Below are 47,310 nucleotides of genomic sequence, written 5' to 3'. Positions count from 1 at the left end.
CGTCGCCGAGGAGACGGCCCGCGCCTTCTACGACGCCCTGGACACCGCCCGCGACGAACCGGCCGTCGCGCTGGCCCGTACGGCGCGGCTGGTCCGCGTCCACTACGGCGACGCCCCGGCGGCGTGGGCGGCCCATCACCACGTCGGCGTCTGAGAACCCCCGGGGCCTGCGGGAGCGTCGGATGTAGGCTGACAGAACAGCCCTTGACCTGCAGCAAGCCGGCAGGGAGCCGTCTTCCGGGAGTTCAACATGCTGCGCACCATGTTCAAGTCCAAGATCTAGTACTTGGGTATCTGTGCAGGTCAGGAGCGCAATGGTGCCCCTCGGGTCAGCAAACGGTCAGCATTGGATGCGGAGGCGTCCCAGCTTGCTGACTTGCTGACTTGGTGACCGCCACGGCGGGGACCTGGGAGCAGGCGCCTGGCTCCTGTTCGGAAGGGTCCCTACGGGGCTCGCCCGCTGCTTGAGGGGCGTTCTCGAACTTCCGCGGAGCGACTGGTGGAGCTGAGCTATCCGAAGGGCACGTGCCCGACTCGGCTCATCAGGCGAGTGGTAGTGACGAGTTGGCGTAGCGGGCCCGGGCGGGAGTTGTCGGGCGAGTGCTGATCGGTGAGCCGCGCCGCGTGAGAATTTCCCGCGTGCGGTGTGGGTGATCACCGTGTGGGTGGCCGGGCGTGCATCCGGTGACGCTCTCCGATTCCGGCTTCCTCATCGGCGCTCATGGTGATGATGCGCAGATAACATCCAGCTTCCAGGGACGGGCGTGCCCCTTCGGCGCGTCCGGCCTTTCACGCTCTGCTGGTGAAGGAGAACGGAAGCCCTCGTGAGCAGTTCTCGCTCCGGCGAACGGGTGTTGCCCGCCCGCCCTGGTGACCCCAAGCGGGTTGGTCCCTACCGGATCATCGGCCGTCTCGGCTCGGGCGGTATGGGTACCGTTCACGCCGGCCTCGACGCCCTCGGCCTCCGCGTCGCGGTGAAGGTCGTTCATTCCGCGCAGGCCGAGGATCCCGAGTTTCGGGCCCGGTTCCGCCGCGAGGTTCAGCTCTCCGCACGTGTGCAGGGGCCGTTTCTCATACCTCTGCTCGCTGCCGACCCGGATGCCGATTCGCCGTGGCTGGCCATGGCATACGTCCCAGGGCCCACCCTCGACCGGCATCTCGCGACCCATGGACCGCTCGCCGAGAGCACCTTGTACGCCTTCGCGACAGGCACCGCCCAGGCTCTCGCGGCCATTCATGCTGCTGGCGTTGTCCATCGGGATGTCAAGCCGCAGAACGTCATACTCAGCCCCGCAGGCCCCCGCGTCCTGGACTTCGGCATTGCCCACGCCGCCGACGGTACGTCCGTGACCCGCACCGGCATCATGACCGGCACCCCCGGTTGGATCAGCCCCGAGTATTACCGCGCCGGCAGCGCCGGCCCCGAAGGCGACCTGTTCGCCTGGGGCGCGCTCGTTGCCTACGCTGCCACCGGACGCCTGCCTTTCGGCACGGGAGCCCCTGACGTGGTCGCCTACCGCGTCATGGCCGAGGAACCCGACCTCCAAGGCCTTCCTGACGAACTCCGCACCATCGTGGAGAGCGCCCTTTCCAAGCAGCCAGGCAGCCGAATCACCGCGAGTCAGGCCGCCGAGGAATGCGCCGTTCTTCTCGCGGCTCAGGCCACACAGGTCATCCCAGCCGGTGCGGAACCGACGCTGGTCGGCGACCTCGTCGCGGCCGAGTGGGACGTGCCCGCCGTGGACGACCCGGCCTGGCACCCTCACGCCCGTTCAAGTAGACGCATGGCAGGCATCGCCGTGGTCACAGGCGTCGTCATCGGCGGCCTGACGGGCGGAGCGCTCGCCCTTCAGCCCGGCAAGACGGAGACACTGCCCTCGAGTTCCCGCCACGACAGCGCGTCCTCCACGAGGATCACCGATGCATCCTCTCCCGCTTCACCGACGGCAAGTCCCGGGAGACCGGACACATCACCGTCCGTGGACGCCGACGAGGCGACGATCACCTCATGGCGTTCGGCCCGCCGCGCCAAGGGAGAGGCCGAGATCGAGACCGAGGCCGCGCTCGGCCACGATGTCGGCCTGGGAGTCGGCGAGGAGTACAACTACAGCGGCCAGTACGACGTAACCTACGCCCGGCCGAGGAAAGAGATCTACATCGCCGTCAGCGGCCCGACTGTCGAGTCACGCGTCATTCAGGGAACGGCCAAGGACGCCTGCCTCACCCTGCGCATGATGGCGGACCTCTATAAGGACCTTCCGTACGACGAGTACGTCCTGGTGGACAACACCACCCCCGCGGCACCCGCGATCGTGTGGGAAGACGACTTTCGCACCAACACTGGCTGTGTCACCCAGACGATCGAACGCAGCACCACCGACCAAGGGCAGGATCCGAACTGGGATCCCGCCGAAGCCGGCCTGACGGCCGCGCAGATCCCGAGCGTCGACAAGGACGAGATCCGGGTGGCGACCGATGCGGTCCACCAGCTTTTCGTGGAGTGGAACGGCAATTCCCGGCTGTTCCACGACCCCCGCTACATCAGCGACGAGAACACCAGCATCGGATTCGCCCCGGACGAAGGCGTGATGTACGTGTGGGCGACCAAGCCCGAGTGGGACCAGAGCACGCGGGAGGACTGGGGGCAGACTGCCGCCGGTGTGGCCTGCCGGACAATCCTCACCGAATCCCGTGCCCGGCTGGAATGGCGCTACGCCCAGTACGCGGTTGCGGTCCTCGACGGCGCTGGCGGTACGGACTTTCTTCGCTGGGGTTCCGTCGGCAATTGCGCAAGCTGACCCTCCTCGGATTTCGGTCCAGGCACCGGCCTTGATGCAGTGACCAAGTGTCAGGCGCACATAGGAAGCCTTCCTGCTGGCCGCCGTTCTTGGGATCCCACAGACCCAACAGTCACTGTGGGGGGCCTTCCTGCACACGCCTTGTCAGGGCTGCCGCGGTCCCGGATCTGGGGCAGCTCACGCCTTGCGGATCAGTGCCATGGTCCACGCCCGGAGTAATTGTCGAATCCTGTGGATCGGACGAGGTTGCGCGGTGTCGTGCCATACATGGAGTTACGGGCGCCCGGGGATCTGGCCGGTCGTGACTTGCGCTACGAAGCGTCTCAGTGCGCGCGGATTCCGAATTACGTGCAGGTTCGCAGCACCGGCGTGGGTCATGATCGCCGAGAGGAGGAGCGGTCGGCTCCGGCGTCGGTAGGACCATACCCACCGCCAGAAGTCGGCGCGTTCCCGCGAGCGTCGGATCGCTCGCCAGGCGCAGCGCGAGAACGAGAAGTCCAGCAGGATGACAGTGTCCGCCGCTCGGAGCCGGACGTCGGGGACGTCGTAGGGCCCGAGGTCGCCATCCATGAGCCAAGCCTCGTCTCGGACGAGTTCACGTTGGACCGCGGCCCACTGATCGGGAGGTGTCACTTCAAGGCCGGGTCGCCAGAAGTGCCTGTCCAGCTCGATGACGGGAAGCCCGGTGATTGCGCCCAGGCGGGCCGCGAGGGCTGACTTCCCTGAACCGCCACGCCCCAGGATCACGACTCGCTTCATAGCCGCCATAGTTCCAGGCCGGTTCTGGGACGCCTACTCGTTAAGCAGACCGGTGTCATGCGGCAGCGGCCTCGGGCCGTTCGACGAGGTGACCGTTCTCGAAGCGGGCGCCGGCGCGGACCAGGGCGACGAGGTGGGCGCCGGTGACCGCGCGCCAGCGGGCCTGGGCGGATTCGACGAGCTTGAACACCATCGCGAGGGCCGAGGCCGGGCTGCCGGCGCCGCGGGTGACCTTGGTGCGGTGCTTGACGGTGGAGAAGGTCGACTCGATCGGGTTCGTGGTCCGCAGGTGGATCCATTGCTCGGCCGGGAAGTGTTCACCGACGAGCTCGCGCAGGTCCGGATCGGCTGGATGTCGACCGGCCTCGGCGCGCAGCAGCGCGACCGTGACGCGGGCACCGGCTTCCCAGTCGACGGAGAAGTCGGCGGCGACGGGGTCGAGAAAGTGGAAACGGGCGAAGTCGGCATGGCCGAGCCGGGCGGTGGTGTCGCTGGCGAACAGCGGCGCGGGCACAGGCGGCTGCTCGTCGAACGAGCCGCGCCGGCTGCCCGGTTGCTCATGTCGCCGCCGAAATGGGCGTCTCCCGCGTCATGGCCCACAAGCGGATCCGCCGCCGCGAGCCGAGGGCGTCGCGTCGGTGTCTTACGAAGCGTGGGCTGCGGGGCGTCACCGGCGCGGGAAGCATCGTCGTCTATGTCCACCGCGGGGACGGAGACCGTCAAATCCTTCACCGTGAAGGCGGCCGAATAGGTGCCGGGGTCCCCGTCCCGGCCTGAAGGGGCCGCCATTCTGTGCGCGCGAGGAGACCGATCGCTCGGCGTGCTGCCCTGCGCTGATCAGAGCGGCAGTGGAGTAGTCGTGCGGCTCTGCGTCGCCGATGGCTTCGCCAGGTCATCACGTCGGGACATGCAGGGGCGACCCCGCTGGCCGGTCCCGAATCAGCTTGAAAGCGTGCGGTGTTGTGACGTGTAGGGGCTCTCCGGGCGGTCTCGCGCCGCCGGAGCGCTCAGCCCCTGAGGGTGGCGGCAACTCCCTCGGCCAGTGCGATCGACGGAACGAATCCGAGGTCGGTGCGGGCCCGTTCGGCCGAGCACGTCCATGCCGTGCAGCGTAGTTCGCGGGTCTTGTCCCGGTTGAGTGGTGGTACGAAGCCACCCAGCCGCCCCAGTGCTTCGGCGCACTCGGCGACGGCTCGCGTAACGGCGTGCGGGACGGGGAGCACCAGCGGAGGGCGGCGGCCCAGCGCGTTGGCCACTGTCCGGCAGATCCCGTGCCAGGTGTGTTCCGTGCCGTCCGAGACCGTGTAGACACCCGAGTCCGGGACGTCGGGGCACATCGTCCTGCCTCGAGTTGCGGCTGCGAGCAATGCAGTGCACAGGTCGTCGACGTGGATGACGGAGTAATGCCTCGGCCCGAAGCCGCTTTTGACGACGATCCCGCTGCGGATCATCGGCAGCAGCGACGGCAGAAACGCCGGGTCGCCCGGCCCGTACACGATGGGCGGCCGGATCGCGACCACTGCCAGGCGGTCGGCGAGTTCTCGGACGGCGAGTTCTCCGGCGAGCTTGCTGCGTCCGTAATGCGAGACGGGGGCAGGTGGTTCGTCCTCGGTTCGCGGCTGCCCCGGCCGTGCGGGACCGCCGGCGGCCAGTGAGGAGCACACGACCAGGCGCGGCGGGGAGGCAAGCGAGGCCAGCGCCTTGGCGAGTCGTCCGGAGCCTGCTGAGTTGCAGCGCCAATAGCCCTCGGCGGAGCGGGACTTGACTACTGCGGCGAGATGGAACACGCAGTCGGCAGCGGCGGCCGCCTCGCGCACCGCCTCGGCGCCCTCCGCGGTGGTGAGATCGCCCACGGTCAGTTTCGCGTCGGAGGGGAGGCCGTCTCGGACGGAGGTTTCTCGCACCAGGGCCGTGACCCGGGCGCCTTGTGCGGTGAGTCGGGCGCACAGGCGCCGGCCGACGAAGCCGGTGGCCCCGGTGATCAGAAACCGTTGTCCGGCGAGATCTTCGAAGCCGTGGCGGGTCACTGTACGACTTCCTGCTCGAAGTCCGCGCTGTGTCGGTGGTCGGCCTCGGCGCCTTGGTGCGCCTCGGTTCTGCGGAGGGTCGGGCTCCGTACCATGCCTGCCTTCGGGGTGGTTGTCACCAGGAACGGCACCGTATCACCGTAAGTACGCTATGTGTTCGGTCTGTTACTTTCAGTGTCTGATCTCGTTGAAGAGGAGGCAGTCCTGAAAGCGGTCGAGGAGGACCAGTTGCTGGCGTACGACGGGGACCCTGCGCAGCCGTGCGCGACGTTGACCGAGGTTCTTCGCGCGCACGCTCGTTCGGGGGTGTCGGCCACGGTGGGGGCGGCGGGGGACGCGGAGATGTCCTATCCCGAGTTCTGGGCACGGGTCGTGGAGCGCGCCGCATGGTTCACCGGCCACGGGGTGAAGCGGGGCGACGCTGTCGCACTCGAGATGGACAGCACCACGGTGGCGATGACGGCGTCCTTGGCGATCCCGCTCTGCGGGGCTGTCCTGGTGCCGACCGGTGTGCCCAGAGGGCTCGGCGTCAATACCCAGGAACGGCTCCGGGCCCTGGCCGCGCTGCGAGTCGGCGGAGCGCGCTGGTATGTGTCGGACGGCGCACCGATGATCGGCCCGGAAGAGACTCGCGCCGCCGGACTGAGGGTGACGCATCTGTCTCTGGCGGAGGTGCCGGGGCGGGGCGCCGCCCATGGAGTGGAACCGACGCCCGATCCGGACGATGTCGCAGTGGTCCAGTTCAGTTCGGGCAGTCTCGCCTCCCCCAGAGGAATCGTTCTCACCCACCGCAACCTGGCCGTGAATCTGCGCGCCATCACCGAACGCATCGGGCTCATGGCAGCCGGGCGCGCGGTGACGTGGCTCCCGCTCTCCCACGACATGGGCCTGATCGGCAGCTTCTGGGCCAGCCTCTACGCGGGATTCGCCTTCCGGGCGCTGCCGCCGGGTGCGTTCGTACGTGATCCGCTGCGCTGGATCGAGCAGTTGGGCGACTTTCGCGCCACGCACACCACCGGCCCTCCCTTCGCCTACGAGATGGCCGCTCGCGCCGCGGGGCGTGCGCCCGCCCGGCTGACCGGTATCGACCTGTCCGCGCTGAGCGTCGCCGTCATCGGCGCGGAGCGTGTCGCGCCGCGACTCTGCGAGCGGTTCGAGAAGACGTTCGCCGGACAGGGGATGCGCCGCCATGTGCTTCTGCCTGCTTACGGGTTGGCCGAGAACTGCGTCGCGGTCGCCTGCCGGGCACCGCTGGTCGGCTCGGTGGTGCGCCGCTTCGACACGGCCGCTCTGGAGCGCGGACGACTTGTCCCGCTGCCACAGCCTCGATCCTCAACGGAGTCAGCCGACGGCAGCGGTGGCGGTGGCGCGCGGGAACTCATCGGCCACGGCGCCCCGTTGCCCGGCACCGAGGTGCGGATCGTCGCCCCGGACGGGCGAGAACTGCCCCAGGGACGAGTCGGCGAGATCCGGATCGGCGGAGCGTCGGCGGCCCGCTGGACGATCGGCCCCGACGGCGTACGACGCCCGGCGGCCGGGGACGACGGCCTCGTCCCGACCGGGGACCTCGGTGCGCTGGCCGACGGCGAGCTCTTCGTGATCGGGCGTTCGAAGGAAGCCGTGAAGTACGCCGGACGGCTGCTGGCCCCCACGGACATCGAGCAGACGGTTCTCGACGCCTCGCCGGAGACACTCGCCGCGGTCGCCGCGGTCGCCGTGGTGCGGGAAACAGCGGCGACCGAGGACCTCGTACTGTTCCTGGAACTGGCGGATGCCCGGAGGACGGCCACCGGGGCGGCCGGCGAGGCCGCTCTGGTGAACAGTGCCCGGCTCACCGTACTTCGTGAGTTCCGGGTGCCGGTGAGCGATGTCTACATCGCACGGCGAGGCGCGCTCCCGCGGACGGCAAGCGGCAAGGTACGACGGCTCAGCCTGGGCGCCGCCGCCACGGCGGGAGAGCTTCCGCCCGGAGTACGACTGGCCGTCCCGGCGGAGTCCTGAACCCTCGGCGTCCTGGCCGCTCGGCCTGACACGCACGGATTCCCGCCCCCGCTACCACGCGCAGACCAGAACAAGGCAGAGAAGAGGACACCGTGGAAACAGTGCCGACGTCGGCCGAGGCAGTCCGTCAGGTCCCGGACCGGGAGGACCTCAAACAACGTCTCGCCGCTCGGCTGCGTATCGACGCGGCGGCGCTTTCCGAGAAAGCCACGCTTGATCAACTCGGGCTCGATTCACTGCTGTTGGCGGAGACGGTGGCCGACGTCGAGACCCGCTACCACGTGGAGTTCGACATGGCGGTGTTCGCCGAGAGCCTCGTACCCACTCTCCCTCTCGGCGCGTTCCTCGACCTGCTGGGCGAGGGGACGAGTCGGGGTTCCTCCCATGCCCGCTCCTGACCGGGGCAACGACGCGGGGCTGGGCGGGGCCGTGCTCACAACCGTCGCCCGACGACTGACCCTGGACCTGCTCGACCGTCTGGTACCGGACTCCTCGGCACGGCCGGACCGGGTCAGTACCGCACTGGGCCATGCGACCACCCACGGCCTGTTGGGCACCCACTGCGACATCGCATTGCACGGACCCCCGGGTCGCCTGGAGGCACACGGACACGCGGATCAGGTTCTCGGTCTGCCCGACGCCCGGGCAGTGCTCGCCGAGGGCATCCGCCGACATGACGACCGTCCCGTACTGCTTCTGCTGCCCCTCGACACGGCGCACACGCAGGTACGGGAACAGCGATTCGGCGCCTTGGCCGGCGTTCGGTTCGCCAGGCTGGAGGTGACCGCTCTTCCCGTGCCCGACCATGCGCTGCTGGGCACCGTGGAGCAGCATGCTCCGTTGCTCGGCGACGCCGTGGCGGCCACCCGGCTGGCCCTCGCACAGCTGCTGACCGACCTGGCCCAGCAGTCCGTCTCGGATGTTCTCCGATACGCGAGCCGCAGGCCGTTTCAGGACGGTGCCCTGGCGGACCGCCAGGCCTTCCTGCACGCTGTGGCCGAAGCCACCGCCGAGGTGCGCATGTGCCACGCGGTCACGCGTCGCGCAGCCACCGCGGGCGGGCCCGCCCAGTGGGACCGTGCTGTGCGGGCCGGGGTGTTCGTCTCCCGGGCCGTTCCCCGGGCGGTGGGTACCGCCTGTCGGCTCTTCGGTGGGCGGGGGTTCATGGACGGGCATCCGATCGCTGCGGCCTACCGCGCGGCGGTCTTCGCCCCGGTGCTGCTCGGCGGAGAGCAGCGGCTGGTGCACAGCATGCGCGAAAGGTTGGCGGGCGAGGCGTCCTTCCTGCAGCCGGTCGGGCGGCCCAGCCAGCCGGTGGCGGGGAGTCTTCGGTGAAGCGTGCCACGCCGTTGCGCGCTGCGACGATGCTCGATCCAAGCTGTCCCGCCGCGTTTCGCGAGTCGGCGCGCGCCTTGGTCGACGCGGAGATCATGCCCTATCTGGCGCGCTGGGAGCGGCAGGGGACCGTGACGCGTTCCCTGTTCGAAACCATGGGCCGAGCTGGGGTGTTCGGCATCGGCGTACCCGTGGACCAGGGCGGACTGGGGCTGGACCTCGCCCATGGCATCGCGTTCGGCCGCGCCGTGATGCGTGAGCCGGCCGCCGGAGTGTGCACCAGTCTGTCGGTGCTGACGCACTTGGTCGCCCCTCTGCTGGCCGGCCACGGCACCCCCGGACAACGGGACGGGTGGCTGCGCCCGATCCTCGCGGGCGAGGCCGTCGCCTCGGTCGCGTTGACCGAGCCCGGCGGCGGCTCCGATCTGGTCCGCTCCGTTGCCGCCACGGCTCGGTCCGAACCGGACGGGTGGGTCCTGCGGGGCGAGAAGACATTCATCACCAACGCGCCTCTCGCTGATGTCCTGGTCGTCCTGGCCCGCACCACCCCCGGAGCCTCCGCCCTGGGGCTGACCCTGTTCCTCGTACCCGCTGATCTGCCCGGGGTCGTTGTCACGCCGCTCACGACGGCCGGGCTGCACACCTCCCCGACCGGACGGGTGAGCCTTGAGGACTGCCGGCTGCCCCGCGAAGCGGTGCTCGGACGCCCTGGCCTGGCCCTGGCGCTCCTGGCGGGAATCCTCCCGCAGGAGCGTCTGGCGATCGCGGCGGGAGCCCTGGCCTGTGCTCGCTGGGCACTGGAACGAACGGCACGTCTGGTGGGTCCGACGGGCCAGGCGATGGCCGAACTCGCTTGGTGGGACGCCGAACTTGAGGCAGCCGAGGCTTTTGTCGACGTCATCGTGGAACAGATCGGATGCGCCGACGACCAGCTGGACGCCGCGTTGGCCAAGACAGCCAGTGCCCGGCTGGCCCAGCGGGTCGTAGAGGAATGCGCCCGGCTGTCCGGCCCCGACGCCTTCCGTGACGACGAGTCCGCCCCCGGCATGCTGACCGTGCTGCGTGATGTCCGCGTCTTCAGCGTGTACGGCGGCAGCTGCGAGACGGTCCGGGACATGGCCGCCACAGAGATTCTCCGAGGCGCACGCACCACCGGGTAAGGCCCGCACCACGCACAGGAGTGAGAAAGCGAGATGAGACCGCCGATGGATTTCGGTCCCGCACACAGCAGCACGCTCGACCTGGTGGACCGCTGGCAGCGGGAGGACACCTATCCGCTGTTTCCGCTGATCACGGAGGCGGCGACGACCCGGGCCCGGATCGGGGTGCCGCACGCCCGTCCCGGCTCGGGGAATGCCCAGGGCCAGTCGGTCACCGTCTTCGGGTCCGCCGACTATCTCGGGCTTGCCCGGCATCCGCAGGTGCTGGAAGGCGCGCTCGCGGCCACCCGCCGGTTCGGCACGGGCACGTACGGAACGCAGGCGGTCGGCGGATACACCCAGCTGCACCAGGAGTTGGAAGCTGCCGTGACCGCCTGGTCCGGGCGCCCGGCCGCGCTCCTCTTCCCGACCGGGATGCAGGCCAACCTGGGCGTACTCGGCACCCTGGCCGGACCTCGTGACCATGTCTTCGCCGATCGCTTCAACCATCAGTCGATCACCATGGGGGTCCGACTGTCCGGAGCCACCGCACACGTTTTCCGGCACAACGACCCTCGACATCTGGCGGAGTTGCTCCGTGCGGCGCCCCAGCCGCAAGGGTCGGGGCGGCGGCTGATCGTCGTGGACGGCCTGTTCAGCGCCGACGGCGATCTCGCCCCGCTGACGGAGATCGCCGATCTGGCCGAACAGTACGACGCCCTGCTGGTGGTGGACGAGGCGCACAGCGCGGGCACGCTCGGCCCTCAGGGGCGGGGCGTGGCCGAGTCGCTCGGTGTGCTGGACCGGGTCGATGTCATCACGGGTACGTTCAGCAAGGCGTTCGCCTCCACCGGAGGGTTCGTCTGTGCCGACGCCGACGTGGTGACGCTGCTCAGGCACTCGGCGGACGCCTATCTGTTGTCCCTGGGCCTGCCGCCCGGCACGGTCGGGGCAGCACTCGCGGCGTTCTCGGTGCTGGCGGAAGAAGGGGCTGAGCGGCGGCGCAGGCTCCATGACAACGCGCGTACGCTGCGCGCCCGGCTGCATGCCGTCGGCGTCACTACGGCCGGCTCCGCCGCCCATGTGGTGGTGGTGCCGGTGGGCACCATGGACCGCACCGCGCGTGTCACCCGGCGACTGGCCGAACGCGGCCTGCTGGTCTGCCCGTTGTTCCCGCCGGCCGTGCCGATCGGCGGAGCCCGGCTACGGCTCGGCGTCTGCTCGGAGCACACCGAGGAGGACATCGACCTCGCGGTCGGCCTGATCGCCGCAGCCCTCACCGAGGACGAGGATGCGCGCGCGGAACCGATCAAGGGGACGGTGTGACGACCATGTCACGCGCCCTGGCCGATCCGCCCCGTGTCACGGTGGTACGCAATTCCGCGCGGCGCCGGGAGTTCATCCGGCTGCCGTACCGGCTGTACCGGGGCGACCCTTGCTGGGTGCCGCCCCTGGAGAGCGAGCGCAAGGCGTTCCTCGACCCACGGAAGAACCCCTTCTTCGAGTTCGGCGACGCCGAACTGTTCCTCGCTCACCGGGGAGAGCAGGCCGTCGGACGCGTCGCCGCCGTCCACAACCCCCGACACAACACCCACCACGGGGGCAGCGCCGGATTCTTCGGGCTCTTCGAGTGCGCGGACGATCCCGATGCGGCCCAGGCGCTGTTCGAGGCCGTCGGGGACTGGCTGCGCGGGCGCGGGCTCACCTCGTCGGTGGGGCCGGTGAGCTTCTCGACCAACGCCGAATGCGGCACGCTCGTTGAGGGATTCTCCTCGTCGCCGACCGTCCTGATGCCGTACAACCCGCCCCATCACGACAAGTTGCTGCTGTCCTGCGGATTCACCAAGGCCAAGGACCTGTGGGCCTGGGAGTGGACCACGCAGGCGCCGGTGGACGGCGCCGTCACCCGGCTCGCGCAATGGGCGCAAGAGCGCGGTGGCGTCCGCGTACGACCGCTCGATCTCAGCGACTTCGACGCCGAGGAGCGACGGCTGCGGGACATCTACACGCACGCCTGGGAACGGAACTGGGGCTTCGTACCCCCCACGGAGCGCGAGTTCCGCCACCTCACGGCACAACTTCGGCGAATCGTCCGGCCCGAACTGGTGCTGGTCGCGGAGGTGGACGGGGACCCGGCGGCGTTCTGCCTGGCCGTCCCCGATGCCAACCAGGCGCTGAAGGCGGCCGGTGGCCGCCTGACCCGATACGGGCTGCCCATCGGCCTGATCAGGGCCGCCAGAGCCGCCCGCAGGATCGACCGGTGCCGACTGATCGCCCTGGGAGTGAAACCGGAATACCGGAACCGGGGCCTCGACGCGCTGCTGTACACGCGCCTCGTCCAGGCTGGACGCCAACTCGGCTACAAGGCCGGCGAGTTGTCATGGGTCCTGGAGGACAACTCCGTCATGAACCAGGCCATCGCGCGGATGGGAGCGCAGCGGTCCAAGACCTATCGGATCTATCGGCGGCCCCTGTGATCAGAGGGCTGAGACACACGAAGGTGATGCACGATGACAGCGAATGAGTCACTGCGGTGTGAGGAGAGCGCCGGGCGGGCGGACGGACTGCGCGCGTCTCCGCCCATGTTCCGCTCACGCTTCCTCGACCGCTTCACCCGTGTGCATCCCGCCGTACCCCCGTTGTTGCACGGCCCGGCCGTCCTGCTGCTGCTCGCCTGGGCGGCCCGGCACACAGGGGCGCTCCTGCTCCTGGCGTACTTTCTGCTCGGCTACGGAGTATGGACGCTGACCGAGTACTGGGTGCACCGGGCGCTGTTCCACTTCACCCCGCGCAGTGCGTGGGGACGCCGGGCACACTGGATGGTGCACGGGGTCCACCACGACCACCCCAACGATCCCCGGCGGCTGGTCATGCCCCCCTCGGTCAGCGTCCCCGGCGCATACGGCGCCTACGAGCTGTTTCACCTACTGGCCGGAGCGGGGCCGGGCGCCGCCCTGACCGGCGGATTCGTCGCGGGCTACGTGGTGTACGACGTCCTGCACTTCCACATGCACCACCACCGCCCGTCCACGACTCTGGGCCGACGCCTGCGCAACCGCCATCTGCGCCACCACTTCCAGGACGAACGGCGCGGATTCGGCGTGAGCTGCCCCTACTGGGACCACGTCTTCGGTACCGCCCCGCGCTGAAGGCTTCCCCGCCAGGTCGGCAGCCACCAGTTCACCCTGCCCGCGAGCTGCATCACAGCGGGTACGAGCAGTGCACGTACAACCGTGCAGTCCACCAGAACGGCCACCGCGAGGCCGACGCCCACCACACGCAGATGCAGCAGCCCGGACAGCGCCAAAGAGGACATGGACACGGCGAAGACCAGCGCGGCGGAGGTGAAGAGCCGCCCCGTCTGCTGGAGGCCGGTCGCCACGGCGAGTGGGGTGGGACTGCCGCGCCGGTGTTCCTCAAGGATCCGTGAGAGCAGGAAGACCTCGTAGTCCATGGAAAGACCGAACGCCACAGCGAACATCAAGGGGATGAGTACATCGGTGATTCCCGCAGGAGACACACCGGGAAACCAGCCCTCCTGGAAAACGGCGACCAGGACTCCGAAGGTGGCGGCCAGACTCAGCATGTTCAGCAGCACAGCCTTCACCGGCACGAGCAGACTGCGGGTGTAGAGCAGCAGCAGGAGGAAGGTCCCACCACAGGCGAGTACCGCGACAAGCGGCAGCCGGTCCGTCATCACCTTCTCGGTGTCCGCCAGCCGGGCACCCGGACCACCGACAAGAGCCGGAACCGGCGCGGGGACCCGGCGGAGCCGCTCCACCAGCCGGCTCCCCTCGGGAGTGAGGGGCGCGCGGGCGTACGCCTGAGGGGTCACGGACAGCCGACTGGCGGACGCGGCGGCGAACGACGCCGCCCGGGCCGCCGGCAGCGGAGAACGGTTCCCGTCCTGGTAGACCCCCGTGACGGTGTCCACCAGGGCCACTCCCGAGACGCGGGAGAGCCTGCGGGCGTATCCGTCGAGCGCTGCCCGTTCCCGTGAGTCCGCCTCCGCATTCAGGCCGGGCAGTACGACGGAGGGGGCGCCCGACGCGGCCGAGCCGAACTCGGTGCGAAGGGTCCGGGCGGTCGCGGCGACCGGCGAGGAACCCGGGAGCGTCGCATCGGCGTACACACCGAACCGCACCTGAAGCGCCGGTACGGCAAGAAGGACCAGGAACGCGAAGCCCGCGAGCGCGACGGCCGCCGGCCGCCTCACCACCCAGCGTGCAAGCCGGGCCCAGGAGTCGCTCTCCCGGCGCCCGCCGCGCGGTCGGCGCAGTCGGGCGAAGACGTCCCCGCGGTCGATACGGGCTCCGAGCACCACGAGCAGCGCGGGCACGACCGCCAACGCCCCCACGACGGAGGTGACGACGATCGCGGTGCCGCCGAAGGCGAGAGACCGCAGCAGCGGTAGCGGGACGACCAACAGCGTGCACAGAGCAGCCACCACGGTGGCGCCGGAGAACGCCACGGCGCGTCCGGCGGTGCGCAGCGTCACCTCCACCGCCGCGTCCGGGGTGTTGCCCGCGGCGACCTCCTCCCGGTAGCGCGAGACGAGGAGCAGGCTGTAGTCCACGGCCAGCCCGAATCCCAAGGCGGTGGTGACACTGACGCTGAAGGCCGACACCGGCACCACACCGTCCAGCAGCCGCAGGCATGCCCCGGCGACCACCACGGCGAACGCGCCCACCACCACCGGAAGCAGCGCGGCCACGGCACTGGCGAACACCCACAGCAGGATCAGGAGAATCGCGGGCGCCGCGATGAACTCGGCCAGTAGCAGCCCGCGTTCGCTGAGCCGTTCGCTCTCGGAGAGGACCGCGTCCTCGCCCCCGGCGGAGACCTTCAGCACTTCACCGGGCCCGGTCTTCCCGGTGTACCGGGTCATCACATGATTCGCCGCGGTGCGCACGGCCTGCTCGTCTCCCCGGAAACGCACCAGTACCAGCGCGCGCCGCCCGTCGGCCGTACGGAACTCGGGGAGCCGGAGCGGCCAGTACCCCCGGACCCACTCGGTGCGCGGATCGGCGGCGAGACCTTCGAGGAGTTTCTGGCCGGCCCGGGTGACGCGCGGGTCGTCGACCGATCCGGAAGACGTGGCCACCAGCGCCAGATGAGGCTCACCGGTCGTGAACCGGGAGGCCAGGAACTCGTCGGCGCGCAGGGACTCGGCGGAGGGCGGCGTCCAGCTCTCGGGGGAGGGACGACTGCCGACACCGAGGAGGACCCAGACCGCACAACAAGCGGCCAGGCAGGCGAGGACGAGCACCCCAGCCGCACGGCGTTTCGCAAGTTGTGCCGGGACCGTCTGTTCACCGGACTGCAGGACTGTCGTATGCCCCTCCTGAGGGGCGATCTTCACCATGCCCGGGGCAACGACGCCACGGTCCAGGCGTCACCGGCGGTCACAGTTCATGAGGCTGTTCTCGAGGGCTTCGGCGATGGGGGTGGGGTTGGTGGCGTCGATCGTGAAGCTGTCACGCCGACGCTGTTCGTGGGTCCCAGCAGCCGCAATCCCGTCGACAGTTGGCGGGCATCGTTGTATCGGTCCCACTGTTCTCGAACTGGAGAAGTTCGTGGGGTGGGTGCCGGAGCAGTGGCCTTCGTTCGGGAATGTGGCCTTCCTGGTCGGGTTCGCGGTGAGCGCGCGGGGCTGTATGCGGTGCTGCGGCGGGCCGACCGGGCCTGCGTCTAGGAAGCGGCTGTGAGCAGGTTCTTCTCCAGGATCACCGGCAGTGACAGGGTTCGGTAGCCGACCGAGGCGAACAGGACGGTGATCCGGTTCTCCTCCTCGCTGAGGACCTCGCCGTCACCCCACTGCGGGTGGTGGACCGCGGTGCCGGGCACAAACGGGTGGTCGTGGCGCGTGGGTGAGGCGGTCCGGGGGCGGGACAGGCCAGGGACGGCGCCGACTGCGGCTTCGGCGCCGGTGGGCCGCTGTTCGCATCGGTCGCAGTTGCCGCAGGGGGAGTTGAGGCGCTCGCCGAAGTAGCCGAGCAGGAAACGCCGTCGGCAGCCGGTGGTCTCGGCCAGGCCGCGCATCATGTCGACCCGGGAGCGTTCCATGCTCTCGTGCGCGGTGCCCAACTCCACGGCCCGCGCGGCGGTTTCCTCCGCATCGGCCCCGGGGACCGGGGCCACCTTTCCACGTTCCGTGGTGAGGGCTCCGGCACTCTCCAGGAGGTTGAGGACGGCGGTCAGCCGGCCGGCGGACAGGCCGGTCTCCTCCTGGAGTTCCGTCGGTGTCACCGGGGTCGCACAGTCCCGTACGAGGCGGGAGACGTCGGCGATGGTGTCCGCGTCCGGGCGGCCGGTGGAGAAGAACCTCTGCAGGCCCAGGTCCTCGACGCGGTAGTGCAGGATGGCCCGGGACGGCTCGCCGTCCCTGCCCGCCCGGCCTATCTCCTGGTAGTAGGCGTCGAGGGACCCGGGCACCGAGGCGTGCAGCACGAACCGTACGTCGGGCTTGTCGATGCCCATGCCGAATGCCGAGGTGGCCACCACCACGTCCAACTCGCCGCCGAGAAAGTTGTCGTGGACCGCGCTGCGGTCGGCCGACCGGCTGCCCGCGTGGTAGGCGGCGGCGCTCAGACCGAGTCCGCTCAGCTCGGCGGCGTACGCCTCGGCGTCCTTGCGGGTGGCGACGTAGACGATGTCCGGCTTGGGCTCGGCCGCAGCCCGCTCCACCACGGCGCGCCGCTTGGCCGCGTTGTCCAGGAAGCGGGTGACCTCCAGGCGGATGTTGGGCCGGTCGAACCCGGCCACCACCTCGTGGGCCTTGCGCATGCCGAGCTGCTCGACGATGTCGGCTCGCACCGGTGCGGCGGCGCTGGCGGTGAGGGCGAGGATGGGAGGGCGCCCGATGCTCTCGGCGGCCTGCCGGAGCCTGAGGTAGTCCGGCCGGAAGTCGTGGCCCCAGGAGGACACGCACTGCGCCTCGTCCACGACGAAGAGGGACGGTCTCAGCGCGGCCAGCCGCTCCAGCACGTCCTGCTTGGCGAGCTGTTCCGGGGCGAGGAAGAGAAACCGGGCCGTTTTGTCGCTCACGCTCTCCCATGCCTGCTCGTTCTGCGCCCTGGACATCGACGAGTTGACGGCGACGGCGGTCTGGCCGCTGCTTCGCAGCAGTCCGGCGATCTGGTCCCGCTGGAGAGCGATCAACGGTGACACGACGAGCGTCGGACCGGGGAGCAGCATGCCCGGCACCTGGTACACCGCCGACTTGCCCGAGCCGGTCGGCATCACCACCATGGCGTCCCTGCGGCGCATGACCGCTTTCATCGCGGTGAGCTGGCCGGGACGCAACTCGTCCCATCCGAAGGCCACCCGTGCGGCCCTGCGGAGACGGCGGGCGACGAACAGGCTGATCAGCAAAGGGACTCCCGAAGCGGTTGCGCGCGACCGGGGCGGAACCGGACGGGCGGTGGTGGGTCTAGTGCCCGCCCCGGCCCGAAGCAGTCCGATCGCCAGGCGCGGACTGCGACGGCACACTCGCGGCAGGCACTCGAGCGTCACGAAGGCCTTCAGGGGCTTTCGCCTCAACCCGTGTTGCCGGGCACGGCCAGCACATCCCTGCCCATCTGCGCGACGCAAGGAGCCCCGGCTGCGGCTTGCGGAGACCGCCCGGGAACGGCTTCTCGCCCTGGCGCGGGGCTGGTACGAGACGCGGGGCCCGTACGGGAGAGGCGCGGTCGAGGAGTCGCGGCGCAGGACTGGCGCGCCGGGCCCGGCGGTGCTACGTCTACCTGCACTCCGGCGGCGATGGTTTCTCACGGCTCGCCTACACAGAACCGCTGGGCGATGAGTTGGGCGCGACGGCTGCTGCTTTCCTTGCCCGGGCGAAGGTCTGGTTCGCCGCCCACGGCACCAACCACATACACCGGGTCGTCACGACAACGGCGCTTGCTACCGCTCCGGCGACTTCGCCCGCATCGTCGGGCAAGGCACCCGGCATCAGAGAACGAAACCATACACACCTCGGCACAACGGGAAGGTGGAGCGCTACCAGCGCATCATGGCCGAGGAAGTCCTCTACGCCCGCGAGTTCACCAGCGAGGACGCCGGGTCAGCCGCGATCACAGTGTGGAACATCCACGACAACTACCACCGGCCGCCGCATAGTGCTGCCGCCGGAAAGCCGCCAGCAGCACGCCTCCGCGAGAGCGTCACCAACGTCGAGCCCTCGTACATCTAGTCAGTCGTAGGTCTACTCGACCGCCTATTTGTTCCGGGACCGGATGAAGCCCCGGGCTGCCGGGCGCGTTGAACGACTTCCAGGTCGATGTGGGGAGTGGCTCCGTGCTCGACGAAGCACGTACCTGGCACATCGTCAGGTAAGTCAGCATCTGGTCAGCATGAGTTCCCGAACATCCTGAAAGAGCTGTCCGAACAAGCACTTGTTCGGTGGCGTCACAACAGCCTGGTCGGCGCGGAAGCCCAGGCAGGAGCCTTCTCCCCATAGAGAAGCGATGTTCCTCACAATCGTCGACTTCGACGCGTGCCTGTGTAGAGTGAATACCGCCCTTGACCTGCACAAAGCGGGCAGGGAGCAGACGATTCGGGAGTTCTCCGTGTTTCGTACCATGTTCAAGTCCAAGATCCACCGAGCCACGGTCACCCAGGCCGACCTGCACTACGTCGGGTCCGTGACCATCGACGCCGACCTGCTGGACGCCGCCGACCTGCTGCCGGGCGAGCTCGTGCACATCGTCGACATCACCAACGGCGCCCGTCTGGAGACGTACGTCATCGAGGGCGAGCGCGGGTCGGGGGTCGTCGGGATCAACGGTGCCGCGGCCCACCTCGTCCATCCCGGGGACCTGGTGATCATCATCAGTTACGCTCAGGTCTCCGACGCCGAGGCCCGTGCCCTGGAGCCCAGGATCGTGCACGTGGACCGCGACAACCGGATCGTGGCCCTGGGCTCGGACGCCTCCGAGCCCGTGCCGGGTTCGGACCAGCGGCGCAGCCCGCAGGCCGTCACCGTCTGAGGCCACGCGGCGGCCCGGCGTCACTGATCCGCACGCGAGGAGTGCCATGAGCGACGTACAGATTCGTGACGACCGGGCGGCCGGCCGACTGGAGGCCTTCGCCGGCGACGAACTGGCCGGTCATATCCAGTACTTCGTCCTCGAAGCCCCACAGGGCGCGCTGGTCCCGGTCCACACGATCGTCGAGCCCGCGCACGAGGGACACGGCATCGCGGGCTCACTGGCCCGGGAGTTGTACGGCATCGCGGCCCGCGAGGGCGTCGTCGTCGCGCCGCTGTGCCCTTACGTCGTCAAGTGGGCAGAACGCCACCCCGAGGAGGCCCCGGCCGTTGGTCCGGAGCTGCTGCGGGCCGCGAAGGACTGGCTGATCGCGCACCCCGAGGGCTTCTGAGGAATCCGTCGACGGGAGCGGTCAAGGCGGCTCCGCCGACCGGGTGACTGCCCGTGCGGGGGACGGGTACCCGTGGCACGAGTCCATCGCCGACGTACCCCATGGCTGGAGGACGCGATGACAGACCCAGACCCGGACCCCGTGCGCCCCGGCCCCACGCCTGGCCCGGGCCCCGACCGCCCGGAACCCTTCCCGCAGCCCCCGTTCCCCGACCCGGTCCCCACCCCCGACCCCCGTCCCACCCCCACGCCGGACCCGGTCCCGAACCCCCCGGGCCCGGACCCGGTGCCGGGGGAGCCGAGGCCGGGACCCCTGTCGTAGCAAGTGGTCAGGTGGCAGAAGAAAGGCCCGGCATGGACGTTTCCATGCCGGGCCACATCTCCACCTCAGGGGCGCGGGCAACTGCGCGACCAGCCACGAACAACTCGCGGCCGCCAATCGATCCGCACCCGCACTCCTTTAGGCTTCGACCTCACCGCGGCCCTGTCCCCACAGCGTGTGGAACGACCCCTCCCGGTCCACCCTCCGGTACGTGTGCGCCCCGAAGAAGTCCCGCTGCCCCTGCGTGAGCGCCGCAGGCAACCGCTCCGCACGCAGCGCGTCGTAGTACGCCAGCGCCGCCGCGAACCCGGGCGTCGGCACACCCTGACGCGTCGCGGCCACCAGCACCTCGCGCCAGTCGTCCTGCGCCGCCGCGATCTCCTGGGCGAACGCGTCGTCGGAGAGCAGGCTCGGCAGGTCGGGCCGGGCGTCGTACGCGGCACGGATCCGGTCGAGGAAGGCCGCGCGGATGATGCAGCCGCCCCGCCAGATCGAGGCCACCTTGCCGAGGTCGATGTTCCAGTCGTACTCGTCGCGGGCCGCGTCGATCTCGTGGAAGCCCTGGGTGTACGACACGATCTTGGAGGCGTACAGCGCCTGCTCGACCCGGTCGGCGAAGGCGCCCGCCTCGGCCGCGCTGAGCGGCGTGGCCTTGGGCCCGGCCAGCGAGCGGGAGGCGTCGCGCAGCGCGGCGTGGCCCGACAGGGAGCGGGCGAAGACGGCCTCGGCGATGCCGGAGACCGGAACGCCCAGGTCCAGCGCGATCTGGACGGTCCAGCGGCCGGTGCCCTTCTGCTCCGCCTGGTCGACGACCACGTCCACGAACGGCTTGCCGGTGGCGGCGTCCACGTGCGCCAGCACCTCGGCCGTGATCTCGATCAGATACGAGTCGAGCCGCCCGGTGTTCCAGGTGCGGAAGATCTCCGCGATCTGCGCGGGGCTGTATCCGGCCACATCGCGCAGCAGCTGGTACGCCTCGCCGATCAGCTGCATGTCGGCGTACTCGATGCCGTTGTGGACCATCTTCACGAAGTGCCCGGCGCCGTCCGGCCCCACGTGCGTGACGCACGGCGCGCCGTCGGAGGCCTTCGCGGAGATCTTCTCCAGCATCGGGCCGAGGGAGTCGTACGACTCGACCGGGCCGCCCGGCATGATGCTCGGCCCGTTCAGCGCGCCCTCCTCGCCGCCGGAGATGCCGGCGCCAACGAAGTGGATTCCCTGGTCGCGCAGCGCGGCCTCACGACGGCGGGTGTCGGCGAAGTGCGCGTTGCCGCCGTCGATGATCATGTCGCCGGGCTCCAGGAGCGGCGCGAACTCCTCGATCACCGCGTCCGTGGGCCCGCCCGCCTTCACCATGACGACCAGGCGCCGGGGCCTCTCCAGCGCCTGCACGAAGTCCTTGGCGGTCTCGGCCGCGATGAAGTCGCCCTCGTGCCCGTGCTCCTCGATCAGCGCGTGGGTCTTCGCCGCGGAGCGGTTGTGGACGGCGACCGTGTAGCCGTTGCGGGCGAAGTTGCGGGCGAGGTTGCTCCCCATGACCGCGAGGCCGGTGACGCCGATCTGGGCTGAAGTGCTCATACGGTTGGCTCCTATGGATCCTGATATCGGTGGTGCCGTTCCTACACGCCAGTATTGTCCTTCGGGCCATCCTGACGTGCACCGGCCCCGTCCGCACTGCGCGGCCTGCCGGGCTTGAGTACGCAGGAAGGGCCCTACCTGCCTCAATGGGGCGCGCAACCCGGTTGCTTGCGCGCCGTCCCTGGTCACTCGCGCGCCGGACGGGGGCACTTACGCGCCGGAGCAGGTCGCTTACTCGCCACTCGTGGGACCGGAGCGGCTGGTTTTTCGTCTTGTCATGGCCGGTTCGGGGCACTTACTTTTGCGGCTCATGGCATATGCGAGGGGGCTTCTCCATGGCCGTACGCGGTCGGCACCGCCGGTACCAGCCGAACAGGATCAACCGCGCCTCACTCACCGTCACGGCGGGCGGCGCGGGGATGGCGCTCCCGCTGATCGGCACCGGGGTCGCGGAAGCGGCCGATGTCGAGACCTGGGACAAGGTCGCGGCCTGTGAGTCCACCAACGACTGGAACATCAACACCGGGAACGGGTACTACGGCGGTCTCCAGTTCAGCCAGTCCACCTGGGAGGCCTTCGGCGGTACGGCCTACGCCGCCCGCGCGGACCTGGCCACCAAGGAACAGCAGATCGCGATCGCCGAGAAGGTCCTCGACGGGCAGGGCCCCGGGGCCTGGCCCACGTGTTCGGGCCGCGCCGGCCTCACGATCGGGGATGTGAAACCCCAGACCACGCCACAGTCACAGGCCGGCAGGGTCGAGATGTACACGGTGGTCCAGGGCGACACCCTCTCCGAGATCGCCGGCTCCCGTGAGGTCAGGGGTGGTTGGCGCAAGCTCTACGAGGCCAACCGCAGAACCATCGGCTCCGATCCGGACGTGATACTCCCCGGACAGCGGCTGAGCCTGAACACGACGGGCCAGAAGAGGGAACAGAAAAAGGAACAGCAGAAAGAGCAGAAGAAAGAACAGAAGAAGGTTCAGAAGGAGCAGACCTCCGAGAAGCGGCAGGAGTCGGCGTCCTTCGTCGCCCCGGTGAGTGCCTCCCTGGGCACGCCCTACCGGGCCTCGGGCTCTTCCTGGTCCAAGGGCTACCACACGGGCGTCGACTTCCCGGTGGCGACCGGCAGCTCCGTGAAGTCCGTGGCCGCCGGTGAGATCGTCACCTCGGGCTGGGGCGGCTCCTTCGGCTACCAGGTGGTGATCCGCCACGCCGACGGCCGCTACACGCAGTACGCCCATCTGTCGGCGATCTCCGTGAAGGCCGGCCAGAACGTGGGCGCGGGCCAGCGCATCGGCCGCTCCGGCTCCACCGGCAACAGCTCGGGCCCGCATCTGCACTTCGAGGTGCGGACGGGGCCCGGCTTCGGCAGCGACATCGATCCGATCGCCTACCTGCGTGCGGGAGGGGTGCGGATCTGACGCGGTGCGGGAGACCCGGACCCGGCGCGGGAGGCCCGGTCGGGGCCTCCCGCTCAGGATTTCACGCGGTCGCGGTGCCGGTCGAGAAGTGTCCTGGGCACGTACAGCTCGCCGTGGAACGGCTGTAGCAGCAGGCCGGGCGGAGCGTCGTCCTCGTCGGCCGCGCTCCTCCCCAGGAACGGGGCCGGTACGACCACGCGCTGGTCCAGGCCGATCGTGTCGTCGGCGGCCGGGACCTCCGCGGTGCGCCGCGGAAGCCCGGCGAGCAGCTCCTCCAGGGCCAGGGACTGCCGGTCGGCGGCCGTGGCCGGGACGTCCTCGTCGGTCCGCTCCGCCCGGACCTCGTCGCCGAGGCGCTCGGTGGTCAGCAGGATCAGACCGCCCGCCGCGACGATGCCGCAGCCCAGCGCGAGGAGGGTGCCGGCCGTGCCGTAGCGGAACGTCTCGCCGAACATCGTGATGCCGACCGCGGCCGCCACCACCGGGTTCACCACGGTGAGCGTGGCGAGCGGGGCCGCGAGGCCGCCGCCCCGGTAGGCGGCCTGGGACAGCAGCAGACCGGCCGTCGCGAAGACGCCTATGACCGCGAGGGTCGGCACGTCGGCGAGCGCGACGCCGTCCGTCCAGTCGACGGCGACCGTCTTCGTGAAGACCGAGGACATGCCGAACGCGACGCCGGAGGCGACCGCCAGCAGGATGCTGCGCACCGCCGGGTGTCGGTGCGCGGCGCGGCCCACCACCATCAGTGCGGCCACCGCGCCCCCGGTGACCACGGCCACCAGCACCCGCTGGGTGGTGTCCAGCGACTGCACGTCGGCCGAGCCGACCAGGGAGAGCAGGCCCGCGAGACCCACCGTCGCCATGATCGCGCCCCGCCACGCCGTCGCACCCGCCCTGCGGCCCACGAAGAGCGCCGCCATGGGCAGGGCGAAGACGATGGTCAGCGCACCGAGCGGCTGCACCACGCTCAGGGGGCCGTAGGCCAGGGCCACCACGTGCAGCAGCCCGCCGAGGCCGTTCAGCCCGACGGCGGCCCACCAGACCGGCCGGCGCAGCGGCGCGTAGGACCGGGCGGGGGAGGACACCGCGACACGCTCCTGGACGATCGCCCCGCCCGCATACGCGACGGCGGAGACGAACGACAACAGCACGGACAACGCGAGGGCACTCATGAGCTGCTCCTCAGCGAAGCGCGGGGGCTCCGGGCCCGGCGCGGTGAACGCTCGGCTTTCATGGTGACCACGATGCCTCGCGAAAGTGCTCGCGTCGTCGTACCTGAGCACTCAATGAGTCCTACTGCCGTTGGAGTACGACGGGCCCACCGTCATACCCAAGGTGGGTGACACGGAGTGCAAGCCCCCAGGTGGACACGCCCCCGGGCCCTGGTACTACTCGTCCTCGTGGATCACGACCCCGGTCTCGACGCTCTCTCGGCCCTCGGCGGTTTCTTCGTACTACGCACGGGCGAACCGCCGCACGGTCCCCTGCCCACCCTCGCGGAGGCCTATGCGGCACGGGATGCCCATGTGGAAAGGGAGGTTTACGCGAATCCCGTAATTTTCCGTGTCCGGAAGGTCGCGCGGAGTGTGCTGGCCCCCGAACCGCGCGTGGCCGCCTCCATCGCCCACCTCGGTTTCGCCGCCCGCCTGTGGTCGGTGGCCCTGGGCGCGGCAGCCGTCTACGGCCGCGTCCCCGACCTGGACCCGCGCCTCCTGCGCTGGGACGCGGACGCGAGCGCCCCGGACGAGCTGTGGCTGACCGAGGTGCGGAGCCTGCCCGCCGAGCGGATCGGCGAGGTCGTACGGGACGGCCACCTCGTACCGTTGGCGGCGGCTCTGCGCGCTCAACTGCCCGTCTCCGAGCGTCTGCTGTGGGGGAACGCGGCCTCCGCGCTGATGGGCGCCGTGCGCCAGATCGACCACTGGGCCGCCGCCAACGGCCGTACGGAGGAAGCGAGTCGAGCCCGCGCGCTCGCCGCCGACCTGTTCGCGCACCCCGCCCTGGCGGGCACGCTCGACCCGGTGACGTACCGCCGCCGCAGCTGCTGTCTCTACTACCGGCTGCCCGGCGGTGGCCTGTGCGGCGACTGCTGCTTCGACCGGCCGCCCGGCCCGCGGCCCCTCGGTGGCCGCCGCACCTGACCCCGGTGGCTGCCGCATCTGACCTCGGTCGCCGCCGTGACTGACCTCCGGAGCGCCACCGCGCGAAAATCGTGGTCTTCCCCAACCGACCCTTCTGGGTGACCATGTGGGAACCAGCCGCTGAGACAGGGGGTTCCGGGTGCGAGTCGGCCTGCTGACCCGGGAGTATCCGCCCGACGTCTACGGTGGCGCGGGCGTTCATGTCGAGTTCCTCGCCCACGAGTTGAGGTCCCTCGTCGACCTGGACGTGCACTGCTGGGGCGAGGGGGCGGGCGGCGGTGTCGTACGCCACCGGCCCTGGTCCGCGCTCGACGGCGCCAACGACGCGCTGCGCACCTTCTCCGTGGACCTCTCCATCGCTGCGGGTCTCGAAGGCCGCGACCTGGTCCACTCGCACACCTGGTACGCCAACCTCGCCGGCCACTTCGGCAAGCTGCTGCACGGCATCCCGCACGTCATGACCGCCCACTCGCTGGAGCCGCTGCGTCCCTGGAAGGCCGAGCAGCTGGGCGGCGGCTACGCCCTGTCCAGCTGGGCCGAGCGCACCGCCGTGGAGTCCGCCGACGCGGTGATCGCCGTGTCCGGCGCCATGCGCGACGACATCCTCGGCTGCTATCCCGCCCTGGACCCGGCGAAGCTCCACGTCGTGCACAACGGCATCGACACCTCCCTCTACCGGCCGGACCACGGCACGGACGTCCTCGGCCGCATCGGCATCGACACCGGCCGCCCGTACGTCCTGTTCGTCGGCCGCATCACCCGGCAGAAGGGCGTGCCCCACCTGCTGCGCGCCGTACGGGACATCGACCCGGCGGTGCAGGTGGTGCTCTGTGCGGGCGCGCCCGACACGCCGGAGACAGACCAGGAGTTCCGCGATCTCTTCGCGGAACTCGGCCGCGCGCGCGAGGGCCTGTTCTGGATCCCGCAGATGCTGCCGCGCCCGGATGTGATCCAGCTCCTCACGCACGCCGCCGTGTTCGTCTGCCCGTCGGTCTACGAGCCGCTGGGTATTGTCAACCTTGAGGCCATGGCCTGCGGCACGGCCGTGGTGGCCTCGCGGGTCGGCGGCATCCCGGAGGTCGTGGAGGACGGAGTCACGGGCCTCCTCGTGTCGGCCGAGGACGGTTTCGAGGACCGGCTGGCCCGCGCCCTCGACTCGGTGCTCGCCGATCCCCGGGCGGCCGCCCGTATGGGCGAGGCCGGACGGGAGCGGGCGGTGCGGGAGTTCGGCTGGGACGCGGTCGCCCGGCGGACGGTCCAGCTTTACGAGGAAGTCCTCAAACACGGCTAGTCGAGGAAGTCCTCGGACAGGGCTAGCCAAGGAACAGGGTTCGGCACGAGCGGGCGTAGAGGGGCGGCGGGATGCGGCGGGGTGGACCTTCGGTGCTGGGAATCGTACTGGCGGGCGGGGAGGGCAAGAGGCTGATGCCCCTGACCGCCGACCGCGCGAAACCAGCCGTGACTTTCGGCGGAACGTATCGCCTGGTGGATTTCGTGCTCTCCAATCTCGTCAACGCGGACATCCTGCGCATCTGCGTGCTCACGCAGTACAAGTCGCACTCGCTGGACCGGCACATCACCACGACCTGGCGGATGTCGAGCCTGCTGGGCAACTACGTCACCCCGGTCCCGGCGCAGCAGCGGCTGGGTCCGCGCTGGTACCTGGGCAGCGCGGACGCGCTGCTGCAGTCGCTGAACCTGGTGCACGACGAACAGCCGGAGTACGTCGCCGTGTTCGGCGCCGACCACGTCTACCGCATGGACCCCCGCCAGATGCTGGCGCAGCACATCGAGGGCGGCGCGGGCGTGACGGTGGCGGGCATCCGCGTGCCGCGCACGGAGTCGTCGTCCTTCGGCGTGATCACGCCCGGCTCCGACGGCCGGACCGTGGAGCGCTTCCTGGAGAAGCCGTCCGACCCGCCGGGCCTGGTCGACGATCCCGAATCCGTGTTCGCCTCGATGGGCAACTACGTCTTCACCACCAAGGCCCTGGTGGAGGCGCTCCAGCGCGACGCCGAGGACGAGAACTCCGTCCACGACATGGGCGGCTCGATCCTGCCCCAGCTCACCGACCGGGGCGAGGCGCAGCTGTACGACTTCAGCGCCAACCACGTGCCCGGCGAGACCACCCGCGACCAGGGCTACTGGAGGGACGTCGGCTCGCTCGACGCCTACTACGACGCCCATATGGACCTCATCGCCGAGCGTCCTGCCTTCAACCTCTTCAACCGCAGCTGGCCCATCTACACCAGCTCCGGCCAGCTCTCCCCGGCCCGCTTCAACGCGGGCGGCATCGCCAGCGAGTCGATCATCAGTTCGGGCTGCCTGATACGTGGCCAGGTGACCAGGTCCGTCCTGTCGCCGGGTGTCGTCGTCGACCCGGGTGCGGTCGTCCAGGGCTCGGTCCTGCACGACAACGTCCACATCGGGCGGGGTGCGGTCGTCCGGGGGGCCGTGCTCGACAAGAACGTCCAGGTGCCCCCGGGGGCCACGATCGGAGTCAACCCCGAGCGGGACGCCGAGCTGTACACCGTCTCCAGGGGTGGAGTGATAGCCCTGGGCAAGGGGCAGCGGGTGTCTTAGTCCGTCAGGGTGACCCCGGTGAACCCAGATGTCCCATGCGTCCCACCTTCGTCAGGAGGTGGGACGTAATCTGTTGTTAACTGTGCGTAGCTTGATCGTACTTGACCGTAATCGGCCAACAGCGATTGACTGCTGACTCACCCGTCGTCGACGCGAGGCAAGCCATTGACTTCTGACCTGCTCGCCCCACTCGACCTTGCGTTCTGGAACATCGAGTCCGCCGAACACCCCATGCACCTGGCCGCCCTGGGCGTCTTCACCGCGAACTCGCCCACCGCGGGAGCCCACGCCGCCGAGCTGCTCGCCACGCGGGCCGCCGCGGTACCGGGGCTGCGGATGCGGATCCGGGACGTATGGCTCCCGGACGTACGGCTGCCGCTGGCGTTCGGCGGCGCCACCCGGGAGCCCGTCACCGACTTCGAGCCCTTCGACCACGTACGGCTGCACGCGCCGGCCGCGGACTTCCACGAGGTGGCCGGGCGGCTGATGGAGCGCCCGCTGGAGCGCGGCCGCCCGCCGTGGGAGGCGCATGTGCTGCCCGGGGAGGACGGCACATCCTTCGCCGTGCTGTTCAAGTTCCACCACGCCCTGGCCGACGGACTGCGGGCGCTGACGCTCGCCGCCGCCGTCATGGACCCCATCGACATGCCCGCGCCCCGGCCGCGCCCCGCGGAACCGCCGCGCGGCCTCCTCGACGAGGTGCGCAGGCTGCCCGGCCTGATCCGCGGCACCTTCTCCGACCTCGGACGCGCGCTCGACATCGGCGCCTCCGTCGCCCGCACCACGCTCGACGCGACCCTCGGCGCCCGTTCCTCCGCCGCGCTGACCTCCGAGGCCAGCGGCACCCGCCGTACCGCCGGGGTGCTCGTGGACCTCGACGACGTGCACCGGATCCGCAAGACCGTCGGCGGCACCGTCAACGACGTCCTCATCGCCGTGGTGGCGGGGGCGCTGCGGCGGTGGCTGGACGAGCGCGGGGACGGCAGCCAGGGGGTCGCGCCCCGGGCCCTGATCCCCGTCTCCAGACGCCGCCCGCGGACGGCGCACCCGCAGGGCAACCGGCTCTCCGGGTATCTGATGAAACTGCCCGTGGACGACCCGGACCCGCTCGGGCGGCTGCGTACGGTGCGCGCGGCGATGGACCGCAACAAGGATGCCGGGCCCAACCGGGGCGCCGGCGCGGTCGCCCTCCTCGCGGATCATGTGCTGCCCCTCGGCCACCGGCTCGGCGGCCCGCTCGTCAGCCAGGCGGCCCGCCTCTGGTTCGACATCCTCGTCACCAGCGTCCCCCTGCCGAGCCTCGGCCTCCGCCTCGGCGGCTGCCCGCTCGCGGAGATCTACCCCCTGGCCCCGCTCGCCCACGGCCAGTCCCTCGCCGTGGCCGTCTCGACGTACCGGGGAAGCGTCCACTACGGCCTGGTCGCCGACGCGGAGGCCGTCCCGGATCTGGAGCTGCTGGGCAAGGCGGTGACCCGCGAGGTCGAGGAGCTGCTGGCGGCGTGTGAGCCGTGACACGTCGGGGGTGGGCGAGGGCTCTTCCTCGCCTGGTTTTTGGAGACCGGGGCCCGCGCTACGTAGAATTCCGCGTTCGGTGGCGGACGCGGACGGCGAGCCGCGGGTGATCAGGGAAACGGCAGCGCGATGACGGTGACAGAGGACGGTCCGGCGACCACGGACGAGGTCGTGCACGGCCCGGGCATCGATCCGGAGCGGCTCGCCGTGTGCCTGAGCGTGCTGGACGAGCTGGACGAGCTGGAGGTCGACCACCCCGACGCGATCGCGGTGCGCCGGGCGACGGCCGGTGTCTACCGCACGGTGAAGCAGCGCCGCCGCCAGGAACGCCGCGCCGCCAAGACCGCGCACGACAAGGCGGTCACGGAGTCCACCGCCACCGGCTCCGCCCAGCGGATCGACGACGAGACCGAGGGCATCCTCCCGTCGTCCGTGACCGAGGAGGGGAAGATCGCGGGGATACTCCAGCGCCCGCGCTCCTGCTACACCTGCAAGACCCGGTACGTCGAGGTCGACTACTTCTACCATCAGCTCTGCGCCGACTGCGCCGCCCTGAACCGAGGCAAGCGCGACGTCCGCGCCGACCTCACCGGCAAGCGCGCCCTGCTCACCGGCGGCCGCGCCAAGATCGGCATGTACATCGCGCTGCGGCTGCTGCGCGACGGCGCGCACACCACGATCAGCACGCGTTTCCCGAAGGACGCCATCCGCCGTTTCAAGGCCATGGACGACTCGGCGGACTGGATGCACCGCCTGGAGGTCGTCGGCATCGACCTGCGCGACCCGGCCCAGGCCGTCGCCCTCGCCGACCAGGTCGCCGAGGCGGGCCCCCTCGACATCCTCATCAACAACGCGACCCAGACCGTACGCCGCCTGCCCTCCGCCTACGCCGCCCTGGTCGAGGGGGAGAGCGCACCGCTGCCCGCCGGCGAGCTGCCCGCGCACCACGTCATCGGCGCCTTCAACTCCGGCGCCGTGGACGGCCTGACCGCGCTGCCCGTCGGCATCAGCGGCCTCGACGCGCAGCAGGTCGCCGACCTCGCCCTGGTCGCGGGCAACGCCAGCGTCGCCCGGCACCTCGACGGCACCGCCATCGACGCGGGCGGCCTCGTCCCCGACGTGGTCGACAGCAACACCTGGGTGCAGACCATCGAGCAGATCTCCCCGGTGGAACTGCTGGAGACCCAGCTGTGCAACTACACGGCGCCCTTCATCCTGATCAGCAAGCTCCGCCCCGCCATGGCCGAGGCCGCCAGGAAGGCGACCAGCAAGCGCGCGTACGTCGTGAACGTCTCGGCGATGGAAGGCGTCTTCGGCCGTGGCTACAAGGGTGCGGGCCACCCGAACACGAACGCCGCCAAGGCCGCGATGAACATGGTCACGCGGACCAGCGCCCAGGAGATGTTCCAGACCGACGGCATCCTCATGACCTCGGTCGACACCGGCTGGATCACCGACGAGCGCCCCCACTTCGACAAGCTGCGCCTCGCCGACGAGGGCTTCCACGCCCCGCTCGACCTCGTCGACGGCGCGGCCCGCGTCTACGACCCCGTCGTGCTCGGCGAGCAGGGCGAGGACGTGTACGGCGTCTTCCTGAAGGACTACGCGCCCGGCAAGTGGTGAGCCGACGCCCCGACCCGGCCGGCCCGGTCCGCCACCAGTTCCAGCACGGTGCGCCAGTCCTCCAGGACCCCGGCGTCCACCCCGGCCGACCGGCCCGCCTCGTCCGCCTGGCGTAGCGTCAGCACGTCCTCGACGAGACCGGCGTCCACCCAGCCGCCCGCATGGAGTCGTACGAGGTGGTCGGGGCCGAGGGCGTGCAGGCGTACGAGATGTGCGACCCGGTCGCCGAGCAGTGGCCGGACCGCGTCGGCGGCCAGGTCCGCGTGGCTCGTGTCGTCACCCGGTCGGAGCAACTGCCCGAGGGTGTGGACCAGGCCGGCCACCTGGAGCTCCTTGTCGGCGGGCCGCCCCCGACGCAGCAGCGCGGCGGTCCGCAACGCGTGCTCGTGCGGATCGGTACAGGTGCCCGGAGTGCGGTCCGGTCCGTCCCGGCGGCGGTCCGGCGCCCTGCCGCCGCCGCCCAGGCAGGCGTGCAGCAGATCCATCAGCTCGTCGACGCTGCGCAGTTCCATCCGCCGGTCCTCCCGAGTCCGCCCGTGAGAAATGCCGTTGCGGCACATGAGCAGATCATGGTCGGCTTGCGATCCGGCCAACGGGACCTGAACTACGCGCCGAGGCCGACGAACCGATGGGTCGTCGGGCCGGTGCGGGGTTCGAGTACTGAGCCGAACGGGTGATGAGAAAAGCTACCAAATGGGCCAAATTGCCCTAGGGTGAGGCCTGCTGGGCGCTGAACGACTCTAGACAGTTACCTCTTGTTTTCAGCCCCATAGAGCGGCCACCCGCTCATTTGGTTACTCTGTACCGGACGGACAGCCTGATATGGGTCCCACCCACACCCACGGTCCGTCCCGGGACAAGCCGGTCACCACGGCCTGCTCTCACACCCAGGTAATCCGGCGCCACCGCGTCCGAACTGACATCGACTCAGACCCGAGCGGACGTCAGGCGCGCAGCGGCAGGCTGGGCCGACGTCCCGAGGGTGACCCGACACATAAGGAGTGCGCGGTGACACCAGAGAACAAGAATGGCGATCAACGCCCCAAGGAACGCACCGAGGGCGGCGGCCGGTCGAAGAAGGAGCTCGGCAGCCTGGACGTGTGGGCCAGGTCCGCCCCGATCCGACTGGCGGGCTACGAGGACGACCTCGCCGAGCCCCACATCCTGCCCAGCGTGGACTGACCGGCAGGATCACGATCGCCGTCTGCATGGGCGTGCCAGACTCGCGCCCATGCAGATCAGAGAAGCCACCGCCGACGACTGGCCCGGGATCTGGCCGTTCTGGCACCGCGTCGTCGCCGACGGCGAGACCTACACCTGGGACCCGGACACCTCCGAGGAAGCCGCCCGCGCCCTGTGGATGGCGCCCGCGAAGCGCGTGTACGTCGTCGAGGACGAGACCGGAGCGGTGGTCGGCTCCGCCTACCTCGCCCCCAACTACGGCGGACCCGCCGCCCGCATCGCCAACGCGGGCTTCATGGTCGACCCCGACCGCGCCGGCCAGGGCATCGGCCGCGCCCTCGCCGCACATGTCCTCACCGAGGCCGAGGTCCAGGGCTTCCGGGGCATGGTGTTCAACGCTGTCGTGGAGACCAACCCCGCCGTACGGCTCTGGACCTCGCTCGGCTTCACCGTCCTCGGTACCGTCCCGGACGCGTTCGAGCATCCGAAGGACGGCAGGGTGGGGCTGCACATCATGTACAAGGCGCTCTGACGCGGCCGGCCGGACGAGGCTGTTCCGGTCGGACGAGGTTGTTCCGGCGCCGGCGGTGCCGGGCCCGCGCCCGCCGGGCCGTGTTTCCGGGATCAGCCGATCGGCGCCGTCCGCCGCCACGGGTTGAGCTTCTCCAACCGGCCCGCCACCTCCAGAAGTTCGGCCTCCGAACCAGGGCGGCCCACCAACTGCACCGCACAGGGCGTGCCCGACGGCAGCGTGCCGAACGGCACCGACATCGCCGGCCAGCCCGTGAGGTTCCACGGCGGGGTCAACGGCGAGTAGTTGGTGTTCACCAGGAGGTTGCGCAGCCACCCCCGCTCGTGCCAGTTCGCGGCGGCGGGCCCGCGCCGGGCGAGCGCCGGTGTGAGCAGCACGTCGTGCTCGGCGAAGAACGGCTCCAGACGCCGGCGCAACTGCTCCCGGCGGTCGCCCGTGCGGACGCCCTTCACAAAGCGCCGCCCCACGGCCGCGTGCACCCGCGTGCGCCGGGTGAGCAGCGTCGGATCGAGGCCCTCGGCGTCCACCGCGGTGCCCGCCGTCCAGTGCGCCAGCGAGGTCGTGCCCAGCCAGACGGGATACGACGGATCGGCCGGCCGGACCGTCAGCCCGGCCCCGGCCAGCAGCTCGGCCGCCCGGCGCGCGGCATCGGCGTACGGGCGGGTGACGGTCACACCGACCAGGGGGCTGCGCACGGACAGGGCGATGCTCGGTGAGGGCGGGGTGGTGCCGGAGGGCCATCCGGTGTCCGAGCCCGCCAGTATCCCGAACATCAGCCGGGCGTCCTCGACGGTCGTGGCCAGTGGGCCGTTCTCGGACATGCCGAACCAGTCGCCGTGCCCGATGTCCGCGGGGACGACTCCGAAGCCCGGCTTGAGGCCCAGCAGACCGCAGTTGGCGGCCGGTATCCGCAGCGATCCCATCCCGTCGTTGCCGAGGGCCAGCGGCACCAGCCCTGCGGCGACCGCGGCCGCGCTGCCGCCCGACGAGCCGCCCGTCGTACGCGAGGTGTCCCAGGGGTTGCGGGCGGTGCCGTGCACGCCGTCCGTGGTGCCGAAGACACACAGCTCGGGCACGTTCGTGAGCCCCACGACCACCGCGCCCGCCGCCCGCAGCCGGGCCACCGTCACATGGTCGTCCTCGGCCGGTGTCCCGGAGGTCGCGGCTGACCCGTTCCGGGTGGACTCGCCTCGCACGGCGAGGTTGTCCTTGATCGCCACCGGTACGCCCGCCAGGGGCAGTTCGGCCAGATCGGCGCGGTCGGCCACCTCGTCGGCCTCCGCCAGGGCCGCTTCCGCCCGCACCTTGCGGAACGCCCCGACCCGCCCGTCCAACGCCTCGATCCGCGCCAGATGCTCCGCCACCACCTCACGCGGTGTGACCCGCTTCTCCCGCACGGCGGCGGACATCTCGGCGGCGGTCCGGCCGACCCAGCTGGTCACGGATGCTCCCTGGTGGTGTCGTGCGCGTCGGTGTCGTACGCGACGCAAGGGCGTACCCGTGAGTAGTGGTCGAGTACGGGAGCACTGTGCCCTGCGGCACGGCCCCGCGTCGAGAGTCGGCCGTGAAGAAGTCCGTCCGTGGCCCCGCTACGAGCTCCGCGCGCGCGACGTGGTCAGCCGCGTCGGTGGCATGAACTCCCGTACGTACGTCCGGTCCCAGCACGCCCCGGTCTCCCGCAGCTCGCGCCAGGTCGTGTAGCGGTAGCGGAAGAGGCGGGCGCGGACGAACCGGGGCGGGGCGTCGGCGGGGAAGGGGGAGCGGCGGAGCAGGCGGAGGGTGTCGCGGTCGTTCTCCAGGAGCCGTTCCATCAGGGCGCCGAACCAGGAGCCGGCGTACGCGGGGGAGAGGGCGGCGAACCACATCAGCCAGTCGAGCCGCAGATGGTACGGGGCGAACTGGCGCGGCCAGTGCCCCGGATCGCCCGGCTTGCCCCTGAACTCGTACTCCCGCCACTGCGAGTCCTCGCGCGGCACGTCGTCCGCCGTGCCCTCGACCACCACCTCGTACCTCACCCGGCTGACGCTGCCGAACGCCCCGTAGGTGTTGACCAGGTGCAGAGGGTCGAAGGAGCGGTTCATGACCTGGCGGCGGGAGACCATGTTGCGGACCGGGTGGTAGCTGAGCCCGAGGAGCAGGGCGGCGGCGGCGAGCACCACGACCGTGTACCAGAGCGGTGCGTCCGGGGTGTCCGGCGGCGGCGTCCCGAAGTCGACCGCGGACACGGCCAGCACGATCGTGATCCAGTTCAGCCAGGAGAAGTTGCCCGACAGGACCAGCCACAGCTGGGTCAGGATCATCAGCGAGGCGGCGGCCGTCGCGATGGGCTGCGGGGTGAAGAGCAGGAACGGGACCACGAGCTGGGTGACGTGGTTGGCGGCCGCCTCGACCCGGTGGAACGGCTTCGGGAGGTGGTGGAAGAACCAGCTGAACGGGCCGGGCATCGGCTGCGTCTCGTGGTGGTGGTACAGGCAGGTCAGCTTCCGCCAGCACGCGTCGCCGCGCATCTTGATCAGCCCGGCGCCGAACTCGACCCGGAACAGCACCCAGCGCACCAGGAACAGCGCGACGACCGGCGGCGCCACCTCGTCGTTGCCCAGGAAGACGGCCAGGAAGCCGACCTCCAGGAGCAGGGACTCCCAGCCGAACGCGTACCAGGTCTGGCCGACGTTCACGATCGACAGGTACATCGCCCACGGCACGAGCCACAGCACCATGCCCGCCCAGAGAGGCAGCAGAGAGTCCACCCCCGCGACCAGCGCCGCCGACACCGCGCAGCCCGCCCAGGCCCAGCCCGCGAAGAAACGGTCCGAGTAGTGACGGTGGAACACGCTCGGCGCCTGCCGGAACGGCACCCGCTCGACGAAACGGGGCACCGGCAGCATGCCGCGCTCGCCGATCAGCGCGCGGAACTGCAGGGCCGCCCCCAGGAAGGCGACCAGATAGACGACGGCCAGGGACCGCTGGAAGAGCAGCCGGCCGAGCCAGTAGTCGGGTGCGGTGAACCAGTCCACGGTACCGACGATAGTGAGCGGATCGACGATGATCTCTCCACTCGAATAATCGGGCAAATACTGTCAAAGTATCCCCATGGTTGATCGGGGAGCGAGTGATTCGGACGTCCCGGACGACTGGCTCGCCCACCCGGACCCGGTCCTGGCGCTCAACCTCATGGGCACCTTCGACTGGGACCTGGACGCCGGTGCGTTCCACATGGACGCCACCGCCCACGAGATCTTCGACATGCGCCCGGACGAATACGACGGCAGACCCGAAAGCCTGTCGCCGCGGGTGCCGCCGATGGAGGGCCGCAGACTCGACACCATCGTCTCGCAGGCCCTCAAGGACGGCAGCGAGAACTACGGGGCCTACTTCCGCATCCGGCTGCGCGACGGCACCCTGCGCTGGACCCACACCCAGGGTTACATCCGCCGTGACGGGACGGGCCGCCCCTACCGCGTCATCGGCATCGTCCGCGACGCCACCCGGGAACTGCGTGAGATCCGCTCCCGCACCGAGCAGGCCGCGCACGACGAGGTCCGCCGTAAACAGACCAACGTCGTCCAGGTCATCACGGCCGCCCTGGCCCACGCCCGGACCGTCCAGGACGTGATCGACGTCCTGGAGGACACCGACGGCCTCACCCACCTCGGCGCCGCCAGCCTGGTCATGGGCCTGGTCGAGGCAGGACGGATCCGGATGGTCGCCGCCGGCCCCGAGGACAGCTATGTGCCCGGCACCCGGGTCACCCGCCTCGACGTGAAGTACCCGATGAACGAGGTCGTACGACAGCTCGTACCGCACTTCATCGAGTCGCCGGAGGAGTTCGCCGAGTCGTATCCGCTGCTGTGGCCGCACATCACCGACCTCAAGATCACTTCGGCCGCCTATCTGCCGCTGATCGTGCAGGCCCGCCCGATCGGCGCGATGGGACTGCTCTACAGCGACCGGCGCGGCTTCACCGGGGAGGAGCGGGACGTCCTCGTCGCACTCGGCAGCAGCATCGCCCAGAGCCTGCAGCGAGCCATGTTCTACGAGCAGGAGAAGGACCTCGCCGAGGGCCTCCAGCAGGCCATGCTGCCCCGGTCCATCCCCAGCTTCCCGGGCGCCGACATCGCCGTCCGCTACCGGGCCGCCTCCTTCGGGGGCTCTCTCGGCCGGGACATCGGCGGCGACTGGTACGACCTCATCCCGCTGCCCGGCGGACGCGTCGGCGCGGTGATCGGCGACGTCCAGGGCCACGACACGCACGCGGCGGCCGTCATGGGTCAGCTCCGCATCGTCCTGAAGGCCTACGCCACCGAGGGCCACACCCCGGCCACCGTGATGGCCCGCGCCTCCGCCTTCCTCCACGAACTCGACACCGACCGCTTCGCGACCGCCCTGTACGCGGAGGCCGACCTGGCCACCGGAGTGGTCCAGGTGGTCCGGGCCGGGCACATCGACCCCCTGATCCGGCACACCGACGGCACCTGTCACCGGGTGACCGTGGACGGGGGGCTGCCGCTCGGGCTGTCCGCCGAGTTCGGGGGCCTGGAGTACCCGGTGACCGCCGTCGAGCTGGACCCCGGGCAGACGCTGCTGCTGTGCACCGACGGCCTCATCGAGGAGCCGGGCGCCGACCTCGACGACGGCATGCGGACCCTGAGGGCACTCGTCGCCACCGGGCCGGACGACGTGGACGATCTGGCCGACCGGCTCATCGACGTGGCGGAGGAGAGGGGCGGCGACGACGACGTGGCCCTGCTCCTGCTCCGGCGCCGCAGCCGCAGCGCCGAACAGCCCGGAGGGCGGCTCCAGCAGCATGTCGGGCCCGGCGACCCCGAGGCGCTCACCGAGGCCCGGCACATGATCGGCGCGGCCGTCCGCACCTGGGGTGCGCGGGACCGGGCCGACGAGATCGAGCTCGTCGCCGACGAGCTGATCACCAACGCGCTCATGCACACGGAGGGGTCCGCGATCGTGACGCTGCGGGCGCTGGCCGGGTCCGACCGGCGGTTGCGGGTCGAGGTGGAGGACTCCTCCAGCGCGTTGCCGCGACGGCGGGAGGCGGGGGAGGCGGGGGTGTCGGGCAGGGGGTTGCTGCTGGTGGACCGGCTGACGGACGTGTGGGGGGTGGAGGCGCGGGGCGGGGGGAAGTGTGTGTGGTGCGAGTTCGTGCTGCCGGGAGCCCAGTAGCTCGGGGGTGTGGGGGCGTCGGCGGGTGCGAGATCGGCGGGGGCTGGTCGCGCAGTTCCCCGCGCGCCTGAGAAGCAGGGGCTGCGACCCGTGCTTTTCAAGCCCGCGGGGCCGTGTCCTTCAGGGGCGCGGGGAACCGCGCGAGCGATCCCCGCTCACCCGCACCCACCCACGCACCTCATGGCACCCTTGACGTATGCCTGAATTGCCCGAAGTCGAAGCGCTCCGGGACTTCCTGGTCGGGAGCCTCGTCGGTCATGAAGTCGTTCGTGTGCTGCCCGTGGCGATCAGTGTGCTGAAGACGTACGAGCCGCCGGTCACCGCGTTCGAGGGGCGGGAGATCACGGGCGTACTGCGGTACGGGAAGTTTCTCGGCATCGAGGCGGACGGTGGTGAGCTGCACCTCGTGACCCATCTGGCCCGTGCCGGGTGGCTGCACTGGAGGGACCGGCTGCCGGACGGTCCGCCGCGGCCGGGCGGCAAGAGCCCGCTCGCCCTGCGGGTCGCCCTGGACACCGGCGAGGGCTTCGACCTCACCGAGGCGGGGACGCAGAAGCGGCTGGCGGTGTACGTCGTACGGGATCCGGCGGAGGTCCCGGGCGTCGCCCGGCTCGGCCCGGACCCCCTCGCCGACGAGTTCGACGTGACCCGGTTCGCGGGGCTGCTCGCGGGTGAGCGGCGGCAGATCAAGGGCGCGCTGCGGGACCAGAGCCTGATCGCGGGCATCGGGAACGCGTACAGCGACGAGATCCTGCACGCCGCGAGGATGTCACCCTTCAAGCTGGCCTCGTCGCTGAAGCCGGAGGAGACCCGGCATCTCCACGAGGCGCTGCGCGCGACGCTCACCGAGGCCGTGGAGCGCTCCCGGGGGCTGGCGGCCGGGAGGCTGAAGGCGGAGAAGAAGAGCGGGCTCCGTGTGCACGGCCGGACCGGAGAGCCCTGCCCGGTGTGCGGTGACACCGTCCGAGAGGTGTCCTTCAGCGATTCCTCGCTGCAGTACTGCCCGACCTGTCAGACGGGCGGCAGACCCCTCGCCGACCGACGGCTGTCACGGTTGCTCAAGTAGTGCGGCCGTGCGGCCGGGGGCCACTCGGCGAGGTCCGGAACCGGGTCGACCATGATCGGCAACCATTGAAGGTACGGACCAATGGAGGGCGGATTCGGTGGCGGACTCCGGGGCTGGGCCGGCGGGCCGCTTCAGCGCCAGGCCGGTGCCTCGAGGGTCGCCAGAAGCTCGCCCTCCTGGCTGCGCACCTCGAAGTGGCTGATGTCCTCGCGCTGCATCGCGGTGCCCCCCATCATCTCGGAGGCCTTGTCGGCGCCCTCGGGGGACTTCCAGTTGGCGGCCGTCTCCTCGGAGCCGTCCTTGCCGATCACGATGAGCCGACAGGCGTGGGCGCCGTCCGCCTCCTTGACCCTCAGCTCGATGTCACTGCCCCAGATCCGGTTCTGGACCTTGACCTCGGCCCACACGCCCGTCTTGGCGTCGGTGGCGGCGACGGTGTCCGGTGCCTCCCCCGGACCTGCGAGAACGGCCACGGCGGGGCCGCCCACGGCGATGACCACGGAGGCCGCCAGGGCGAACAGCCAGCGCCTGCGCTTGGCCCGGTGCCGGGTGGCCACCTCGTCGAGCAGCCGTCCCAGCATCCGGGGGCCGGGGGCCGCGAAGGGGTGCACGGCGCGCGGCGTGGCGTTGCGGTAGAGCATCAGCTGCCGGGCAGCCGGACGGAACTCGGTGACCTGTAGCGCGCACTGGGGGCAGTCGCGGACATGGTCCTCGAAGTGGAACGAATCCACCTCGTCCAGCACGCCCAGCGCGTACGCGCCGACGTCGTGATGACGATCCTGGGACCACATGGCGATTCCTCGGGCCGGTGTGCGGTGGGGGTTGCTTCCTGCCCCCACCGGTACGGACCAGACCGGCGAATCATTCAAGCCGTCGGCCAATGCCAACCAAAAGATTCGGAGCCCTCCGCCGCGCGGATTGGTCCAGGGCCGAGAAACTTGGTTCATCAAGGCCGGGACAGCTGGATGGCCGTCACCCGAACACGGGGTGCCGGTGCTAGAAGAGGTGGATCGCCAGGTGGCCCAGCGGCAGACCGAGCTGCCAGGCCGGCGTCCAGACCTTTGGGCCGTCGTCCTCTCCGAGGACCGCGCCGCCACCCGGCACCGCGTCCAGGTCGGGAGCGAGCAGCTCCGTCTCCTCCAGCCAGCGCCACGCCGCGACCGCGAGCTCCAGGTCCGGCGACGGGCCGCCCGACTCCAGCGCCTCGGCGGTGAAGTGCGCCGTGCGTTCGCGCACCCAGTCCTGCCACGGCTGGTCGTACGCCGTCAGCGACAGCCAGGTCTCCAGCTGGGTCACGACCCGGATGCCGGAGAGTTCACCGCCCGCGTCCGAGAGGAAGATGGTCAGCGCCAGGGCGTCCCGCCCCGCACGGAACTCGAAGGACGTCGGCGGCATCAGGTCGCCCGTCCGCAGCAGCTCCTCCGCGATGTACTCGGCATAGAACCACGCCATCGGGACGGACAGTTCGCCGCCGCCGGCGCCGTCCGTGCTCTCTTGACCTCTGTGCAGCATCCCTTCCTGCCTTCCTCCGGTGCGTGCGCGTCGCCCGACCCCGGGCCTGGAGACCAGGCCCCGGGTCCCCATCCGGAACACGGATAGAAGACAGCTGATGCTCAACCGGGGTCCTCTGCAAGGCGCTTTACGGAGGTTTGACTCGGCCATGGGTTTCACCGCAGGTCGGCCGCGTATCCGGGAAGCACCCGGCGCAGGGCGCGCAGCGCGTAGTAAGCGCGAGACTTCACCGTACCGGGCGGGATACCCAGGGCTTCGGCGGCTTCCGCCACACTCGCCCCCTGGAAGTACACCTGCACCAGTACTTCGCGGTGCTCGGGAGTGAGTGTCTTCACAGCTTCCCGCACATCGAGGCTCGCCACCGACCGTTCGGCGTGATCGGCCATCACCCGCGCGTTCTCCAGCACCGCGTCCCCCACCTCGGCAGGGCGCGCCTGCCGGGCCCGGCGCGCGTCTATGGCGAGCCGCCGCCCGACGGTGAGCAGCCAGGGGCGTACGGAGTCGAAGTCGTCGGCGCGCAGCGCCTCGGGGTGCTGCCAGGCGCGCACGAAGGTCTCCTGCACCAGGTCCTCGGCGCGATGCCGGTCCCCGTCGGAGAGTCGCAGCAGCAGGGCGAAGAGGGGGCGGCCGTGTTCGCGCTGGAGTTCGGCCAGCTCGTGTTCGGCGGTCGTCCCGTCGGTGATCGTGGTTCCGGCCGTCATGGCCGTATGGGAACGCGGGGCGTGACGCGGGGACAGGGGCCGGTCACGGGTGTGCGGCGGGCGGTCGAACCTGTCGGCGAACGGTGCGACGAACGGTCTGCCGCCGGACGGGCCCGCCATGTGCCGGTGCGCCGGTGTGCCTACTTGACTGGTGTGTTCCTATATGTATGGATTCTTAACGACTCGTCATTAAATATGACTAGGTTGGGGTGCTCATCCATGACCGCACACAGGGGACCCGCCGCCCTTGCCCTCGCTGTCCTCCTCGCCGCGACCGCCGCCTGTCAGTACCGGGGTTCGTCCCCTCGGCCCGGTCCGTCGGCCCCCTTCGGTGACGGCCGCGGCTTCACCCTCGTCGCCTCCGGTGACGTCCTCCCGCACATGTCGATCATCGAGAGGGCGTACACCGACGCGGGCGGCGACGGCTACGACTTCGGGCCGATGCTCGCGGGTGTGAAACCCGTGGTGTCCGGGGCCGATCTGGCGATCTGTCATATGGAGACGGTCTACGGGGCGGACGGGAACTACAGCGGCTACCCGGTGTTCAAGTCACCGCCGCAGGTGGCGGAGGGGCTGGCGGCCACGGGGTACGACGCGTGCTCCACCGCCTCGAACCACACACTGGACGACGGCGCGCCCGGTATCCATCGCACGCTGGACGCGCTCGACCGCGTCGGCGTACGGCACGCGGGATCGGCGCGTACGGCACAGGAGGCGCAGGGTCCGACGCTGATGCGCGTGGGGGGCGCTCAGGTGGCGCATCTGGCGTACACCTACGGGACGAACGACATTCCGCTGCCGGCGGACCGGCCCTGGGCCGTGAACCTGATCGACCGGGAGCGGATCGTGGCGGACGCGCGGGCCGCCCGGCGGGCGGGCGCCGACGTCGTGGTCGTGTCGCTGCACTGGGGGACGGAGTGGCAGGACGCGCCGGACGCACAGCAGTTGAGCCTGGGGGAGGAGCTCACGGAGGCGGCCACCGGCGGGCGGTCCGACATCGATCTGATCCTCGGCACGCACGCGCACGTCCCGCAGGCGTACGAGAAGGTCAACGGGACCTGGGTCGTGTACGGGATGGGCGACCAGGTGGCGGGGGCGATGCGCAACCACTCCGGTGCCGTCGATCCGCGCGGCAACCAGGGCACCCTGGCCCGCTTCACCTTCGCCCCGCCCGTACGTGCGGGCGACCGCTGGGCGGTGAGCGAGGCGGAGTTCGTGCCGCAGTGGTTCGACGTCGCCCGGGGGAGGGTCGTCGACCTCAACGCCGCGATCGCCGACGGGGCGGGGGCGGAGGCCACCGCCGTACGCGACCGCATCCGGGACGTCGTCCTCAGCCGGGGAGCGGCGCAGGACGGGCTGGCCATGGGGCGGTAGCCGCCGTGCGCGCTCCGGGCGCCGCCTTCGGCCCCGCGGGACCTACGGCACCACCGTCACCGGCCAGCGGCCCGCCTTCACCAGCCGCAGGGCCACCGAGCCGACGATGCGGTGGCCTGCCTGCTGGGAGGCGCCCACCACGACCGCGTCCGCCTTGAGCTGGTCCGCCGCCGTCACCAGGCCGTTGAACGGGTCGCCGCGGAAGGTGTGGAACTCCCAGCGCACCTCGAAGATGCCCTTCACCTGCTCGGCGGCCTCCCGGATCTCCGCGACGAGGTGCGCGGCGATCTCCTCGGTCGCTCCGGCCACCGGCACGCCGAGCGCCGCACCGGCCGCCAGCAGCGGCTGCACGTACACGATCGCGAGCAGCGCGTGCTGGCGGCGGGCGAGGCCGGCGGCGTACGCCACGGCCCGCAGGGACGTGTCGGAGCCGTCCAGTCCGACGAGGACGACCTTGGGTCCGTCGGTGCCTCGTTCGAACCGGTGCGCTTGCTGATCGGTCACGGTCGCGAGGCTATCCGAGCACCCGAGGCCCGAGCACCCGAGGCCCGAGCACCCGAGGCCCGAGCACCGGCGTGCGCCGGGCGCTTGCCGGGGGCGCGGACAGCTACTCCCATCGGGTGTTTCCATGCCGCCGCACCGGTGTCGCAGTGGTGCGCCGTCCCCGCCTTGGTCGACTGATGAGTCATGACGAAGGATCAGATGTTCACGCGTCGCCACCTGTTGACGGGCGGCACCGCCCTGCTGGGCACGGCCGCTACGGCGGGCCCCGCCGCCCTGCTCATCGGCGACGGGGCCGCCGCTCCGGCACCGACCGGCGCCTCCGTCCCGGCGGCCGGTCCCGTGGCCCGCCCGGCGCTCAGGCCCTCCTCCTACCGTCTCCAGCCCATCGCCGGGTACGGCCCGTACACCCGGCGCCGCACCCTCGTGCGGGCCGCCGTCCGGCGCGAGCCGTTCCTGAGGGTGGACGGGCGCGGCCGGAGCATGGTGCTGACCTTCGACGACGGCCCCGACCCCCGCTACACCCCGGACATCCTGCGCATCCTCCGCGACCACGACGTCCGGGCGATGTTCTTCGTGTGCGGCGAGATGGCGGTCCAGCACAAGGACCTGCTGCGGGAGATGGCCGACGACGGCCACGTGGTCGGCAACCACACCTGGTCACATCCACTGCTCACCACCCTCTCCCGGTCCAGGGTCCATGCGGAGATGGCCCGCACCTGCGAGATCATCGAGAAGACCTACGGAGAGCCGCCGCTGTGGTTCCGCGCCCCGTACGGCGCCTGGAACCGGGCCGCGTTCCGGTACGGCGCCGAACTCGGCATGGAGCCCCTGGCCTGGACGGTGGACACCCTCGACTGGCGGACGCCCGGCGCGCACACCATCGCCGAGCGGGTGGAGGACGGAGCGGGCCCCGGTGTCGTCGTGCTCTCCCACGACGCGGGCGGCGACCGCTCACAGAGCGTACGGGCGCTGCGCGAGTACCTGCCCGGCCTGCTGGACTCCGGTTACCGCATCACCGTGCCCCGGCGGCAATACGCCTAGGCCCGCATCTCCGGGCCTGTGCGCATGGGCCATGAGGACAGGCCCCGCGCGCAGCGGGATTCCCGTGGGAAATCGCCCCGCCCGGCCGGGGAACGCTCAGCGAACCTCGACCAGGCGGGCGAACGCGACGACGTTCCCGTCGTAGCCGTTCTGCTTGGAGAAACCGCCCCCGCAGGTGATGACCCGCAATTCGGGAATCCCACTGTTCCCGTAGACCCGGTCGCCCGGGAAGTTGTTCTTCTCGAAGACCTCGATGCCGTAGATCTCGAACACGGCGGTCTTTCTGTCCGCGCGCCGGATCTCGACCTTTGCGCCCTTCTTCAGTGCCCCGAGTCCGTAGAACACGGCGGGGCCCTGATCGTTGTCGACATGGCCGACGACGACGGCCGTGCCCTTCTCGCCGGGGGAGACCGCGCCGGTGAACCAGCCCGCCAGGTTCGGGTCCCGGGCCGGCGGCGCGTCCACCCAGCCCTGCGTGTCCAGCCCGACGGGCATGGCCGGCGCGTCGACGCGGATCGAGGGGATCAGCACCCGGTCGACCATGGAGTACGGCATCGGGTCGGGAGCGTCGGTGAAGGTGCCGCGCGGTGTGCTGCGGCTGTCGGCGGCCGCAGCCGACGCGGGCTGCGGCGGGCCCACGTCGAACTCCCCCGAGCCGTTCCGGATCAGTGCGAGGCCGGTCAGCAGAACAAGCGCTATCACGCCCCACGGAGCGCGCTTCTTCCGCGGCTCCTCCCATTCGGCCTCGGCCGGTCCGGACGAAGACATTCGCCATCCCCTCTCGACCCGGCCGTCGCCGTGTCCGTCGCGCATACGGAAAAGCTAAGCGTCCCGCACGGCGAAGGCGACGGGGCAGGTGCGAACGGGTGGCGGTGAGGGTGAGTTCTGCGCCATCCGAGTCGCGGCCCGGAGGAATTTTCTGACGGTCCGTGACCTGCGGCGATATCCGGTCGTGCGGCGATATCCCGGCGTGTCCCCTCACCAGGACGGACCATCGCCGAAATGCGGCCCCGCGCACGGCATCTGAGGGTCTTTTATGGGAGGCGTTTTCTCGCCGATCGACCGGGGACGGGACCCGGGGCGTCTTCCGCGGAGGATCACATGCGTACTACTCGTGTCCTGGCGGCCTCGGCCGCCGCGGTCGCCCTGGTCGGCGTCGCCGCGCCGACGGCCGCCGCCTGGGACCAGCCGAGCTCGGTCACGGCCGCCCCCAATGTCATCGCCCGCGGCGGGCAGCTCGTCCTCACCGTCAGAGGCGGTGACGCGTGCGCGATCGCCGGCAGCACCATCGGCTCGAACGCGTTCCCCACCACCAATCTCGCCTCCATGGGCGGCACGACCGCCACGGCCAGGGTGCGGGTCAACTCCGACGCCAGCCCCGGCTCGTACAGCGTCACCACCAACTGCGAGGGCAAGCGCAAGACGTTCACCGGCGTCTTCACCGTCATCGGCGGTGTCCGCGGCGGTCTCGGAGGCAGCAGCTCCACCGGGGCCACGCCGACCGACATCGCGATCGGCGGCGGACTGGTGACGGCCGCGGTCGTCGGCGGAGGTGTGTTCTGGATGCGCCGCCGCGCCGAGAACAAGATCTGAGCCCGAGAACAGAGGTCTGGGTCCGAGAACAGAGGTCTGGGTCCGAGCACGAGATCTGGGTCCGAGCACGATCCGAGTCGGAGAACGAGTTCCGAGTCCGAGAAAGAGATCCGGCCCGCCCCTTCGGAGCACGGATCGTACGTGGCACAGCCCTTCGCCCCGGAACCCGTGAGGTCCGGGGCGAAGGGCTGTCTGTCGGCGATGCGGCGCGGAAGGGCGGTCAGGTGTGGCTGCCGTCCTCGGGGCGGCGGCGCGACCAGCGCCAGGCCGCTGTCAGCGAACCCGCGACGAGCGCCGCGCCGAGGCCGATCTCGTGAAGGTCAAAGCCCGCGACGGTGCCGCCGGCCCCCGCGTGGGAGCCCCCGGTGGGGTGGTGGGTGGGGTGATGGGGCGGGCGGCCGGAGGCGATGGTGAGATCCGTCCGGCCGCTCTCGTCGCCGCACTGGAACGTCACCTCGTACACCGTGCCGGGCCTGGCGTCCCAGTCGACGTCCGCCGTGGCCACGGACCGGCCCCTGGGGATGGTGACGGTGTCGAAGACGCCCGAGGAGACGGTCGTCCTGTGGTGGCAGCCGTCGACGCGCAGGGTCACCTGCCCGCCGGCGGCGATCGTCGAGGGCACGACGCCGAAGCCGAACGACGTGATGTCGCCGGCCCGTGCCGCGTGCGCGGCCGGAGCGGTGAGGGAGAGGGCGGTCAAGCCCAGCAGAGCGGCCGAAGCGACGCGTATCGCGCGCATGATGTGCCTCCGGGTCCCCGAGGAGCCTGCCGCGGACCGATTCCGCCTGCGCCTGAAATGCACCTCGATGACCGAAACGCTAGGAAGGTGCGCCCGGTGGCGCGATCGCAGTCGCGCGAATGGGGCAAGCATGTGCTCCGCACAGGGGACCGGCATACGTACGGCCGGAGGACGGGCGCGGCGTGGCGCTCGTCCCCCGGCCGCACGGCCCGCACTCGGGCAACCGTCACCCGCCCGCGTTCGGGAACAGGGTCAGGAACGGATCCGCGGTGGCCGACAGACCCCGGCTGTAGGGCGCGTCGAAGTCCCAGACGAGGAACAGCAGGAACGCGATGAGGGCGGAGAAGAGACCGGCGAGGATCAGCTCGCGGGGCGTACGCCGGATCTGCAGGGCGAACACCATGCCGACCGTCACGACGGCGCCGGTGATCAGGCCGAACCACACCACCCCGGGCATCGTCTCGCCGGTGGAGTCGGAGCGGCTGGCGCGCGCGGCGTCGGCCACGGCCACCTGGTCGAGCAGCGGCTGATAGGCCTGCGCCTCGAAGTCGCTGCCCGGCTCGTAGTCGGTGACATCGTGGCGGACGGTCTCGAACAGCTCGGCGCCGCGCTCGGTCACCTCGCCCTTCTCCGCCATGACCTTCCACTCGGTGGACACGACATGCCCGACGTACGCGTCGATGTCGCCGCGGATGCGGTCGCGCACGTCCTCGGGGTACACCCGCACCCGTTCACTGATCTCGTGCAGGGCCTGCGCTTCCGTCTGGACCTGGTCCTGGGCGACGCTGCGGGCCTCCCAGACGCCGGCGATGGCCAGGCCCAGCACGATGGCGTACACCACGCCGATCATCATGGTGATGTACTCGATGACGTCCGGGGTCTCGGACGGGTCCTCGTCCACGGGTGCGGCGTGATGCCGTACTACGGCCACGATGAGGACAACCAGACAGGCCGCCCCCATCGCGAGGGTGAGAACAAGCCATTCCGACAAGAGGTTCCTCCAGGGGTCAGCGCGGACGCAGGGCGGCGGCGGCGAACACCGCGGGCACGGTGACGAGCAGGGCGAGCGAGACGAGGGACGGACCGGAGCGCTTGGTCCCCGAATGGGACGGGGCCCGGTACGGCGGGTAGCTCACCGGTGTCGGCGAGATCTCGGGGCGGGTGCTCGGCCCGGGTTTCGGCTTCGGGGTGGGCGTCGGGCGGGGGACGGGCCGGGCCGCCTCGGTGACGGGCGGCGGGGGCGGTGGTGGAGGCGGCGGGGGCGCGGGC

General features: G+C 70.7%; 39 protein-coding genes and 3 pseudogenes. 24 read left to right on the top strand and 18 right to left on the bottom strand.

The features are described from left to right. Nucleotides 1-824: 824 nt before the first annotated feature. On the top strand, nucleotides 825-2,798 hold the full coding sequence (locus tag AWZ10_RS35450) for a serine/threonine protein kinase (RefSeq protein WP_060893052.1): 1,974 nt from the start codon (nucleotides 825-827) through the stop codon (nucleotides 2,796-2,798). An 814-nt stretch (nucleotides 2,799-3,612) separates the two neighbouring features. On the opposite strand, the pseudogene AWZ10_RS55975 reads toward AWZ10_RS35450, so the two are convergent. The 3 genes and pseudogenes from AWZ10_RS55975 to AWZ10_RS35435 all read right to left on the bottom strand — a co-directional run. Further along, a pseudogene (locus AWZ10_RS55975) lies at nucleotides 3,613-3,870 on the bottom strand (IS256 family transposase); the annotation flags it as partial. Nucleotides 3,871-3,885: 15 nt separating this feature from the next. Beyond that, nucleotides 3,886-4,071 (bottom strand): annotated as a pseudogene (locus AWZ10_RS55970) (MmyB family transcriptional regulator); the annotation flags it as partial. A 493-nt stretch (nucleotides 4,072-4,564) separates the two neighbouring features. Then, entirely contained in the window at nucleotides 4,565-5,584 is a 1,020-nt protein-coding gene (locus tag AWZ10_RS35435) for an NAD-dependent epimerase/dehydratase family protein (RefSeq protein ID WP_046705544.1), read from the bottom strand. Nucleotides 5,585-5,758: 174 nt separating this feature from the next. Between AWZ10_RS35435 and AWZ10_RS35430 the strand changes: the two genes are divergently transcribed. From AWZ10_RS35430 to AWZ10_RS35400, 7 genes are all read left to right on the top strand, one after another. Continuing rightward, nucleotides 5,759-7,585 (top strand): AMP-binding protein, encoded by a 1,827-nt coding sequence (locus AWZ10_RS35430; RefSeq protein WP_159058471.1) that lies wholly within the window; start codon nucleotides 5,759-5,761, stop codon nucleotides 7,583-7,585. Nucleotides 7,586-7,677: 92 nt separating this feature from the next. Further along, entirely contained in the window at nucleotides 7,678-7,983 is a 306-nt protein-coding gene (locus tag AWZ10_RS35425) for an acyl carrier protein (protein ID WP_159015114.1), read from the top strand. Further along, nucleotides 7,970-8,920 carry an acyl-CoA dehydrogenase family protein gene (locus AWZ10_RS35420; RefSeq protein ID WP_046706757.1) on the top strand — a complete coding sequence of 317 codons (951 nt, stop codon included), beginning with the start codon at nucleotides 7,970-7,972 and terminating at the stop codon, nucleotides 8,918-8,920. Before AWZ10_RS35425 ends, AWZ10_RS35420 begins: the two co-directional genes overlap by 14 nt. A gap of 29 nt (nucleotides 8,921-8,949) precedes the next feature. Then, entirely contained in the window at nucleotides 8,950-10,080 is a 1,131-nt protein-coding gene (locus AWZ10_RS35415; protein ID WP_079104564.1) for an acyl-CoA dehydrogenase family protein, read from the top strand. Between the two features lie 45 nt (nucleotides 10,081-10,125). Then, on the top strand, nucleotides 10,126-11,385 hold the full coding sequence (locus AWZ10_RS35410) for an aminotransferase class I/II-fold pyridoxal phosphate-dependent enzyme (protein ID WP_052769664.1): 1,260 nt from the start codon (nucleotides 10,126-10,128) through the stop codon (nucleotides 11,383-11,385). 5 nt (nucleotides 11,386-11,390) lie between these two features. Beyond that, entirely contained in the window at nucleotides 11,391-12,536 is a 1,146-nt protein-coding gene (locus AWZ10_RS35405) for a GNAT family N-acetyltransferase (RefSeq protein ID WP_060893053.1), read from the top strand. A gap of 33 nt (nucleotides 12,537-12,569) precedes the next feature. Beyond that, nucleotides 12,570-13,208 (top strand): sterol desaturase family protein, encoded by a 639-nt coding sequence (locus tag AWZ10_RS35400; RefSeq protein WP_046706755.1) that lies wholly within the window; start codon nucleotides 12,570-12,572, stop codon nucleotides 13,206-13,208. Here the strand turns inward: AWZ10_RS35400 and AWZ10_RS35395 are convergent. Both AWZ10_RS35395 and AWZ10_RS35390 read right to left on the bottom strand, forming a co-directional pair. Continuing rightward, nucleotides 13,172-15,424, bottom strand: coding sequence for an MMPL family transporter (locus AWZ10_RS35395; RefSeq protein ID WP_063776366.1), 2,253 nt, complete (start codon nucleotides 15,422-15,424; stop codon nucleotides 13,172-13,174). The genes AWZ10_RS35400 and AWZ10_RS35395 overlap by 37 nt on opposite strands. A 326-nt stretch (nucleotides 15,425-15,750) precedes the next feature. Beyond that, nucleotides 15,751-17,427 carry a RecQ family ATP-dependent DNA helicase gene (locus AWZ10_RS35390; protein ID WP_409000755.1) on the bottom strand — a complete coding sequence of 559 codons (1,677 nt, stop codon included), beginning with the start codon at nucleotides 17,425-17,427 and terminating at the stop codon, nucleotides 15,751-15,753. Between the two features lie 478 nt (nucleotides 17,428-17,905). Here AWZ10_RS35390 and AWZ10_RS35385 point away from each other — a divergent pair, with 478 nt between their 5' ends. The 3 genes from AWZ10_RS35385 to AWZ10_RS35375 all read left to right on the top strand — a co-directional run bounded on the left by AWZ10_RS35385 (nucleotide 17,906) and on the right by AWZ10_RS35375 (nucleotide 19,440). Further along, nucleotides 17,906-18,253 carry an integrase core domain-containing protein gene (locus tag AWZ10_RS35385; protein ID WP_199845846.1) on the top strand — a complete coding sequence of 116 codons (348 nt, stop codon included), beginning with the start codon at nucleotides 17,906-17,908 and terminating at the stop codon, nucleotides 18,251-18,253. 376 nt (nucleotides 18,254-18,629) lie between these two features. After that, nucleotides 18,630-19,049: an aspartate 1-decarboxylase gene (panD, locus tag AWZ10_RS35380; RefSeq protein WP_046706760.1), complete on the top strand. Its 420-nt coding sequence runs from the start codon at nucleotides 18,630-18,632 to the stop codon at nucleotides 19,047-19,049. Between the two features lie 46 nt (nucleotides 19,050-19,095). Next, nucleotides 19,096-19,440 (top strand): GNAT family N-acetyltransferase, encoded by a 345-nt coding sequence (locus AWZ10_RS35375; protein WP_046706753.1) that lies wholly within the window; start codon nucleotides 19,096-19,098, stop codon nucleotides 19,438-19,440. Between the two features lie 459 nt (nucleotides 19,441-19,899). On the opposite strand, the gene gndA is transcribed toward AWZ10_RS35375, so the two are convergent. Then, the gene (gndA, locus tag AWZ10_RS35370; protein WP_046704696.1) at nucleotides 19,900-21,339 is read right to left on the bottom strand and encodes an NADP-dependent phosphogluconate dehydrogenase; all 1,440 of its coding nucleotides are present in this window, start codon (nucleotides 21,337-21,339) and stop codon (nucleotides 19,900-19,902) included. Between the two features lie 335 nt (nucleotides 21,340-21,674). On the opposite strand from gndA, the gene AWZ10_RS35365 reads away from it, so the two are divergent. Beyond that, entirely contained in the window at nucleotides 21,675-22,760 is a 1,086-nt protein-coding gene (locus AWZ10_RS35365) for a transglycosylase family protein (RefSeq protein ID WP_060893046.1), read from the top strand. A gap of 53 nt (nucleotides 22,761-22,813) precedes the next feature. Here the strand turns inward: AWZ10_RS35365 and AWZ10_RS35360 are convergent, their stop codons facing one another. Then, nucleotides 22,814-23,932, bottom strand: coding sequence for a DMT family transporter (locus AWZ10_RS35360; RefSeq protein WP_208618605.1), 1,119 nt, complete (start codon nucleotides 23,930-23,932; stop codon nucleotides 22,814-22,816). 228 nt (nucleotides 23,933-24,160) lie between these two features. Here AWZ10_RS35360 and AWZ10_RS35355 point away from each other — a divergent pair, with 228 nt between their 5' ends. The 5 genes from AWZ10_RS35355 to AWZ10_RS35335 all read left to right on the top strand — a co-directional run bounded on the left by AWZ10_RS35355 (nucleotide 24,161) and on the right by AWZ10_RS35335 (nucleotide 30,619). Then, nucleotides 24,161-24,901: a (2Fe-2S)-binding protein gene (locus AWZ10_RS35355; RefSeq protein WP_046704693.1), complete on the top strand. Its 741-nt coding sequence runs from the start codon at nucleotides 24,161-24,163 to the stop codon at nucleotides 24,899-24,901. Between the two features lie 139 nt (nucleotides 24,902-25,040). Continuing rightward, a complete protein-coding gene (gene glgA / locus AWZ10_RS35350) occupies nucleotides 25,041-26,192 on the top strand; it encodes a glycogen synthase (RefSeq protein ID WP_060893044.1) in 1,152 nt (383 codons plus the stop codon). A gap of 71 nt (nucleotides 26,193-26,263) precedes the next feature. Next, on the top strand, nucleotides 26,264-27,484 hold the full coding sequence (gene glgC, locus AWZ10_RS35345; protein WP_046704691.1) for a glucose-1-phosphate adenylyltransferase: 1,221 nt from the start codon (nucleotides 26,264-26,266) through the stop codon (nucleotides 27,482-27,484). Nucleotides 27,485-27,649: 165 nt separating this feature from the next. After that, nucleotides 27,650-28,996 (top strand): wax ester/triacylglycerol synthase family O-acyltransferase, encoded by a 1,347-nt coding sequence (locus AWZ10_RS35340; protein WP_046704690.1) that lies wholly within the window; start codon nucleotides 27,650-27,652, stop codon nucleotides 28,994-28,996. A gap of 129 nt (nucleotides 28,997-29,125) precedes the next feature. Next, nucleotides 29,126-30,619, top strand: coding sequence for an SDR family NAD(P)-dependent oxidoreductase (locus tag AWZ10_RS35335; RefSeq protein ID WP_060893043.1), 1,494 nt, complete (start codon nucleotides 29,126-29,128; stop codon nucleotides 30,617-30,619). Here AWZ10_RS35335 and AWZ10_RS35330 read toward each other — a convergent pair. Next, the gene (locus AWZ10_RS35330) at nucleotides 30,598-31,131 is read right to left on the bottom strand and encodes a hypothetical protein (protein ID WP_046704688.1); all 534 of its coding nucleotides are present in this window, start codon (nucleotides 31,129-31,131) and stop codon (nucleotides 30,598-30,600) included. The genes AWZ10_RS35335 and AWZ10_RS35330 overlap by 22 nt on opposite strands. Before the next feature lie 496 nt (nucleotides 31,132-31,627). On the opposite strand from AWZ10_RS35330, the gene AWZ10_RS52585 reads away from it, so the two are divergent. Beyond that, nucleotides 31,628-31,801 (top strand): hypothetical protein, encoded by a 174-nt coding sequence (locus tag AWZ10_RS52585; protein ID WP_162948318.1) that lies wholly within the window; start codon nucleotides 31,628-31,630, stop codon nucleotides 31,799-31,801. A gap of 49 nt (nucleotides 31,802-31,850) precedes the next feature. Then, nucleotides 31,851-32,333, top strand: a complete 483-nt coding sequence (locus AWZ10_RS35325; RefSeq protein WP_046704687.1) for a GNAT family N-acetyltransferase — start codon at nucleotides 31,851-31,853, stop codon at nucleotides 32,331-32,333. A 92-nt stretch (nucleotides 32,334-32,425) separates the two neighbouring features. Here AWZ10_RS35325 and AWZ10_RS35320 read toward each other — a convergent pair whose 3' ends face one another. Together AWZ10_RS35320 and AWZ10_RS35315 are read right to left on the bottom strand one after the other, a co-directional pair. Further along, a complete protein-coding gene (locus AWZ10_RS35320; protein WP_060893042.1) occupies nucleotides 32,426-33,775 on the bottom strand; it encodes an amidase in 1,350 nt (449 codons plus the stop codon). 147 nt (nucleotides 33,776-33,922) lie between these two features. Next, nucleotides 33,923-35,347, bottom strand: coding sequence for a lipase maturation factor family protein (locus tag AWZ10_RS35315; protein WP_046704685.1), 1,425 nt, complete (start codon nucleotides 35,345-35,347; stop codon nucleotides 33,923-33,925). A gap of 76 nt (nucleotides 35,348-35,423) precedes the next feature. Here AWZ10_RS35315 and AWZ10_RS35310 point away from each other — a divergent pair, with 76 nt between their 5' ends. Together AWZ10_RS35310 and AWZ10_RS35305 are read left to right on the top strand one after the other, a co-directional pair. Next, nucleotides 35,424-37,511 carry a SpoIIE family protein phosphatase gene (locus AWZ10_RS35310; RefSeq protein WP_060893041.1) on the top strand — a complete coding sequence of 696 codons (2,088 nt, stop codon included), beginning with the start codon at nucleotides 35,424-35,426 and terminating at the stop codon, nucleotides 37,509-37,511. 196 nt (nucleotides 37,512-37,707) lie between these two features. Next, on the top strand, nucleotides 37,708-38,577 hold the full coding sequence (locus AWZ10_RS35305; protein WP_046708409.1) for an Fpg/Nei family DNA glycosylase: 870 nt from the start codon (nucleotides 37,708-37,710) through the stop codon (nucleotides 38,575-38,577). A 131-nt stretch (nucleotides 38,578-38,708) separates the two neighbouring features. Here AWZ10_RS35305 and AWZ10_RS35300 read toward each other — a convergent pair whose 3' ends face one another. The 3 genes from AWZ10_RS35300 to AWZ10_RS35290 form a co-directional block, all read right to left on the bottom strand. After that, entirely contained in the window at nucleotides 38,709-39,368 is a 660-nt protein-coding gene (locus AWZ10_RS35300) for a hypothetical protein (RefSeq protein WP_046708410.1), read from the bottom strand. A 205-nt stretch (nucleotides 39,369-39,573) separates the two neighbouring features. Beyond that, entirely contained in the window at nucleotides 39,574-40,089 is a 516-nt protein-coding gene (locus tag AWZ10_RS35295) for a hypothetical protein (RefSeq protein WP_037698837.1), read from the bottom strand. Nucleotides 40,090-40,244: 155 nt separating this feature from the next. Further along, nucleotides 40,245-40,790, bottom strand: a complete 546-nt coding sequence (locus tag AWZ10_RS35290) for a sigma-70 family RNA polymerase sigma factor (RefSeq protein ID WP_037699253.1) — start codon at nucleotides 40,788-40,790, stop codon at nucleotides 40,245-40,247. 219 nt (nucleotides 40,791-41,009) lie between these two features. Between AWZ10_RS35290 and AWZ10_RS35285 the strand changes: the two genes are divergently transcribed. Beyond that, nucleotides 41,010-42,164 (top strand): CapA family protein, encoded by a 1,155-nt coding sequence (locus tag AWZ10_RS35285; protein WP_046708411.1) that lies wholly within the window; start codon nucleotides 41,010-41,012, stop codon nucleotides 42,162-42,164. Nucleotides 42,165-42,206: 42 nt separating this feature from the next. On the opposite strand, the gene AWZ10_RS35280 is transcribed toward AWZ10_RS35285, so the two are convergent. Further along, nucleotides 42,207-42,668 carry a universal stress protein gene (locus AWZ10_RS35280; RefSeq protein ID WP_046708412.1) on the bottom strand — a complete coding sequence of 154 codons (462 nt, stop codon included), beginning with the start codon at nucleotides 42,666-42,668 and terminating at the stop codon, nucleotides 42,207-42,209. A 183-nt stretch (nucleotides 42,669-42,851) separates the two neighbouring features. On the opposite strand from AWZ10_RS35280, the gene AWZ10_RS35275 reads away from it, so the two are divergent. Next, nucleotides 42,852-43,709: a polysaccharide deacetylase family protein gene (locus tag AWZ10_RS35275; protein ID WP_060893040.1), complete on the top strand. Its 858-nt coding sequence runs from the start codon at nucleotides 42,852-42,854 to the stop codon at nucleotides 43,707-43,709. 96 nt (nucleotides 43,710-43,805) lie between these two features. Here AWZ10_RS35275 and AWZ10_RS35270 read toward each other — a convergent pair whose 3' ends face one another. After that, nucleotides 43,806-44,477 carry a class F sortase gene (locus AWZ10_RS35270; protein ID WP_060893039.1) on the bottom strand — a complete coding sequence of 224 codons (672 nt, stop codon included), beginning with the start codon at nucleotides 44,475-44,477 and terminating at the stop codon, nucleotides 43,806-43,808. A 333-nt stretch (nucleotides 44,478-44,810) separates the two neighbouring features. Here AWZ10_RS35270 and AWZ10_RS35265 point away from each other — a divergent pair, with 333 nt between their 5' ends. After that, entirely contained in the window at nucleotides 44,811-45,302 is a 492-nt protein-coding gene (locus AWZ10_RS35265; RefSeq protein WP_037698845.1) for a hypothetical protein, read from the top strand. Nucleotides 45,303-45,522: 220 nt separating this feature from the next. Here AWZ10_RS35265 and AWZ10_RS35260 read toward each other — a convergent pair whose 3' ends face one another. From AWZ10_RS35260 to AWZ10_RS48725, 3 genes and pseudogenes are all read right to left on the bottom strand, one after another. After that, complete coding sequence (locus AWZ10_RS35260; protein ID WP_046708414.1) at nucleotides 45,523-46,041, bottom strand: hypothetical protein; 519 nt, start codon at nucleotides 46,039-46,041, stop codon at nucleotides 45,523-45,525. A 226-nt stretch (nucleotides 46,042-46,267) separates the two neighbouring features. Then, complete coding sequence (locus AWZ10_RS35255; protein WP_078935649.1) at nucleotides 46,268-47,032, bottom strand: bestrophin-like domain; 765 nt, start codon at nucleotides 47,030-47,032, stop codon at nucleotides 46,268-46,270. 16 nt (nucleotides 47,033-47,048) lie between these two features. Next, nucleotides 47,049-47,310, bottom strand: a pseudogene (locus AWZ10_RS48725) (hypothetical protein); the annotation flags it as partial.

It is taken from the genome of Streptomyces europaeiscabiei (genome assembly GCF_001550375.1).
GTDB classification, from domain to species: domain Bacteria; phylum Actinomycetota; class Actinomycetes; order Streptomycetales; family Streptomycetaceae; genus Streptomyces; species Streptomyces europaeiscabiei.
Note: the sequence above shows the minus strand (reverse complement) of the source record. Positions and strands in the feature narration are given on the sequence as shown.

What these genes read in the sequence shown, in the direction of transcription:
- AWZ10_RS35420 (WP_046706757.1), top strand. Translation starts at nt 7,970, where the DNA reads ATGCCCGCTCCTGACCGGGGCAACGACGCGGGGCTGGGCGGGGCCGTG.
- AWZ10_RS35360 (WP_208618605.1), bottom strand. Translation starts at nt 23,932, where the DNA reads ATGAGTGCCCTCGCGTTGTCCGTGCTGTTGTCGTTCGTCTCCGCCGTC.
- AWZ10_RS35285 (WP_046708411.1), top strand. Translation starts at nt 41,010, where the DNA reads ATGACCGCACACAGGGGACCCGCCGCCCTTGCCCTCGCTGTCCTCCTC.
- AWZ10_RS35405 (WP_060893053.1), top strand. Translation starts at nt 11,391, where the DNA reads ATGTCACGCGCCCTGGCCGATCCGCCCCGTGTCACGGTGGTACGCAAT.
- AWZ10_RS35300 (WP_046708410.1), bottom strand. Translation starts at nt 39,368, where the DNA reads ATGTGGTCCCAGGATCGTCATCACGACGTCGGCGCGTACGCGCTGGGC.
- AWZ10_RS35265 (WP_037698845.1), top strand. Translation starts at nt 44,811, where the DNA reads ATGCGTACTACTCGTGTCCTGGCGGCCTCGGCCGCCGCGGTCGCCCTG.
- AWZ10_RS35310 (WP_060893041.1), top strand. Translation starts at nt 35,424, where the DNA reads ATGGTTGATCGGGGAGCGAGTGATTCGGACGTCCCGGACGACTGGCTC.
- AWZ10_RS35275 (WP_060893040.1), top strand. Translation starts at nt 42,852, where the DNA reads ATGACGAAGGATCAGATGTTCACGCGTCGCCACCTGTTGACGGGCGGC.
- AWZ10_RS35375 (WP_046706753.1), top strand. Translation starts at nt 19,096, where the DNA reads ATGAGCGACGTACAGATTCGTGACGACCGGGCGGCCGGCCGACTGGAG.
- AWZ10_RS35295 (WP_037698837.1), bottom strand. Translation starts at nt 40,089, where the DNA reads ATGCTGCACAGAGGTCAAGAGAGCACGGACGGCGCCGGCGGCGGCGAA.
- AWZ10_RS35260 (WP_046708414.1), bottom strand. Translation starts at nt 46,041, where the DNA reads ATGCGCGCGATACGCGTCGCTTCGGCCGCTCTGCTGGGCTTGACCGCC.
- AWZ10_RS35305 (WP_046708409.1), top strand. Translation starts at nt 37,708, where the DNA reads ATGCCTGAATTGCCCGAAGTCGAAGCGCTCCGGGACTTCCTGGTCGGG.
- AWZ10_RS35415 (WP_079104564.1), top strand. Translation starts at nt 8,950, where the DNA reads ATGCTCGATCCAAGCTGTCCCGCCGCGTTTCGCGAGTCGGCGCGCGCC.
- AWZ10_RS35325 (WP_046704687.1), top strand. Translation starts at nt 31,851, where the DNA reads ATGCAGATCAGAGAAGCCACCGCCGACGACTGGCCCGGGATCTGGCCG.
- AWZ10_RS35290 (WP_037699253.1), bottom strand. Translation starts at nt 40,790, where the DNA reads ATGACGGCCGGAACCACGATCACCGACGGGACGACCGCCGAACACGAG.
- AWZ10_RS35270 (WP_060893039.1), bottom strand. Translation starts at nt 44,477, where the DNA reads ATGTCTTCGTCCGGACCGGCCGAGGCCGAATGGGAGGAGCCGCGGAAG.
- glgC (WP_046704691.1), top strand. Translation starts at nt 26,264, where the DNA reads ATGCGGCGGGGTGGACCTTCGGTGCTGGGAATCGTACTGGCGGGCGGG.
- AWZ10_RS35365 (WP_060893046.1), top strand. Translation starts at nt 21,675, where the DNA reads ATGGCCGTACGCGGTCGGCACCGCCGGTACCAGCCGAACAGGATCAAC.
- AWZ10_RS35395 (WP_063776366.1), bottom strand. Translation starts at nt 15,424, where the DNA reads ATGGTGAAGATCGCCCCTCAGGAGGGGCATACGACAGTCCTGCAGTCC.
- AWZ10_RS35410 (WP_052769664.1), top strand. Translation starts at nt 10,126, where the DNA reads ATGGATTTCGGTCCCGCACACAGCAGCACGCTCGACCTGGTGGACCGC.
- AWZ10_RS35330 (WP_046704688.1), bottom strand. Translation starts at nt 31,131, where the DNA reads ATGGAACTGCGCAGCGTCGACGAGCTGATGGATCTGCTGCACGCCTGC.
- gndA (WP_046704696.1), bottom strand. Translation starts at nt 21,339, where the DNA reads ATGAGCACTTCAGCCCAGATCGGCGTCACCGGCCTCGCGGTCATGGGG.
- AWZ10_RS35335 (WP_060893043.1), top strand. Translation starts at nt 29,126, where the DNA reads ATGACGGTGACAGAGGACGGTCCGGCGACCACGGACGAGGTCGTGCAC.
- AWZ10_RS35400 (WP_046706755.1), top strand. Translation starts at nt 12,570, where the DNA reads ATGACAGCGAATGAGTCACTGCGGTGTGAGGAGAGCGCCGGGCGGGCG.